The 57,086-nt window shown below is 55.1% G+C and carries 55 protein-coding genes and 1 pseudogene (1 of these 56 running past the window's edge); 28 read left to right on the top strand and 28 right to left on the bottom strand.

Features of this window, described 5'->3' with window-relative positions:
* The 3 genes from OS190_RS13240 to OS190_RS13230 form a co-directional block, all read right to left on the bottom strand.
* Positions 1-154, bottom strand: the 5' portion of a protein-coding gene (locus tag OS190_RS13240; protein WP_267159191.1) for an acyl-homoserine-lactone synthase. Its footprint begins 521 nt before the window's first position; the window shows 154 of its 675 coding nt (coding positions 1-154); the start codon lies at positions 152-154; its stop codon lies beyond the left edge, outside the window.
* Positions 155-582: 428 nt separating this feature from the next.
* Positions 583-1,269, bottom strand: coding sequence for an anti-sigma factor (locus OS190_RS13235; RefSeq protein ID WP_267159190.1), 687 nt, complete (start codon positions 1,267-1,269; stop codon positions 583-585).
* A complete protein-coding gene (locus OS190_RS13230; protein ID WP_267159189.1) occupies positions 1,266-1,808 on the bottom strand; it encodes a sigma-70 family RNA polymerase sigma factor in 543 nt (180 codons plus the stop codon). Before OS190_RS13230 ends, OS190_RS13235 begins: the two co-directional genes overlap by 4 nt.
* A 301-nt stretch (positions 1,809-2,109) precedes the next feature.
* Between OS190_RS13230 and OS190_RS13225 the strand changes: the two genes are divergently transcribed.
* A complete protein-coding gene (locus OS190_RS13225; RefSeq protein WP_267159188.1) occupies positions 2,110-2,979 on the top strand; it encodes a DUF4198 domain-containing protein in 870 nt (289 codons plus the stop codon).
* Here OS190_RS13225 and gspD read toward each other — a convergent pair.
* From gspD to gspG, 5 genes are read right to left on the bottom strand one after another with little or no spacing between them, the layout of a single operon-like run.
* On the bottom strand, positions 2,973-4,910 hold the full coding sequence (gene gspD, locus OS190_RS13220; protein ID WP_267159187.1) for a type II secretion system secretin GspD: 1,938 nt from the start codon (positions 4,908-4,910) through the stop codon (positions 2,973-2,975). The two genes, OS190_RS13225 and gspD, sit on opposite strands and share 7 nt — an antisense overlap.
* 5 nt (positions 4,911-4,915) lie before the next feature.
* On the bottom strand, positions 4,916-5,800 hold the full coding sequence (locus OS190_RS13215) for a type II secretion system protein N (protein WP_267159186.1): 885 nt from the start codon (positions 5,798-5,800) through the stop codon (positions 4,916-4,918).
* Positions 5,797-6,171 (bottom strand): type II secretion system minor pseudopilin GspI, encoded by a 375-nt coding sequence (gspI, locus tag OS190_RS13210; RefSeq protein WP_267159185.1) that lies wholly within the window; start codon positions 6,169-6,171, stop codon positions 5,797-5,799. Before gspI ends, OS190_RS13215 begins: the two co-directional genes overlap by 4 nt.
* Positions 6,171-6,686 carry a prepilin-type N-terminal cleavage/methylation domain-containing protein gene (locus OS190_RS13205; RefSeq protein ID WP_267159184.1) on the bottom strand — a complete coding sequence of 172 codons (516 nt, stop codon included), beginning with the start codon at positions 6,684-6,686 and terminating at the stop codon, positions 6,171-6,173. Before OS190_RS13205 ends, gspI begins: the two co-directional genes overlap by 1 nt.
* On the bottom strand, positions 6,643-7,122 hold the full coding sequence (gspG, locus tag OS190_RS13200; RefSeq protein ID WP_323370707.1) for a type II secretion system major pseudopilin GspG: 480 nt from the start codon (positions 7,120-7,122) through the stop codon (positions 6,643-6,645). The genes OS190_RS13205 and gspG overlap by 44 nt, the downstream gene beginning before the upstream one ends.
* Positions 7,123-7,305: 183 nt before the next feature.
* Between gspG and gspL the strand changes: the two genes are divergently transcribed.
* From gspL to OS190_RS13180, 4 genes are read left to right on the top strand one after another with little or no spacing between them, the layout of a single operon-like run.
* Positions 7,306-8,379: a type II secretion system protein GspL gene (gene gspL / locus OS190_RS13195; protein WP_267159183.1), complete on the top strand. Its 1,074-nt coding sequence runs from the start codon at positions 7,306-7,308 to the stop codon at positions 8,377-8,379.
* Positions 8,376-8,834 carry a type II secretion system protein M gene (locus tag OS190_RS13190; protein WP_267159182.1) on the top strand — a complete coding sequence of 153 codons (459 nt, stop codon included), beginning with the start codon at positions 8,376-8,378 and terminating at the stop codon, positions 8,832-8,834. The genes gspL and OS190_RS13190 overlap by 4 nt, the downstream gene beginning before the upstream one ends.
* Positions 8,831-10,321 (top strand): GspE/PulE family protein, encoded by a 1,491-nt coding sequence (locus OS190_RS13185; RefSeq protein ID WP_267159181.1) that lies wholly within the window; start codon positions 8,831-8,833, stop codon positions 10,319-10,321. Before OS190_RS13190 ends, OS190_RS13185 begins: the two co-directional genes overlap by 4 nt.
* A gap of 2 nt (positions 10,322-10,323) precedes the next feature.
* Positions 10,324-11,532 carry a type II secretion system F family protein gene (locus OS190_RS13180; protein ID WP_267159180.1) on the top strand — a complete coding sequence of 403 codons (1,209 nt, stop codon included), beginning with the start codon at positions 10,324-10,326 and terminating at the stop codon, positions 11,530-11,532.
* Here OS190_RS13180 and OS190_RS13175 read toward each other — a convergent pair whose 3' ends face one another.
* Positions 11,533-12,138: a hypothetical protein gene (locus tag OS190_RS13175; RefSeq protein WP_267159179.1), complete on the bottom strand. Its 606-nt coding sequence runs from the start codon at positions 12,136-12,138 to the stop codon at positions 11,533-11,535.
* A gap of 41 nt (positions 12,139-12,179) precedes the next feature.
* Here OS190_RS13175 and OS190_RS13170 point away from each other — a divergent pair, with 41 nt between their 5' ends.
* From OS190_RS13170 to OS190_RS13160, 3 genes are read left to right on the top strand one after another with little or no spacing between them, the layout of a single operon-like run.
* Positions 12,180-13,295 carry an ABC transporter substrate-binding protein gene (locus OS190_RS13170; protein ID WP_267159178.1) on the top strand — a complete coding sequence of 372 codons (1,116 nt, stop codon included), beginning with the start codon at positions 12,180-12,182 and terminating at the stop codon, positions 13,293-13,295.
* Positions 13,292-13,843, top strand: a complete 552-nt coding sequence (locus OS190_RS13165; protein ID WP_267159177.1) for a type II secretion system protein GspJ — start codon at positions 13,292-13,294, stop codon at positions 13,841-13,843. Before OS190_RS13170 ends, OS190_RS13165 begins: the two co-directional genes overlap by 4 nt.
* Positions 13,840-14,691 (top strand): type II secretion system minor pseudopilin, encoded by an 852-nt coding sequence (locus OS190_RS13160; RefSeq protein WP_267159176.1) that lies wholly within the window; start codon positions 13,840-13,842, stop codon positions 14,689-14,691. Before OS190_RS13165 ends, OS190_RS13160 begins: the two co-directional genes overlap by 4 nt.
* A 72-nt stretch (positions 14,692-14,763) precedes the next feature.
* Here the strand turns inward: OS190_RS13160 and OS190_RS13155 are convergent, their stop codons facing one another.
* A complete protein-coding gene (locus OS190_RS13155; RefSeq protein ID WP_267159175.1) occupies positions 14,764-14,970 on the bottom strand; it encodes a hypothetical protein in 207 nt (68 codons plus the stop codon).
* Between the two features lie 12 nt (positions 14,971-14,982).
* Positions 14,983-16,545, bottom strand: coding sequence for a DUF4331 domain-containing protein (locus OS190_RS13150; protein ID WP_267159174.1), 1,563 nt, complete (start codon positions 16,543-16,545; stop codon positions 14,983-14,985).
* A gap of 155 nt (positions 16,546-16,700) precedes the next feature.
* Here OS190_RS13150 and OS190_RS13145 point away from each other — a divergent pair, with 155 nt between their 5' ends.
* From OS190_RS13145 to OS190_RS13135, 3 genes are all read left to right on the top strand, one after another.
* Positions 16,701-17,135: a prepilin peptidase gene (locus OS190_RS13145; RefSeq protein ID WP_323370706.1), complete on the top strand. Its 435-nt coding sequence runs from the start codon at positions 16,701-16,703 to the stop codon at positions 17,133-17,135.
* 225 nt (positions 17,136-17,360) lie between these two features.
* Entirely contained in the window at positions 17,361-18,107 is a 747-nt protein-coding gene (locus OS190_RS13140; RefSeq protein ID WP_267159172.1) for a family 16 glycosylhydrolase, read from the top strand.
* 37 nt (positions 18,108-18,144) lie between these two features.
* A complete protein-coding gene (locus tag OS190_RS13135; protein ID WP_267159171.1) occupies positions 18,145-18,933 on the top strand; it encodes a hypothetical protein in 789 nt (262 codons plus the stop codon).
* Between the two features lie 52 nt (positions 18,934-18,985).
* Here OS190_RS13135 and OS190_RS13130 read toward each other — a convergent pair whose 3' ends face one another.
* Positions 18,986-19,519, bottom strand: coding sequence for an OmpA family protein (locus OS190_RS13130; RefSeq protein WP_267159170.1), 534 nt, complete (start codon positions 19,517-19,519; stop codon positions 18,986-18,988).
* A 139-nt stretch (positions 19,520-19,658) separates the two neighbouring features.
* On the opposite strand from OS190_RS13130, the gene OS190_RS13125 reads away from it, so the two are divergent.
* The 5 genes from OS190_RS13125 (at position 19,659) to OS190_RS13105 (ending at position 26,874) form a co-directional block, all read left to right on the top strand.
* On the top strand, positions 19,659-20,810 hold the full coding sequence (locus OS190_RS13125; RefSeq protein ID WP_267159169.1) for an acyltransferase: 1,152 nt from the start codon (positions 19,659-19,661) through the stop codon (positions 20,808-20,810).
* Positions 20,810-22,327, top strand: coding sequence for a sugar phosphate nucleotidyltransferase (locus tag OS190_RS13120; protein WP_267159168.1), 1,518 nt, complete (start codon positions 20,810-20,812; stop codon positions 22,325-22,327). Before OS190_RS13125 ends, OS190_RS13120 begins: the two co-directional genes overlap by 1 nt.
* 110 nt (positions 22,328-22,437) lie before the next feature.
* Positions 22,438-24,372, top strand: a complete 1,935-nt coding sequence (locus OS190_RS13115) for a glycosyltransferase (RefSeq protein WP_267159167.1) — start codon at positions 22,438-22,440, stop codon at positions 24,370-24,372.
* Positions 24,347-25,660: a DUF3131 domain-containing protein gene (locus OS190_RS13110; protein WP_267159166.1), complete on the top strand. Its 1,314-nt coding sequence runs from the start codon at positions 24,347-24,349 to the stop codon at positions 25,658-25,660. Before OS190_RS13115 ends, OS190_RS13110 begins: the two co-directional genes overlap by 26 nt.
* Positions 25,657-26,874: a peptidoglycan-binding protein gene (locus tag OS190_RS13105; RefSeq protein ID WP_267159165.1), complete on the top strand. Its 1,218-nt coding sequence runs from the start codon at positions 25,657-25,659 to the stop codon at positions 26,872-26,874. The genes OS190_RS13110 and OS190_RS13105 overlap by 4 nt, the downstream gene beginning before the upstream one ends.
* A gap of 18 nt (positions 26,875-26,892) precedes the next feature.
* Here OS190_RS13105 and OS190_RS13100 read toward each other — a convergent pair whose 3' ends face one another.
* The 3 genes from OS190_RS13100 to OS190_RS13090 all read right to left on the bottom strand — a co-directional run bounded on the left by OS190_RS13100 (position 26,893) and on the right by OS190_RS13090 (position 30,709).
* Positions 26,893-27,516, bottom strand: coding sequence for a hypothetical protein (locus OS190_RS13100; RefSeq protein ID WP_267159164.1), 624 nt, complete (start codon positions 27,514-27,516; stop codon positions 26,893-26,895).
* Between the two features lie 158 nt (positions 27,517-27,674).
* Entirely contained in the window at positions 27,675-29,018 is a 1,344-nt protein-coding gene (locus OS190_RS13095; RefSeq protein WP_267159163.1) for a hypothetical protein, read from the bottom strand.
* Positions 29,018-30,709 (bottom strand): DUF3131 domain-containing protein, encoded by a 1,692-nt coding sequence (locus tag OS190_RS13090; RefSeq protein WP_267159162.1) that lies wholly within the window; start codon positions 30,707-30,709, stop codon positions 29,018-29,020. The genes OS190_RS13095 and OS190_RS13090 overlap by 1 nt, the downstream gene beginning before the upstream one ends.
* Before the next feature lie 168 nt (positions 30,710-30,877).
* On the opposite strand from OS190_RS13090, the gene OS190_RS13085 reads away from it, so the two are divergent.
* The 10 genes from OS190_RS13085 to OS190_RS13040 all read left to right on the top strand — a co-directional run bounded on the left by OS190_RS13085 (position 30,878) and on the right by OS190_RS13040 (position 43,002).
* Positions 30,878-32,830, top strand: a complete 1,953-nt coding sequence (locus tag OS190_RS13085) for an ATP-binding cassette domain-containing protein (protein ID WP_267159161.1) — start codon at positions 30,878-30,880, stop codon at positions 32,828-32,830.
* A complete protein-coding gene (locus OS190_RS13080; protein WP_267159160.1) occupies positions 32,814-34,124 on the top strand; it encodes an HlyD family secretion protein in 1,311 nt (436 codons plus the stop codon). The genes OS190_RS13085 and OS190_RS13080 overlap by 17 nt, the downstream gene beginning before the upstream one ends.
* 378 nt (positions 34,125-34,502) lie before the next feature.
* Positions 34,503-35,111 (top strand): SMC-Scp complex subunit ScpB, encoded by a 609-nt coding sequence (scpB, locus tag OS190_RS13075; protein WP_267159159.1) that lies wholly within the window; start codon positions 34,503-34,505, stop codon positions 35,109-35,111.
* A gap of 694 nt (positions 35,112-35,805) precedes the next feature.
* Positions 35,806-37,311: an ABC transporter substrate-binding protein gene (locus tag OS190_RS13070; protein WP_267159158.1), complete on the top strand. Its 1,506-nt coding sequence runs from the start codon at positions 35,806-35,808 to the stop codon at positions 37,309-37,311.
* Positions 37,312-37,401: 90 nt separating this feature from the next.
* On the top strand, positions 37,402-38,349 hold the full coding sequence (locus OS190_RS13065) for an ABC transporter permease (protein WP_267159157.1): 948 nt from the start codon (positions 37,402-37,404) through the stop codon (positions 38,347-38,349).
* Positions 38,346-39,200 (top strand): ABC transporter permease, encoded by an 855-nt coding sequence (locus OS190_RS13060; RefSeq protein WP_267159156.1) that lies wholly within the window; start codon positions 38,346-38,348, stop codon positions 39,198-39,200. The genes OS190_RS13065 and OS190_RS13060 overlap by 4 nt, the downstream gene beginning before the upstream one ends.
* Entirely contained in the window at positions 39,197-40,003 is an 807-nt protein-coding gene (locus tag OS190_RS13055; protein WP_267159155.1) for an ATP-binding cassette domain-containing protein, read from the top strand. The genes OS190_RS13060 and OS190_RS13055 overlap by 4 nt, the downstream gene beginning before the upstream one ends.
* Positions 40,003-40,785, top strand: a complete 783-nt coding sequence (locus tag OS190_RS13050; protein WP_267159154.1) for an ABC transporter ATP-binding protein — start codon at positions 40,003-40,005, stop codon at positions 40,783-40,785. Before OS190_RS13055 ends, OS190_RS13050 begins: the two co-directional genes overlap by 1 nt.
* On the top strand, positions 40,782-41,567 hold the full coding sequence (locus OS190_RS13045) for a DUF1684 domain-containing protein (protein ID WP_267159153.1): 786 nt from the start codon (positions 40,782-40,784) through the stop codon (positions 41,565-41,567). Before OS190_RS13050 ends, OS190_RS13045 begins: the two co-directional genes overlap by 4 nt.
* A gap of 241 nt (positions 41,568-41,808) precedes the next feature.
* Positions 41,809-43,002, top strand: a complete 1,194-nt coding sequence (locus OS190_RS13040; protein ID WP_267159152.1) for an MFS transporter — start codon at positions 41,809-41,811, stop codon at positions 43,000-43,002.
* A 76-nt stretch (positions 43,003-43,078) separates the two neighbouring features.
* On the opposite strand, the gene OS190_RS13035 is transcribed toward OS190_RS13040, so the two are convergent.
* From OS190_RS13035 to OS190_RS13010, 6 genes are all read right to left on the bottom strand, one after another.
* Positions 43,079-43,927 (bottom strand): alpha/beta fold hydrolase, encoded by an 849-nt coding sequence (locus OS190_RS13035; RefSeq protein ID WP_267159151.1) that lies wholly within the window; start codon positions 43,925-43,927, stop codon positions 43,079-43,081.
* On the bottom strand, positions 43,924-44,997 hold the full coding sequence (locus OS190_RS13030) for a branched-chain amino acid ABC transporter permease (protein ID WP_267159150.1): 1,074 nt from the start codon (positions 44,995-44,997) through the stop codon (positions 43,924-43,926). Before OS190_RS13030 ends, OS190_RS13035 begins: the two co-directional genes overlap by 4 nt.
* A gap of 7 nt (positions 44,998-45,004) precedes the next feature.
* The gene (locus OS190_RS13025) at positions 45,005-45,994 is read right to left on the bottom strand and encodes a branched-chain amino acid ABC transporter permease (RefSeq protein WP_267159149.1); all 990 of its coding nucleotides are present in this window, start codon (positions 45,992-45,994) and stop codon (positions 45,005-45,007) included.
* Between the two features lie 8 nt (positions 45,995-46,002).
* Positions 46,003-46,710 (bottom strand): ABC transporter ATP-binding protein, encoded by a 708-nt coding sequence (locus OS190_RS13020; protein ID WP_267159148.1) that lies wholly within the window; start codon positions 46,708-46,710, stop codon positions 46,003-46,005.
* Positions 46,707-47,474, bottom strand: coding sequence for an ABC transporter ATP-binding protein (locus tag OS190_RS13015; protein ID WP_267159147.1), 768 nt, complete (start codon positions 47,472-47,474; stop codon positions 46,707-46,709). Before OS190_RS13015 ends, OS190_RS13020 begins: the two co-directional genes overlap by 4 nt.
* A gap of 62 nt (positions 47,475-47,536) precedes the next feature.
* Positions 47,537-48,739, bottom strand: coding sequence for a substrate-binding domain-containing protein (locus tag OS190_RS13010; protein ID WP_267159146.1), 1,203 nt, complete (start codon positions 48,737-48,739; stop codon positions 47,537-47,539).
* A 97-nt stretch (positions 48,740-48,836) separates the two neighbouring features.
* On the opposite strand from OS190_RS13010, the gene OS190_RS13005 reads away from it, so the two are divergent.
* A complete protein-coding gene (locus OS190_RS13005; RefSeq protein WP_416237410.1) occupies positions 48,837-49,445 on the top strand; it encodes a helix-turn-helix domain-containing protein in 609 nt (202 codons plus the stop codon).
* A 117-nt stretch (positions 49,446-49,562) separates the two neighbouring features.
* Positions 49,563-49,859, top strand: a pseudogene (locus tag OS190_RS13000) (NosD domain-containing protein); the annotation flags it as partial.
* An 89-nt stretch (positions 49,860-49,948) separates the two neighbouring features.
* Here the strand turns inward: OS190_RS13000 and OS190_RS12995 are convergent.
* The 7 genes from OS190_RS12995 to OS190_RS12965 all read right to left on the bottom strand — a co-directional run.
* Positions 49,949-51,412 carry a mannitol dehydrogenase family protein gene (locus OS190_RS12995; protein ID WP_267159144.1) on the bottom strand — a complete coding sequence of 488 codons (1,464 nt, stop codon included), beginning with the start codon at positions 51,410-51,412 and terminating at the stop codon, positions 49,949-49,951.
* The gene (locus OS190_RS12990) at positions 51,412-52,185 is read right to left on the bottom strand and encodes an L-iditol 2-dehydrogenase (RefSeq protein WP_267159143.1); all 774 of its coding nucleotides are present in this window, start codon (positions 52,183-52,185) and stop codon (positions 51,412-51,414) included. The genes OS190_RS12995 and OS190_RS12990 overlap by 1 nt, the downstream gene beginning before the upstream one ends.
* On the bottom strand, positions 52,182-53,186 hold the full coding sequence (locus OS190_RS12985) for an ABC transporter ATP-binding protein (protein WP_267159142.1): 1,005 nt from the start codon (positions 53,184-53,186) through the stop codon (positions 52,182-52,184). The genes OS190_RS12990 and OS190_RS12985 overlap by 4 nt, the downstream gene beginning before the upstream one ends.
* Complete coding sequence (locus OS190_RS12980) at positions 53,186-54,016, bottom strand: carbohydrate ABC transporter permease (protein WP_267159141.1); 831 nt, start codon at positions 54,014-54,016, stop codon at positions 53,186-53,188. The genes OS190_RS12985 and OS190_RS12980 overlap by 1 nt, the downstream gene beginning before the upstream one ends.
* Before the next feature lie 15 nt (positions 54,017-54,031).
* Positions 54,032-54,898: a carbohydrate ABC transporter permease gene (locus OS190_RS12975; protein WP_267159140.1), complete on the bottom strand. Its 867-nt coding sequence runs from the start codon at positions 54,896-54,898 to the stop codon at positions 54,032-54,034.
* 166 nt (positions 54,899-55,064) lie between these two features.
* Complete coding sequence (locus tag OS190_RS12970) at positions 55,065-56,378, bottom strand: ABC transporter substrate-binding protein (protein ID WP_267159139.1); 1,314 nt, start codon at positions 56,376-56,378, stop codon at positions 55,065-55,067.
* Between the two features lie 104 nt (positions 56,379-56,482).
* Positions 56,483-57,086, bottom strand: a 604-nt coding sequence (locus tag OS190_RS12965) for a substrate-binding domain-containing protein (protein WP_267159138.1), incomplete at its 5' end; no start/stop codon positions are given.

Below are 57,086 nucleotides of genomic sequence, written 5' to 3'. Positions count from 1 at the left end.
CACCCATCATGTCATAGATGTCATATTCCATGTCGTCCTGGACCGGCACATTCCATTTTAACTGGTCTGCAAACACCTGCTTGCGCAGCTTCATGGCCTTGATCAGCAGGTCCCTATTCTGGGCTGTCTGGTGTGGCTGGATCGTTGTGAACATCTGTTTCTCTCCCTTTTGTTGAGGAGAGGTATAGGGTTCAAAATAGGGGTCGGCATATTCCCGCACATTGAGGTACCGGAATGGATACGCGCAATTGAGGGGGTCCGGATGCACCGCCTGAGCCGTGCCAGCGTCTCAGTCAAGGACCGTTTCACATGCCCTTAGAAACAGGTGCATTTTCGGATAAGTCTTGTCTAAATCTTGCCTAATAGCGGCTCAGGAATAGGCGAAAACTGCAGTTCCCTTACACACAGCAGGAAAGCAAACAGGATCAAAATGCCAAAGGCACCCGCAGGGACGCTGGTTGAGAGGTTTGGGAAACCCGTGGTGCGGTCAATTCCTTTGACGTTTAATCAGGTAAAGGCCTGTTACCAGCCCGCGCATCACCACAGGTTCACAGCAAAATGACAGGGTCATTCAACCGATCCTCAGATTTCGCTGACTTGACCCACGGCAAGGACATCGCCCGTTGGCGCGCCGGTCGGGGATCCGCCGGAAGGTTCGTCACTGATTGCCAAGGTAGCACCGGCAATTTGTGGCGCGAGACTCGAATTGACTTGCAGTGCCGTCACGGCATCGGCTGAAAGCAGGCCAAGTGATACCGGTGCAGAGGCACCCTCGGCGATCAGCCACAATTCGAGTGCACGGCCATCAGCCGCTGCTCCGACCAGTCGGTCGATCTGCAACCTACCTGTTTGCGGGAAATAATTTGCGACAACAACCAGCGATGCATCTTCGGCTGCAACCTGTGCTGTGAAGGCAGGTTCTGCAGGGGGCGGATTGACAAAGGACAGGACGGCGATGATGGCAATCAATGCGACAGTCGCGCCCAGTCCGAAGCTGGTGAACCAGCGCCATCTTGACCCGGGTTTGTCGCCTGCAGTTCCGAATAACCTGTCGTCGATACGCACCTTGATGTCGGAAGACGGCACTACAGGCGTAAAACTTTCCGCCATTGCAGCAAAATGGTGGTCCCAGTCCCTCACGCGTTCTAGCAAGCGGGAGTCCGTCACCATGCGGTCTTCAAAGGCTTGGCGTTCCTCCGCATCAAGAAGATGCAGCGCATATTCACCCGCAAGGGCGTCGTCGTTGCTATGATCTTCTTGCGGGGTCATCGAGTCAGACATTCTTTCAATTTTATCAGACTGCGGCGCAGCCAGGTTCGCATTGTATTTAGCGGCACATCGTACCGAGTTGCCAGTTCCTGATAGCTATAGCCTTCAAGGTAAGCAGATTTCACTGCGGTTGCTTTTTCTTGCTCCAGTTCGGCCATACAGGCATCTATCTGTGCACGCTCCGATGTTGCGATGGCCTGAGCTTCGGGCCCGGGTTTGTCATCGCTGAGGTCGTACATTTCATCTATATCGAAAGTGCGTCCTTTTCTGGTGCGCAGTTTGTCAATCGCGAGATTACGCGTCAAAGTGATGAGCCAGGTCATCGGGCTATACCCGTTTGCGGCATAGCTACCCGACTTCTGCCAAATCCTCACAAAGGCTTCTTGTAGTGTCTCCTCCGCTTCTGCACGGTTATTCAAGATACGAAGACAGACGCCAAAGAGTTTCGCCGAAGTCGCCTCATACAAAGCAGAAAAAGCCTTGCGGTCGCCCAGACTGACCCTGGCAATCAGATCTTCGATTTCATCTCTGGTGGTCATGGGGCAGTTGGGACCTTTAATAACTGGGCTTTGTTGCAGTGCTTTTGTATGGATCAGGATATAGTGCGGTTTCGCAACCTGTCATGCGAATATAAAGCATTTACCCAAATTCCCTGTTCACAAGGGGCATCAAAGCGCCAAAAATGTATCAGAAGCCCCATGCTGACGGTAATTGCCGCTTTTGATCACACGCCCATTTGAGCAAAGTGAAGTTGGCTGGCGCTTTCCTTGAAACTCGATGGCTTTGGGCCACGTATCTTCATCAATACCGAATAACACGGTCCGCGGGAGTAAAGCCGCCTTGCCCGAATTCGATTTTGATCTGAACCTGAAAAGAAAGCCATTGAAAATGCACAAAGTCTGTATCGCCTTGATCGCGGCCATTGCCTTGAATGTAGCTCCAGCAAAAGCGCATGAGGTCTGGATCGAACCGGCACAGTGGACGATAAACGTCGGTTCGGAAGTCGCTGGACAGATATTGAACGGCCAGAACCTCAAGGGGATCAAACTGTCGTGGAATGACAAGGCAACGCTACGCGCGGAAAAATGGCAGGGTGCAGATATGGAACCGATCGTTGGTCGTCTGGGGGATGTACCTGCGCTCAGAACGGCTGCGACAGAGGATGGGTTGGTGACCCTACTTTATCAATCCGGGTTGAGCACGATTACCTACAAGGAGCACGAAAAATTCGCCAGTTTCGTTACTGAAAAGGGCCATCAGGCAATTTTGGACGCCCATGCCGCACGCGGCCTGCCACAGGCACCGATCAAAGAGGCCTATTCACGGTTTGCCAAAGCGTTGATTGCCGTTGGAACGGGACAGGGTCAGGATGCAGCGCGGGGTCTGGAATTGGAAATCGTCGCGCTCACTAATCCCTATCGCACGCCACTTGATCAGGACCTGCGTTTTCAACTGCTTTATCAGGGGGCACCTCTGGTAAATAATCGAGTGACAGTATTCGCCCGACAGGCGTCGGGTGAGGTCACTGAAAACTATTTGCAAACTGACGGGAACGGCGAGGTTTCGTTCAAGCAGGTTGCTGGGCGCATCTATCTTGTTGATTCAGTATTGCTGCGCGAACCAGCGCGTGAAGTTGTCGCAGAAACCCGTGGGGCAATTTGGGAATCCCTTTGGGCATCGCTCACGTTTCGAACGCCCGATGCTCAATAAAGCCCGTTAATTTCCAACGGCAAACGCTCCACCTTGCGTTCTTTCAACAGGCTCCGTGGCGGCTCAGAGGCGTCTGCCTTGCGAATTTTTTGAAACTGGCGGCGTGCAACGGTACTGGCCTTGTGCTGACTGTCGATCACCGTAGGGCGCATAAAGACAAACAGGGTGCGGCGCGTCTGGTTCTTGCTGCGCGAACGGAACAGCCCGCCGATTATCGGCGCATCGCCAAGGCCTGGCACCTTTCCATTGACGGAACTATTGTCGTCAGTGATCAGCCCGCCAAGGACAACAGTTCCACCGTCCTGGGCCTGAACGGTTGTTTCAATCACACGGCGGTTGGTGATCAAGTCCGCAGCCCCCTCGACATTCGCATCGACAAGGCTTGAAACTTCCTGCGAGATGTCCAATCGCACGATCCCATTGGAGGTAACGCGCGGCAGCACTTGCATTGTGATGCCCACATCGCGCCGCTCGATGGTGGTAAATGGTGTGGCTGTATTGCCATCAGTGGCGAATGATCCGGTGCGAAACGGTACGTTCTGGCCTACGACAATTGTTGCGGGTTTGTTGTCTGTGGTGGTGATCGACGGTGTGGATAAAAGGTTCGCCTGCGTCGATTGCGAGAGCGCTTGCACCAGGATGCCGAAATTGTCCGCGGAACCGCCCAAAGTCAGACCGCTGGCAAGACCGGCTGCCTGGCTGACGCCAAGTGCACTAAGGACATTGCCCAGCGATGTGCCACCGTTGCTGAACGATGTGGCCGCGATCCCGCCACGCGGGATGTTGTCCCCAAGGCCAAGCTGCACGCCAAGGCGTTCTGCGACTTCACCCGAGACTTCTACAATGGCTGCCTCGATCATGACCTGGGCCGGGCGCTGATCAAGCGCTGCAATCAGGTTGGAGGCTTCCTGAATCTGGCGTGCGGTGCCGCGGATGACGATCGAATTGGTCTCTGTCGAGGCTTGAACCGATACTTCGGGCGCCGGTCCAGAGGGCAGGGGGGCACCTTCGCCCTCTACCGCATCGGCGACGGGGTTAACAATGTCGGTGCCACCTTGCAGTGTATTGGCAACGATCTCGGCCACGATTTCGGCATCGCCGAATTTCAGCGCGTACAGATGCGTGCGCTTTTCTACCTGTGGGTTATTGCGCGGGGCAACATCCAGATCGCGCGCCAGCTGTCTTATCTGGCTGATGTCGCGCTCTGTACCGCGTACGAGCAGCAGGTTCGAGGCGGTATCAACCGAGATTCTTGCGCCTGTGCCGGATGTGCCCAGAACGTCGGACATGGCCTGGGCTACGGTATCAGCTTCGGCAAAGTTGAACCGGATGACTTCGGTACGTTGTTCTTCGGGGGTGTCGAAGGTGCGGGCGATGTTGACGATGCGGTCCACATTGGCCTGTGTATCGGTGATGATGATCGCGTTGGGATCTGTCAGTGCTTCGATGTATCCCGTCTGCGCGACAAGCGGGCGCAAAACCCGAACTGCCTCGGCAGAGGGGAGGCGGTCGAGCGGTACCAACTTGGTGATGACATCCTGATCCCCGCCGCGCCCTCCCGGCGGAGTGGTGCCGCCTTTGGCGATTGATTGCGTTTCAGGCACGATTTCCCAGATGACACCGGCTTCGACCGCTACAAAGCCGCGCACCCGCAGCATGGACTGAAACAGCGACCAAACACCCGCTTGGGTCAAGGGTTGCGCGGAAATGACGGTGACATCGCCGGTCAGCCCGGGATTGATGACCAAAGTGCGTTGCGTGATCTCTGATACCTGTTCAGCCAATACAGAGATTTCAGCATTGCGCAGATTGATGGTAAAATCGGCATCTGTATCGTTGAGCGGGGCAAGCTGTGCCGCAAGCGCCGTCGGCAACAACCATGCCAGAAGCAAGAGATGGGCAACAAATCTGCAGATTTTTCTGGTTTCCAAGCTCACTACCTCAACGGGAACGTCAGCAACAATGCTTGCCCGTCCCTCACCACTTCCAAACGCGCGATGCCCGATGCAGCCACGGTATCATATAGGGCGCGATCCTGATCCAGATCACCAACGGCTTGACCGTTCAACCGCGTTACCACATCGCCGGGCCTTAGCCCAGCCAAAGTGACACCAATGTTGGGCTCTGCATTGATACGATAACCGTTTTCCACCAATTCGACACCAACCGCATCCATTGCCGCCTGTGGATTCTGGGTGATCCGGTCACGCCACAGGTCGATATATTCATCCGTCGTTTCCGGCGGGGGTGCCTCGCGTAAATCAATAGATCCCTGTCCGGGAACGATGGCCGCTGCCAGCCTGGCAAAGGGATCGTTGTTGTCCTCGACCGTGGGTTCGGCCGTCTGCGTCAACGGGTCGTTGCCGTTTTCGATACCGTCAAACCCTATAACAAGCAGGCCGTCTGCATGTTTGAGTGTGATCGTATCCGAATTGATTGCAACAAGTTCGGCGGCTTGCACCGTTTCTCCGATGCGAACGACCGCTGTGCTGCCATTTACCAGGATAAAAGCGCGCGATTGCGCTGGATCAGGATCGACCAAAACGCCGCGCAGTGCTACGTCAGATTTCATTGCTGATGAGCCGGCTTGCGAAACTTGATCCGGCGCGGGGGTCTGTCCAAAAGGTGCCAATGCAAGGATCGTGTTGATGTCATGAGGGGTATCTTCCACTTGATCGGCAGGCGGCACGGACACCTCCAAAGGCAGCAGGCCGGTATAACCTCCCGCATGCCAGCCAAGCCGCAATGCAGCAAAGACCAGTGAGGCAAGCAAGCCCAGACCGACAAATAGGGTAAGCAGCCATAGTCGCCCGGATGTCATTGCACCGCCCCCATCAGGGCAAGGTAACCCGTCAATGACACAAGAGAGGCATTGGCTCCGGCTGCGGCATCCGCCACCTGTACCGTGACCGCATGCAAGCCGGACCCGGTCAAGGGACGGGCTTCTTGTGTGACGGACCATTCCACCCCAAGCGCCACGGTCCAGCGTGGATCAACCGTGATGCCCAATGTTGTGGCCGCCAGCGCATTTTCTGCCACCCACCGTGCTACAACGCGATCTGATAACCCTCTTGTGCCTGCCGCGTGACGTTCTACACCCGTCATCAACGTCATGGATCCGATCGCCAAAACCGCGAGAGCAACAAGCGTTTCGATCAATGTAAACCCCGCGTCGCGGCTGTGGTTGTCCATCAACGCTCCTCCTGCAAGATATTGGCGGCCGCACCGTCAAAGAGCACCACCCGACGAAACATACCGGCCTCCAACTGCAATCTGCTACCGCCTTGCGGCGCAGGCAGCAAATCCGGCGTTATCCGCAGATCACCTTGTCGCCTGCCGTCGCGGTCAGTCAACAGGGTGCTACCCGTCAATGTGTGATCCTGGTTCAGGGGGGCAGTTGATGCTTTGTGCCATGCGGAGTCTCGCCACTGCGCAAAATTGTACCCTGCAGCGGTCCAGTCCAACCGGTACTGATGCCCGCCGACCAAACTGCGCTCGGCGGCGATATTCAGGCGCGATGCAAGCAGCGCGGCTTCCTGATCGAGCGTGCGGGTTCCTGCGCCGGACGGCAGGGCATAGGTCACAATACCGGCGCTCACACCGATCAGTGCCAGTACGACAAGTACTTCGATCAAGGTGACGCCACTGTCCGTGATCCGCTCTTTACCCATTGGCGGCTTGCCTATTGCCAAAGGCAATGTCGGCATTCACACCTTCCCCGCCGGGTTGGCCGTCAGCACCCAAAGTGATCAGATCGAATTGCCCGCTTTGTCCCGGAGAGCGATAAACATAAGGGGTGCCCCACGGGTCTTGCGGCATGACACTGAGATAGCCGTCAGAGGCCCAACTCACCGGCTCTGGCGGTACTGTCGGGCGGTTGACCAATGCGGACAAACCCTGTGCAGTCGTCGGATAGGTCCGGTTATCAAGCCGGTAGATTTCAAGGGCACCCGCGATGGAGCGCAGATCACTTTGCGCGACAGTCACGCGCGCCTCGTCAGGGCGGCCGATCACACTTGGTACCACCATGGCGGCGACCACAGCGATAATGACCAAAACCACCATCATCTCGATCAGCGTCACACCGGCCTGCGCGTCACGTCGCTTTTTGCGTTTGCCAACTGCAGGTTTATTCAACATCATGAAACTCTTTTCCTGTCTGCACCGTTAGTAATGTAGTGTCGTCGTCACCAGACAGGAATGCCGCCAAGAATTCCCGTTTTGACCTTAACATAGAAATGCGTAGTGGAAAGCAATAAAACGTATTCAAATCAAAAAGATAAGGCGAAAGCGCGGGAAGGTTCCGGGCCCGAAGAAGCTGTGGTTGTGCCATTTCCAAGCACTGCCATTGCGGCGCAGGATCAGGCATTCACCTTCCTGCTTACGGCTGAGCAACACAATGCCATATATGTCGTTCCTGCTGAATTAGTCACGTTTCACGTGATTGATCTGCCAGTGCGATCTACCCGGCAACGTCAGGCTGCGCTCCCCTTCGCGTTGGAGGAACGTGTGGGTCAGCCGCTTGAACACGTCCATTTCGCACTGTGCAGATCAACACGAGAAGGCAAGACTCTGGCCGCAGTCGTTGATGCGGAACTCATGAAGAAATGGGTGACAGAGTGGCCGGACACACCCTTGATCCCTGAACAGACATTGATCCCCACGGGGACATCCGGCGTAGACGGGCGGGAAAGCTGGCGGACTTACCGCGAAGGCAACAGGGTTCTGGTGCGGGTGTCTGACGGGACGGGGTTTGTCGCGCTTGCAGATAAGTTGGGATTGCTGTGGCGTGCAGCGAACAAACCTGACGTGGAGAACTATGGAGCCCCCCTGCCTTCGGAAATGGTGTGGACCGACAGCTCCGATAAAGGAATTCCAACTGAACCGGCCCTTATCGAAAACGATTTGCGGCAAGGCATCCATCGACCTTCACGCGGTCTGTGGCGACCGCTGAAATACCTCGTCGCAAGTGTCATGCTGGCCGGCATCGTCCATCTGGCAATCGCCGTCGCTGATGCCCGCGCGCAGCGTGCCATCGCCGAGGGTTTACGGGAACAAGCCACAACAGCCATTGCGGCCCGGCTGCCCTCTGTATCGGTCGAGACCGCGCCGGAAGTGATATTGCGTCAATTGCATGCGCAAAGCCGCCCACAGCGGGGATCATCATTCTTGCCCTTGATGGACAGTGTTGCGCGTGCATTGTTGGGGGCGGATGATGCGCTCAGGTTTCGACAATTGAATTGGGACACTGACGGTTTACGCCTTACCGTAGAGGCCTCTGACCTCGATGCATTGCAACAGGCCGAGGCGCGGCTCAAGTCGGCGGGTCTGCGTGTCACAAGCGGTTCCGCAACAGCCGACGCCGGGGCTGCACGCGCTGAATTGACGGTGCAGAGATGAGGGCATTCCGTAACCTCACCCTGCGCGAACAGATCATGGTGTCATGCGGGGGTGCGATCCTCGTGGTGCTGGCACTTTGGTATTATGTCTGGCAACCGGTTATGTCGGACCGCAGCCTTCAGGCGGATCGGATCGCACGTTACCTCACGATTCTGGACATCGCCCGCACAACCCGCGAGGATGCCCCGCGAAAGGTAGTGTCTACACCCAGTAGCACACCATTAGCCCCCCTTGTTACTCAAAGTGCGCAGGCCGCGGGCATACCGCTGTCGCGTCTCGACCCCGAAGGTGCGCGATTGCGGGTGACAGTTGCCAAACTCGGCTACAACGAAGCGACCACTTGGATTGCAAATCTTGAATCCGCCAGCGGTCTGCGCCTGCTCTCGGTCGAAATGACGCGATTGACAGAACCTGCGCAGGTGTCCTTGCGCATGACTCTGGAGCAGGCGCAATGACCGTCACCACGTTAAGCTACGGATTTGCCAAGGCCAACGGCGTGCTGCTGGACAACACCGATGCCCCCGGTGGCCCGCCGGTTTGCCGTCATCTGCCAGACGCTTCCTTGTCTGCCCTGCTTGAAGCACAGCGGATCGCGGGCTGTCTGGTCAGGTTTGATCCGATGGACGCCCAGAACTTTGACGCGGCCTTGTCAACCACCTATCGAGACAGTGCATCTCAGGCCGCGCATATGACGGAGGATGAAGGCGACGATCTCAGCGCGCTGGCGGAAACTGCTGCATCCGTCGATGATTTGCTGGATCAAAAAGACGACGCGCCCGTGGTTCGTTTGATCAACGCGCTGCTGCTTGAGGCAGTCAAGGATGGCGCGTCGGACATCCATATCGAGGTTGAGGAAAAACGGCTTGTCGTGCGGTTTCGTGTCGATGGTGTGTTGCGCGAGGTTTTGGAGCCGCGCCGCGCTCTGGCTCCGCAATTGTCCAGCCGCCTCAAAGTGATGGGCAAACTCGACATCGCTGAAAAGCGATTGCCGCAGGACGGGCGTGTCAGCTTGCGGGTGGGCAGCTATGAATTGGATGTGCGCATTTCGACCCTGCCGTCGCAATTTGGTGAACGCGTCGTGCTGCGTTTGCTTGATCGGGGCCAGACCCAACTTGGCATTGCGCATCTAGGAATGTCAGAGCGTGACAGTGCCACATTCAATCAGATCATCACGGCACCCGAAGGTCTTGTTCTCGTCACCGGGCCAACGGGTTCGGGCAAGACCACATCGCTTTACGCTGCGTTGCATGCGCTGAATGACCGACAACGCAACATACTGACGGTCGAAGATCCTATCGAATACTCAATGGACGGGGTCGGGCAAATTCAGGTGAATGCCAAGACTGAAATGACCTTTGCGCGCGGGTTGCGTGCGATATTGCGGCAGGACCCTGATGTGATCATGGTCGGCGAAATCCGCGATGGCGAAACCGCAAAGATCGCCGTAGAAAGCGCGATGACCGGTCACTTGGTTCTGTCCACCCTTCACACAAATACGGCAATTGGGGCTGTGTCGCGATTGATTGATATGGGGGTGGAACGATTTCTGCTGGCCCCAATGGTGCGCGGGTTGATTGCGCAACGATTGGTGCGCAAATTATGCCCTGAATGCCGGACACCCCATCACGTAACCGCGGCGGATGCTGCCTTGCTTTCAGAGGCGCTGGTGGTGGGTGCGGCGGTCTTTGCGGCAAGGGGCTGTGACGCCTGCGGGCAAACCGGATACCGGGGGCGGCTGCCCGTCTATGAGATTGTTGCGATGTCGCCTGCGTTGGAAACCATGATCCACGAAGGGGCCTCTGAGGCGGCGCTGACAGCCGAGGCGCGTAAGATTGCACCAGGGATACTGCAAGACGGCGCTGCAAAAATTCGTGACGGGCTGACCACGATACAAGAGGTTGCGCGCGCCGTGCGCGATGACGGTCTGATTGGGGAAGGTTGAAGATGCCAGCGTTCCTTTATCGTGCGGTTGATCCGGCTGGCAAAAGATCGAAAGGCTTGCTTGAGGCCGCTAACGAAAGCGCGGTGCGTGCCGATTTGCGCAAACTCAACTTGCTACCTTTGACCGTCGAAGCAACACAACAGCGATCAGGGGTGTCCGGCGGTTTGCGCTCTTACCGGATGAACCTGAAAAAGCAGGTGTTGGTCACGCGCCAACTTGCCACGCTACTCGGGGCGCAGGTGCGGATCGAGGATGCGATCAAGGTCGTCGCGGAACAGATGAAAGGCGCACGCGACGTGTCGTTGCTGTTGAATATGCGCAGCGCTATCGTCGATGGCCGCAGCTTTGCCGAAAGCCTTGAGGAGGCGAGGGGAAGTTTTGACGAATATTATCGCGCTTCGGTGCGGGCGGGCGAAAGCGCAGGCAAACTGCCCGAAGTGATGGAACACCTCGCGCTGCATATCGAGGACCGCGCGCGCAATCGGCAGACCCTGCAACTTGCGTTGATCTATCCTGCGTTGCTGGCGTTTGTGTCGTTGAGCGTAATCGTAGCGCTGCTGACATTTGTGGTGCCGGATATTGTGCGTGTGTTCACCGCACGGGGGGCGGAGCTTCCGGCGCTGACGCGGGGATTGATCGCAATCTCCGACTGGCTACAGCGTTGGGGAGTGATCACGGCGGGAATTTTTGTCGCCGCGCTTGTAGGGGCGCATGTTCTTTTGCGTCAGCCTGCCTTGAGGCTCAATTGGGATAAATGGCTGACCCGTGCGCCGGGGATCAATACCTTGGTGCTGCGCCTGAATTCCGCGCAGTTTTCAGGTACGCTTGCCACGCTGGTCCAATCTGGTGTGCCGCTGGCTGACGCATTGGCGGCGGCGTCCGGGACCGTGCCCAATCGCTTTATTCGTGCACGGGTGGCGCAGATTACGCGTAATGTGCAGGACGGGGCAGTCCTTTCCAAATCCGTCCAGGCGGCTGGAGTCTTTCCACCCATGCTGGTGGCGATGATTGCCAGCGGTGAGGCGGGCGGCAAACTGGGGGAAAGTCTGGAGCGCGCAGCCAATGACCAGACGGCATCGCTCAAGGCAACTGTGACGGCGATTGTCGCTTTGGTCGAACCAGCAGTCCTTTTGATTATGGGCGGGATTGTAATGTTGTTGGTAATGTCGATCCTGATGCCGATTGTGGGGTTGAATGCATTGGCTGGATAGTCAGAATGTCAGGCTCAGGTTGATCGGGCCACCGCGTGGAAACTGCGGGAAAATATCCGCAGCCGTTGGTTGGATCTCAATGTCAAGGGTGCGGGCGCGGCGCAGTTTTATTTCTGCAAGTTCTGACGCTTGCCTGCCTGTGAGCGTCGCGATCGCATCGGTGCCGTCACCACGCAGGCGCAAGGCAAGTGGTGGCAGGGAAATCTTGCGCTGTTTCATTGCGCATGTGCCTTCGGCGGTTGTGATTACACCGCTTGCTGCTGCCCTGCGCCATCCCCAGAAAAATCCGACATCGCGCAGGTTGGCTGTCATGTCACAACGCCATGCTCCCGGCACCAGCCGTGCGAGGCCAGGGCCGGCTCTGCCTTGGACCCCCTGCAATGTGATGCCGCTAAATCCATATTGCACTTCGCCTGTCACCCGCGAGTCACTGCCATCCAGCGTGAAACTGGTGGCAAGATGAGGCAGAGCAAAGAAAGCGGGAGTTGTGGTCCAGGCAACCTGATAACCGCCAACCAGATCCGCACGACCTTTGCGCAGCGAACCATAGAGGGTGACCACCGCTGGTGCCAAATTCATGTTTCGTGTAAGCAGGCTTAGCGGCATCAAGACTCCCACCACACCAGCCAGTGAGACAAGGATCGCACATGTCAAAACCAACCCCAAGAACCAGCTCTTCAAGTGCCGAAATGGCTGTCGTCCCGTCGCGGCGGCGGGTGCTGGCAGGTCTTTCGGCGGCATCTATGATCTCCCTTGGGGCGGGTTGTGGTCAAATCTCGTTTCCCGCAAGCGGAGCATCGAGCAACAGCGGTAAGGCGCAGAAATCTGCGTTGCTATTGCCGCTATCTGGGGCGTCATCCGAGTTAGGTCAGACATTGCAAGCTGCTGCAACCCTTGGCGGCGGCCCCGGTGTCGGGATAGAGATTATTGACAGTGGATCGACACCTGAAACCGCCGTGGCGGCGGCCCAACGTGCGGTTGCGACAGGCGCGAAAATGATCGTCGGACCGGTGTTCAGCGCACAGGCCGCCGCCGTAGGCAAAGCCGTGCAGGTGCCGGTCGTGACGTTGTCCAACAACGAGTCGCTGGCGGGTGGGGGCACCTATGTATTTGGCGTAACACCTGCACAATCGGCACAGGCGATATTGTCGATTGCCGCGCAACGCAATCTGCGTGACGTCGCCATCGTTGTGCCACCCGGTGCTTTCGGAGCGCAATCAGCAGCGGCGGCGGTAAAGGTGGGCCGCGCTCTTGGTCTGTCGATGCGCGCGCCATTGGTGCAAGCCGATGGCAAAGGATTGCTGGCGGCCCTGCGCAGGGAAGGCGGGCTGCCCAATGCGGTTTACCTGCCTGCTGCCGATGCGACGTTGGAACCTTTTGCGCAGGCTTTACGGGGCCAGGACGTCCAGCTTTTGGGATCGACGCAATGGTCTGCCCTGGATCTGTCGGGGCGTGTGGCATTTCGTGATGCGTGGTTTGCCGCGCCCGACCCGTTACGTTTTGCGGCGTTTGACGACGCCTTTTCCAATGCCACGGGAAAACCCGGCGGCATTATCAGCGGGCTTGCCTTTGACGGGGTTGAGTTGCTGCGCATTCTGGGACAATCGGGACGGCTTTCGGCCAGAGGGTTGACACGTAAAGAAGGCTTTACCGGTGTAGTCGGCCCCTATCGGTTTCAGAAATCCGGCCTGTGTGAACGGGGCCTGGGCGTGCTCAAGGTCGGTGCCGGAGAATTCAGCTTGATCGGAAGCACCTCAGTATGACGCAAAAGCGCGGTGCCGACGCAGGGATAAGCCTGATTGAGGTGCTGGTGTCGCTGGCAATTTTCGCGGTTATCGGCATTGCTGGCCTGGCAGTGCTCAACACGGTTGCGCGCACGGGCGAGCGTACCGACGGGCGGTTGGACAGACTGGCCGAATTGGACCGCGCGTTTCTGGTGATCAGTCGGGATTTGGAACAGGTGACTATGGCCGAGATGGCGCTGGACGCCGGTATGCTGGCGTTTCATCGCACAGGTTCAGAACGTGATATTGAGATTGTATTTTTGTTCGATCAATCTGCATTGGTCCGCCGTATCGAGAGCAGGGTTGGGGGAATTGTTGATCAGCTTCTTCTTACAGGAGTTGCAGGATTGCAGTGGCGTTTGATGGATCGCAGCAAACGCTGGCACGAGAGTTGGCCGCCTGCAGGTACCGAAACCCCTGGTCGCCCTTATGCTGCCGAACTCACCCTTGATGTTTTGCGTGCTGAGAATATTGCACCGCAGAGAGTGACTCGTCTGATCCTTTTACCCGCGGGACAGGGCAGATGAACACCCGTCAGTCCGAAGGCGGTGTCGTTTTGGTCAATGTCCTGGTCGTGCTGGCCATCGCGGGGGGGCTGATGGTGTTGCTGATTTCCAGCCAGGAGGCGGCGCTTGACCGTGTTGCACGCAGCAGTGATGCTGCGATTGTACGCCAGATCGCGCTGGGGGCTGAAGCTTCGGTTGTTGATGCTTTGCGTCGTGATCTGGACGTGGCGCCCGAGAAGGATCATTTGAACGAAGCCTGGGCACTGGGCGTGATACAGCAAGAGGTCGTGTTGCCGACAGGCCGATTTTCGGTTGGTATAACTGATCTGCAAGCTAAGTTTGATGTAAACCTGCTGGCTGATCTGACTGCAGGAACGCAGGATTTTGCCCGTCGCCTGATGACGGCGCTGGACCAACCGCCGGCAATTGCCAATCAAATCGCGCGTATTCTGGGGGCAGTGGGTCCGGTCGCCCGACTGGAGGAACTGGAGACCTACGGTGTCGCGCCAGAAGCTATCGCGGCATTGGCTCCCTATGTCACGGTCCTGCCGGTGTCGGGCACGATCAACCTGAATTCGGTCGATCCTTTCTTACTGAACGTGATGTTACAAAACCGAAGCCAGACCGCGCAGCTTGTGCGTACCCGCGAAAGTCGTGGGTCGTTATCTCTTGAGGCATTGACTGCCATCGGTGCGCTGCGTCCGCAAAACAGCGGTTTCACCTCTAATGCCTATCTGGCGGATATTCTGGCCACCGCCGGAAATGCCAGGATCAGGATGCAAAGCGTCATCATCCGACGTAATGCGCGTGGGGTGAAAGCGGTCGAAGTTGCACAGAGGAGATTCATTTACGACGCCCCCACACCTTGAGGGATCGTGCGGACAGCAAAAAACGGCCCTCCAGTGATGAAGGGCCGTTCAACTCGTTACACGTTAAACCACTTACGGGTTAAAGGGGTCGTCTGTCAGACTCACCGCGATGTCGACGCTTTGGGCGTCTACAGGTTCTGCATTGCGGTCAGCGTCAAACATGGCACGAAAGGCGCTGCCAAAACTGTCGATGCCGGCAACCGTGACGGCAGAACCGCCACAAGCCGCAAGGAACAATGCGCCGGCCAAAACAACCGAGGATTTTGATTTCAGTTTCATATCAACCCTTCCTTAGTTTGTTGCGCCAGGCAGGGGTGTGTTCAGATATGGGAACACATTCTGCAACTCGGCCGCCGAGATGGGTGCACCGTCAATAAACGGTGCCGTGCCAACGGGTGCGTCCTCGGGGGCGCAAAGGCCAAGATTGACCATGTCACTGTCCGTGTCTTCAACAGCATCCGCGACCCCCAGTTCCGCACCTAAAGGCAGTGGGTGGCACAGGGCGCCCATGACCACGCGCAGGGCGATGTCAACGGTATCGTCACCCGGACGACGGCCGTTTGGAAAGCCTGCAAGGTCTTCTGCAACAAGGCCGTAGGGGTTTTGTGCATCACGTGGAGTTACCGGGAACGCCGTGTTCAGGCGCATCATTTCAGACCCCGTAACAGTCGCTTGCTGGTTCACACCCGGAAAGCCGGTCAGGAAGGCTGTAACCAGATCCTGACGTGGCAGATTGGATGGTGCAATATTGGACGTCGCGCCCAAGGCATCGCGGAACAGGATGTCGATCAGTGCCGGGAATGTCGGATTTGTGACATAGACGGCCAAGGCGCTATCCTGCGTCGGTTCTGCTGCGTTGAACAGATCTTTGTCAGGCAAGCCGATAACCACTTCGTTTACAAGCGGGGCAGACAAACGTGACTGCTGCACGTAGGCACCGCCATACTGTGATGTGGCGGCATAGGTCGGAGATGGATCTTCGACATTGCCTTGTGGCAAGCTGGCCGTTGTCCATGCGCCAATCACGCCGTTGCCGTCGCCCGTGACACAGGCAATTGGTACTTCGATTGCAAGTGATGTGACGTTGAAACGGTCCACCAGATCGTCGTTGGCACGGACGTTTTCAATTGATCCTTCGAGGGGCACCAGGTTCACAAGGTCAAATACCTGACCAAGGTTCACCGCAAATGCTTCTGCACGCTGGCCGACGAAAACCTTGCCGCCGACGTCACAGCCAGGAATGGTGATGTCGTGGATCTTGCTGTTGGCATAGCCTGCATAGTTGGGGATCGTTTTCTCCCCGACATTATCGAGCGGCTTGCTGAACGAGGTTTTGCCGCCTGTGCCGGTCACCGGAGTTGCGGTGCCAGAGCGCCGGTCCCCAGTGATATGTGTCAATGTATAGCTTTCGATTTCGTTCAACGGATCGGCGGCTGCACCTGTAATCGGACCAGCCGTTCGCAAGGGGATCGCGACTGTTGCATCACCGATTTGCAGTGCGATGCCAGCGCCGTCATTTGCCAGCTCGTTCTTGAAATCAAATTGGAATGTCACGTCTTCGACGGCGTCACCGTCATTGTCGATGTGAATCTCGTAAATCGCATCGGGGTCCATGGTGAAATAATTCGGGCCGCCATAGGGGGCCTGCAACGGAATGTAGTTTGCGATGAAGGTCACATAATCCGCACGGCCTGGTTCATAGCTGCGGAACATATAAAAATCTGTCGCATCGACCTTGGGTTGTTCGGTGATCCCCGGGGCTTCGCGGTGCGAAGACGCTGTCGCTGCCGAAGCAACAAGAGCCGCGGCGCTGACCGTCATTGCGAAATGTGCAGCTTTGTTCTTTAGTCGCATTTGTCTCTCCTGATTGGATGGCAACGCGGGATTTCCCCAAATATACCATTTTGGTAGAATTATTTTGTTCAGTAAGAGACACACGGATCACCGCCCGACATAGTTTCACATCGTCGCAAAAAAACGATATTTATTCTAAGGCATTACAATAATTGGTGTATTTTGAGTTTTTAGCTTTAACTGTGATTTTGATGCGTTTGGTGTGGCTCGATCTTCGAACTTACCGATTGCCAGACATTTACACATTGCCGCTGATGGTTGCCGGGCTGGTTTTGGCCGCGGGTGTTGACGGTATTGGTCTGATAAATGCGCTCACGGGGTGTTTGATCGGGTTTGCGTTATTCTGGGCAGTGGGCCACTTCTATTATCGCCGCACCGGACAAGAGGGGCTTGGGCTCGGCGATGCCAAGCTTTTTTCGGCCTGTGGTGCATGGCTGGGTGTTGGATGGCTGCCCTATGTTCTGTTGGTGGCGACGGTCGGTGGATTGATAATTGCCCTGATCCGTAAACCGACCACCAACCGGCAAATTGCCTTTGGTCCCTGGCTTGCCATTGGCTTCTGGCTGGTTTGGGTGCGGGTCCATTTCTGAAATCCTGACTGATGTCATGTTTGACAGCAACTCATCCCTAATGGTTCTGCGTCTCGGCTGATCGTTCGGCAAGGTTGGTCGACAGGTTGTGAACCGCGATCTTTCTGATTTTGTTCGGGTTTCCGTTGGCTTGCACCTTGGATTAACCACGTCATCATTTTGCCGTAGTTGTTAACATTTCGCTCACGTTAACCTTTGTTAACTGGTTAGCAAAAGGTAAACGACGTGGAAGCTTTCAAACATATGACCATGACTTTGATGATGGCGGCGGTGGCACACTCAGGGATGGCTCAAACACCCGAGAGAACGGGCTTTTCCGAAAATTTTCAGCAGCTATCCAGACAGGATTGGCATCTTGCGGAGTATGATTTTACCAATCCTCATTTTGATACGGATTGGAGGGCCAATCAGGTGCAAACGGGCGACGGGCTTGTCCTGCGGCTTGATCGTCAGAGCGGTAAGGAAAATGCTTTTGTCAGTGGCTCAGTCCGGCGCGAAACAATTACGGGTTTCGGCCGCTATGAGGCGACGATGCGCCCGGCCCGTGGCAGCGGATTGGTTACCGGTTTCTTTACCTATACCGGGCCAGCCTATGGTACCCGCCATGATGAAATTGACATCGAATTTCTGGGCAAGAACACAAGCCAGATCCACGTGGCATGGTTTGTAGATGGCCAACTGACAAACCACTTCATCGATCTGGGGTTTGATGCGGCCGATCGCGCGCGAAGTTATGCCTTTGACTGGTTGCCTGACCGTTTGCGGTGGTGGGCCGACGGGCAAATGATCTTGGAGGTGACAGAGCAGGATGCTGCTTTGCCGAAAATCCCGAGCCGGTTGTTCATAAACCTTTGGGCCGCGGATCCGTCAATCAGTGTCTGGTCTGGCGACCCCTTTCAAGGTGATCACGCCGAAGCATTGGTGGGTAAGGTCAGTTTCCGACCGCTACGCACCGGTGAATTGGGCAGTTGATAACCCGGGTTTAACCAGCCTGTGCGAAGTTGCGACCATGATCGCTCCTTTGAAATATCTTTCTGTAGGTTCCATGCGCGCTTTTGTTGTGCCGGCACTGGTTCTCTCCGTGCTGCCGTTTGGCGGACTGGGTGCGGATACGGGCTCATTGTGGTTGATCTGGGAACGTGGGCAGTCGTTGGATCCGTTTTGTGCCGGTCCTAACTGTGAAATCAGGAAGGCGTTTCGCAGTCATTTTATCTTGAACATGACGGATCAGGAATCTGCAGTGGTATTCAAATCTCTGGAACCGCTGGCGCAACGGTATGGTACCGCGAATATGGTGCATGAAAAGTTGCCGATCTGTTTGGATGATTTGGCGCAGGACGCGACGACTGCATTGGCTACTGCCGACGAAACCCTGCGAGCGATTGGCGGTGTCTTTGTCGATGTGCGCGGTGTTGCTGGTCCGCCGGGGTATAGCGGCAGTTTCGGAGCCACCGCGCAAGACAGGATTGACTCGGCATTACAGGCTGTTGGCCTGAAAAAACTGTCAAAGAACGAGATGACGCTTGAACCCGGTGCGCCCGAGTTGAAGCTCAGGTTTTCCCCGGCTGTTCAAGGGTGCAAAATGTGGTCCCTGTCGCTAAGCCTTGCCCAGAACCTGCTGATTGAACGTGACACTACACTGATGATCCGAGGGACCACCTGGAGTGGATCATCCGCGCAGAAGCAAGATGATTTTGATTTCAGCATTGACGATGCCATGACGGAGGTGTTGGAAAAATTTGTAGCGGCTTATTTTGCGGCGAATAATCCACGAACCGCAGATCCGAATGGCGGCTGAGAGGTGCAAAGTTCGAGTGATTGCCTGAGAAATCAAGAAGATCAGTATCTCATTAGGGGGTGTCGCGACATTTACGGGCATGTACGGCGACACGGCGATTTTCGCGGGCGGTGCCGGGAAATCCGGGAAGGCCGTTGGTTGCCCCCTCGGCCTGGATTTCGACGATGCGTGCCGGGTCGAGTAGATGCTGGCGCAAGAAGCTGGCAACCTGTTCGGCCCTCGCGCGTGATAACCGCAGATTACGCACAGGATCGCCGGAGGTATCCGCATAGCCCGTCAACCGCAGGCAAGCATCGAGTAGCGGTGCCGTTTCCAGTGCCTTTGACAAACGGTTCAGTTGATTCTGAGCATCGACATCCAGATCAGTCCCTCCTTTGGGGAAAAAAATGTGATTAATCTTTTGAACCCCACTCAGCCCATGTGTACCCGTCACCTGCGGTAGGGTGCTGACAGGTCCCTGGCATTCCGGCGGCGTCATGCCGTATTCATTTTGCAACAAATTACAATCTGTCGGTGTCAGATCGATGGCCTGTGCGGCATGCGCCACAAGGCAGCCGAGGATAATACATGTAAGACGTAAGGGCATAAAGTTCTCCATCGCAGCGGAATACCCGGAGAAGCTTAATAAAAACTTATAATTTCATTTCATAATAAATACTTACATTTAGTTTTTCTTAGAGCTTGCTCTCTAGATGCGTTCGTAACCAACAACGTGAAAGAGATACATGTCCTCATCAAAACGCATGATTTGGCTGGATGCGCTGCGCCTTGTCGCCGGGGTGTCGATGATCGGGTTGCATGCCACGGCTGACGCCACGGGACAGCCTTTTATCGCCTGGTCGCCCGAGGATCGCATCGCGCCTATGCTGCTGCGTGCGGTGATCTATATCGCGCGGACGGAATTGTTCATCATCATTGCACTGTTCCTGTTGCTCCTGGGGCTTGACCGGCGGCCACGGTCATACGGCGAGGTAATTGCCGAACAGGCGCGCCGACTGCTGCTGCCCTTTGCGTTCTGGACCCTCTTTTATGCGCTGTTTAACCTGATCAAAGCCAGCGCTTTTGGCTACTTGCCGACCCTTGTGTCGGGGTTGACGGATCCCGCCACCTGGGCACGCTGGCTGCTGCTGGGCGAGGTAAAATATCATATGCATTTCATCCCGACGCTTTTTTGTGTGCTGCTGTTTTTCCCGGTCTATCGCAGTGCCATGCGCCAGCCGGCACTTGCCCTGTTGGTGATTGCCGCTTTGGCTGCCAAGCATGAACTGGACGTCTTTATCTGGTCCACCTTTCACGGTGATCCGATTCTGCCCTGGCTGATCCGGGCGGTAAAGGTGTTCACATATGTTGGGTACGGAATGGTCGCGGGGGGGATGGTGATGTTGTGGCGCGAGGTACGTCCGCAGACCCGTATGGTTCTTTTGCCGGGGCTGCTCTGGGGCGGGGCTTTGTTGTTCATGATCAAGCTCGCCGCGACATGGATCACCGTGACATCAGGTCGTTGGCCGCACAGTTTCGTACCTGGTTTCTGGGCCGATTTCCTGATGCCGGTTGTTCTTTTCATGCTGTGTTTGTGCTTGTCAGACCGGGGTTGGCCCGCTGTGATCTCACGCATGGCTCCCTATTCCTTTGGGATCTATCTGTGCCATCCGATCTTTCTTGATATGGCTGAAATTGCGTTGGTAGGCACTGAATTTTTGCCGATAACACAGGTCTTGTTCAAGATTGGCGTCGCAGTTGTTGGCACGTCACTGCTGGTTGTTGTGCTGCGCCGCCTGCCGGCGCTGGCTTGGACAGTAGGTCTCGGCCCGCTGCCTGATTCAATTTCACGCCTTTTCTCTCTGTTTCCGTTTCCACGTAAGTCCAAGGTGTCCTGATGCTTTCCATGATCCAGAAAATCTCTTCTTCCCTCGTTGTTGTCAGGCTTACTGACGGCGCGCTTGATGCGGGAACCTTTGCCACTCTGCAACCAATCTGCTCGAGTTTGCAGGACAATGGCTGCGCGGCGGTCTTGATTGACCTTTCGAAACTGTCCCGCTGGAACCATGGTGGGCTTGCCGGTGTGGTTGAGCTTTACACTTGCTTCGGGGCAGAGCTGTCCTTGGGGTTTTGCGGCCTGGATGCCAAGGCGCGGGCCTGTCTGGCATCAAATGGCATCGCCCAGGCCTTGCCTTTGTTTGACCGGGTGGAGCAGGCTCTCGAAGTTGAGGTATTTCGGCGTCAACACCTGACTGGATTGAAGGCGTTGATTTTGAGTGCGGGCAAAGGGTCGCGCATGGCCCCATTGTCCGATGCTGTGCCCAAGCCAATGCTTGAGGTACTGGGCCGCCCTGTGTTGGCACATCTGGCGGCTCATTTGGGTCGTTGTGGCCTGCATGATCTGATCGTGAATCCGGGTCATCTGGGCTATCAAATCCCTGAATATTTTCAAAGGAACCAAAACAGCCAGCGGTTTCTGTTTGTCAACGAGGGTTGTTGGAACGATGGCGCATGGCAGGCCAACCCGCTTGGCTCAGCGTCGACCTTGACACAGCTCAATGCCAATCACAGCGCCTTTGGTGATGATACTGTCGTAATGTGCGGGGATGCGCTGACCGACATTGATTTCGTTGCGATGCTGAAGAAACATCGCGAATCCAGTGCCGGCGTGACCATTGCGGTGCAGGAGGTCGACAAATCGCAGGTCAATCAATACGGCATCATCGTCGCAAATCGCGGCGGCCAGATTACTGCGTTTCAGGAAAAGCCAAGCCTCGGGGAGGCCCGGTCGACATTGGCCAGTACGGGTATCTATATTTTCCGTGCGGATGTACTGCGCGCTTTGCGCGGCCCTGAATGGGAAGTTGAAGGGTTGGACATCGGTAACGATCTGTTGCCTACATTGTTGCGGGACGGCATCCGTTTGCAGGTGTTTAATGCGCCGTTTCAATGGGCTGATATGGGTAATCCGCAGGCCTATTATGCAGCAGTTTCCGATGCCCTGCGCGGGTTGGGGCCGGCGGTTACTGCTACCGGTGTGCAAAAACGGCCCGGTCTATGGATTGGCTCCGGGGCAAGAGTATCCCCTCGGGCACAGATCACAGGACCCTGCCACATTGGGGAGGGTGCCGTGATCGAGGCGGGCGCAAGGATCGATGGCCCCTGCATGATCGGGGCAGGTGCGCAGATAGCTGGTAAAACCTTGATCCGCAACAGTATCATCTGGGCGGATACCCGAGTGGAACAGGGCGGCCTTGTTGATCACATGATCGTGTCCGGAGATTGGGCGGTGGATCACCGTTTTGCCACCGGTGGTGCGGTCGAAAAAGGTGTTCTTGGTCAAGTCGGTCCCGTTGCTGCGGATTTGCCAGCGGTTGCCGCATTGACCCCGTCGACACGGCGTCACGAAGCTTAATCGAATGAGATACTGCATGAGGCCGGATGCATGCCCTTGGCCAGGGTAGTTCATTCATGAGGATCTAACGCCGACCCCTTAATCAAAATCCTGCCACAACCGGAGGGATCATGCCCCGACCTTATTTCCAACGATACGAAAATCGCCCCGTGCCGCAGATATCTCCGATGTCGGCGCAACGCGAAATGCTTTGGCAGTTTTTGGCGGGTATGACGGTGAGTTTTGCGCTTTACTATCTGCATTGGCGCTGGACCGCGTCCCTTAATCCCGACGCACTGTTGTTTTCGGTGGTTGTTGCCCTGGCTGAAACCCTGTGTTTTCTGGGTACACTATTGTTTTTCCATGATATTTGGCGAGAAGATGATACACCGCAAAAGCCGCCGCCGCTCACGCGGGCGGAAGCTGGACTATACGGTGAGGGGCCGATCAAGGTCGATGTGTTCCTGACCAGTTTTGATGAAACCGAGGATATTCTGGCCCCCTCGATTGCGGCATTGCGTGCCCTTGAAATCCCCGAGAATGTGCAACTTGAAATCTGGCTTTGCGATGATGGCGATCGATCGGAAATGGCTGAATTGGCGCGACGCACCGGCATACTTTATGCGCGGCGTGACGGGAACCGTGGGTTCAAGGCTGGCAATTTGCGTCAGGCGTTATTCCGGTCGCGGTGTGATTTCCTGGTCATCTGTGATGCGGATACCCGGGTTTTTCCCGGTTTTCTGGAACATACCCTTGGGTATTTTCGTGATCCCAGGGTGGCGTGGGTCCAAACCCCGCACTGGTTTTATGATATTCCGATGGGGCGTTCCTGGCAGGCAGCCCTGGCCCCGTTTTTTGGATCGCGAGGGGCTGCTGCACTTGGCTATGGCATGCGATGGCTGACCGGGCGCGACAAAATTGGCGTGGATCCGTTTTTATCGGACCCTGTTTTGTTTTTTGATGTCATCCAACGCCGGCGCAATCGGAACGGTGCCTCATTTTGTTGCGGAGCCGGATCCATTCACCGCACCGAGGCGTTGTTTCGATCAGCTCTATCCCGTCAAGGTGTGGATTTGGAAAAATTGCAACGACGTTGGCGATTGTCCTGGTACCTACGCTTAAAATTTGCCCTGTGTCGTTTGTCACGCCAGAGCATTGATCGACTTAAGGGGCGCAAATCATCTTTCCTGCCCGCCACTGAGGATACGCCGGGGCTGCTGTTGCCCGCGGTGGAGTTACAACCGTTTCGGTATCATGTATCCGAGGATTTGATGACCTCGATCCTGCTACACAGCGACCGGACGGCTGGGTGGAAATCGGTTTATCATCCTCAGGTCGAAAGCCGGATGTTGTCCCCCTGGTCTATGGAGGCCTGGGCCACCCAGCGTTTGAAATATGCTGGGGGCACTTTGGACATCATGTTGCGGGCCAACCCGATCTGGACCGCTTTGGGGCGTGGCTTGGGATGGCGGCACCGTCTGCATTATGCCGCGACCTTTTGGTCCTATCTCAGCATGCTTTGGGTGCCGGTCTTGATGCTGGCGCCAGTGCTGGTGCTATTTACCGGATGGACACCGGTCTCTGCATATTCTGCTGAATTTTTCAGGCACCTATTGCCGGTTCTGATATTTAATGAAATGGCGATGGCCGTAACCTGCAAGGGATACAACCCACATCAAGGACAGATTGGGTCGATCACTGCCTTGCCGCTGCAATTGCGGGCTTTTGCCTCGGTGCTGCGTGGACGCCATCCCCAATTTCCGACGACGCCTAAAACTCCGATGGTTTCATTGATGTTGCGTCGCGTTGCTCCCAATTTGTTTCTTGTTGGGTTGATGTCATTGGCCGCCATTTACGCTTTTGTCCAATTCTGGCTCGAAAACCCTGACTACGGTCTTCCCCTGATTGCAGTCAACTTGTTCTGGCTGGGTTGGAACGCTCTGGCTCTGGGTAGGATCGGGTTGGCGGCGTTTTGGCATCCTGACCAAGAGCCAGAGGTGCCTTCCTTTCCTTCTTCCCTAGCAGAGGACATAGATGTTCATGGCCCTACTCCAAACCTCACTTAAGGCCCATCGCGGCAGTTTGATGTTTCTGATTGGCTTGATCCTGGCGGCAGCGCTTGCTGTGTCCGGAGATGGCCTTGCCCAATTTGCACGTCGTTCAGGCAGCGGGATGATCAACCTTTCTGCCGCGCCGGAATTGTCTCCGCTTTCTCCCCGTGCGGTTTCCGCCATGGATATGGATGCGGCACGGATGGCATGGCGATATATTGCGGAAAACACCGACCCTGATACGGGACTTGTCACCTCTGTTGCAGGGTTCCCTTCAACAACGCTCTGGGATCAGGGATCCTATCTGTTGGGGCTGGTTTCCGCCTACAATCTGGGTGTGATCGACCAGGAGGAATTTGACAGGCGGGCGGATCAATTTTTGACGAGCATGGCCGCGCTGCCTTTGTTTGATGGCAAACTACCCAACAAGGCCTATGACACCCGTTCCCTGGCAATGGTGGATTACGATAACTCTCCCGCTCCTGCAGGAATAGGGTGGTCCGCCATCGACCTTGGACGCTTGTTGATCGCGTTTCGTGTGCTGGAAAGCCATGTGCCCTCTCTGCGCCTTCCGCTGCGCGAGCTTCTGAAGGAATGGGATCTGGCGGCGCTCAGCGAAGGCGGGGAGCTGATGGGCGCTTTGCGTGTCGGTAACGAAATCGACCTGTTGCAGGAAGGCCGGATTGGATATGAACAATATGCCGCACGCGGTATGGCACTGTGGGGTCTGGACGTCACGCAAGCGATTTCGGCAGCACGCGCTGTGCGCTGGGAAGCGCTGTCGGGAGTGGACGTGCCGGTGGACCTGCGCCGTCGCACCAGTTTTGGGGCGATTTCCCCCACCTTGAGCGAACCATATATGCTCCAGGGTCTCGAGATGGGGTTAAACAGCGAAGGACAGCATCTGGCGGCCAGGGTTTACCTTGCGCAGGAAGCCCGGTTTCATGAAACCGGACAGCCGACCATGGTGTCAGAGGACCATATCAATCGATCTCCCAGCTTTCTATATAATACCGTTTACAGCGATGGTCGTCCCTGGGCCGTACTGACCGAAGATGGCGAACATCATGAGGATTTGCGCACGGTCAGCCTCAAAGCCGTTTTTGCGTGGAATGCGCTCTATGGTACTGAGTATACAACCGATCTGCGCGGAAAACTGGTACCCCAACTTGGAGATACGGAGGCCGGATGGTCCGCTGGCTGGTACACGGCGACCGATACGGCCAACGACATCCGGACCTTGAACACCAACGCGGTCATTCTGGAAGCGATCCACTACATCGCTCAGGGGCCATTGTTGTGAAGGCGGTCATTGTCTCTTTCGGTTTTGTTCTCGCTCTTGTGGGTTGCGGGACCGACTTGAGCCGGACGGCACGGGATGCTGCCCAACCGGATGCTTTGCCGATCCGTAATATTACATCTTTCACCGAGGCGCTGATCTGTATGGATGGTCTCTTTGACGTGGCGAGGCGGCCCAAGGTCATTTTGTCTTCGAATGCCATTCCTGACATGACATATAAGTTGCCGATTGGTGGGAATGATATGTTGATCCACGCGATCAGCCAGATGAATCGCCGAAGCGGTGCATATGTTTTCCTGGATCAAGCGCTGGCTCGCAAGGATGGCGCGATCGATTTCCTGATTGCCAAATCGGACCGCAAGAAAGAACCCAAGCCCAGCTACTATATCCGAGGCTCGATCAGTCAGGTTGACCGCAATGTTCACACAAATGAAGTGGATATCGAAGTGCTCCCAAATCGCGGCAAAACCAGCCTGTTCGATGCGGCGCGGCGGTTATCGATCGTTTCGGTGGATCTGCATCTGGTGCGCTATCCCAGCCGGCAGGTTGTGCCGGGCGCATCGGTGGCCAATTCCATGGTTGTAGTGGGGCGTGACTGGGGCACCGGCTCTGAAGGCACAATCAATGCCTCAAAAGCCGGGATAACGTTGCGCATCAAAAGAGTTGAAAGCGAAGCACAGGCTGCCCGCAATCTGATCGAACTCGGGGTGATTGAACTCTTGGGCAGGCATTCGGGCGTTCCCTATACCAGGTGTTTGCAGGGGCCCTATAGTGGCGCCGGCGAACAGCCTGCGTCAGATACTGAAACATTTGAGGCTGCCCAAAAACACATAAAAATGGCCACGCCGAAAGTGCAGAGAGTGCAATCCGTCAAACCTTCCGTAAACAAGCAGACGCCCTTGAAACCCGCTTCCAAGAGTCGCTCCGCCGCTGTTCCGGTACCGGTTTCTTCTCCAGCCAAAAAGGTTGCACCGCTGACCGCCTTAACACCGTCGCCGGTCCAGGGCAGGGTGCCAGATCCGCTTCGGGCAACCAAACTGGGTTTGGTTTTGCTAGGTTATCTCGGCAATGTCTCGGGCACAGGGTGGGATAGCACAAGCCGAGCAGCTCTGTTGAAATTCCAGTCTGACGAAGGCTTGATCATGTCCGGCATTGCAGATCCAGATACGTTATCACGTTTGAAGTTGCGGTTGTTGCGGCGCAACCGGAAAAACTAGGCCACCTGGTTGGTACTTTCAGGAGTCGGGGGTTAAGGAATGTCCGCCCTGGCCGCGAATGGAAAATTCAATTTGGGGTTTTGTCGAAGGAACCAGATATTGCGGTGATGCGGTCTCTATCAGCTCACGTTGCAGATAGCGATCCAGTACTGCGGCCTCTGTTTCATTCAATTCCAACGTGCCTTTGTCCGGCCATAACCGTGCATCGCGCAGTACTCTTGCTGTTTCGCTTTCCACCCAGTGCAAATATCTGACGACATGATCTATTCCCGTGGTTGCAATGCGGATGGAGGGCAAGCCGGGTTCTTCGGCAAGCAGCGCGGCACCGGGACGGGACAATTCGCCGATGGCGAAATCGCTGAGCGGGCGCGAGGTGATTTCATCCGCGTTGCGGCGCAGGTTTTGATGTTGGATCCACAAGCTGCCCTGGATGGATCGCGCGACCAGAAGCCAAGGCGCGCCTGTGGCATCCAGATGCAGCACTGCCCCATTGGCGCGCGCAATACATCCTCGCAACGGCACGCGGCAGGTCACTGACCATACAGGCAGCCGCCCCTGCGATGTCACATTATAAAACATTGCACTTCCAGAAGCGCTGATGTCGTTTCCGATTTCGGCATGTGTTGCGCGCGGGAGTTCCATCGCCAATCCAATCAAGATCAAGCAAAAGCAGGCAGCAATCAAAGGGCACAGAGTACGGGTCATGCCTTTCAGATGGCGCAGAACCATGACCCAAAAGCCGCCAGAATACGTCAAGCATTGGGCAAATAGCGAAAAATTTAGGAGTCAAGCATCGTGAATTATGGGCAGAATGCTTTTTCCTTCATGATGGCACAAAAATAATCCGACAGGATCATATAGTCTGTCGTTGTGACCTGGGGAGCTTCCCCGTTTCCCACGCCGACGTCGCGCGTTGTTTGGCGCAGTTCACCCATGATGTCGCTCACCACCTGATCAGATGTGGCGAGATCGCCAACCTGGGTTGATTTTCCTTCCCTGAGCTGCAGCACCATGACAGCAGCACGCGGATCAAGCCCGATTTCCGAAATCAGATAGGCCAACCGACGCGCGATATCGTTACCATTTGCCGTGGTCGTGTGCTGCTCCTCTGCCGGTAGATTGTCTGGTCTCGGCGAGGTATCTAGCCCGGGACCTCCATAAACTGGTGCGGGCTGTCCGGGGTGTGTGCGTGCTTGGGCCAGTTGTCGTTCAAGATTGCCAATCGCGCTTTGAATGTCATCCATACGTTGTGTCGTGTCAGGATAAGCGGGTATTGGGGCGGGCATCTGACGACTATCTGATCCGGCCTGCGTCGAAGAGGTTTCCGGTCCAAGTGCTCTTTGCGCCAACAACGTGCGCAGCATGCTCAACTCATCACGGACGCGATTCAATTCCGGATCGGCAGTTGTCTGCGTTGCCTGTGGGACCATAGGCTGCGGCATAGGGGAGAGCCAGGCCGGGGTCTGGGTCAGGTTGGCGGAACCATTGCTGACTGCACCCGGCACCGGCCAGCCACGGGGCAGGACGGTGTAATCCTGACGCGCCACGATCCAGCGCAGATAGGCGACCACCGCGCCGAACCCTTCCAGTGAAATACGCGCTGCTTCGGCTTCGTTGCGGCGCATGATCAATTCTCCGCCTGAGCCAAGAAGCGTTTCCAGACCGTCTTCCAATGGTTGCAAGATTCTGTTGGGCAGCTGGATTTCGTTCAATCCTTCAGCCATGAAAAACTGATCTCCCGGCTGAGTGCCCTCAATGCGCAGTTCCAATTGCCCTCGGGTATTGAGAAACATAGAAAGCTCTTGCTTTCTTCCCATGCATGACAGGGTGCGCGGACGGCAGATTACTTCAAACACGTCTTCATCCAGTCGCGGCGTCGGGGCAAACCGGGCATAGCCGTCTGGGTCGAACCGGAAATAGACACCCTCCACCAGCCCTTCTTGGAAGGTTGCCCACCCAAAGGCACCGCGCAATTCCTGCCGCGCTTCGCGGGCACCAATGGCAAAAGGAATTGACGTGTCGAGAATGGCATTCTCCGAGGCAAAGGTGTCAGGGGGGCTCGACGCTTGCTGGGCCTGTGACCGCAGCGGCGCAAGGGTGAGAAGCCCCAGCATGAATACGGTTGCTATATGTTTGTATGCCATCAGAAATCATTCCCTCTGTGAAAGGTGTGCCGCAGCGCGGGAAGCCAGTCTTCCTCAAGCGGCGGATCGGGGTATCTGCGTTTTTCGCGCAGATCCTGATCGCGGTAGGCCGTGTACCAGACTTCGGTATTGCCGGTGTAAGGTGTCAAGATCGTGCCCTGCACCTTATGAAGTAGAGATGTCAGGATGATGCCGTTGTTGTTGGCGGTAAAGATTTCAACCCGTCCTTGTCCGCGTTCATAGAGACCTTCGTACATTCCATTTTCAGGGTCGTAGAGTTCAATGATCGCGTCATAAAGTACGTCGGTATATTCAGTGTCCCACAGTGCCCAAAGCCCGAGCGCCGCTTTTGCGGCAACAGCGGCATGATCCGGCACGTAATCCCCGCGTGGGGTGACGGTGTTCCAAGAGTATCCATCTGAAAAAATCGTGTCATAGGTGAAATATGGCGGCCCCTTGACGTTGTGTTCAGATCGGGCGGTCATAAAACCTGTCTTGCGCCAGCGGGCTTCCTGGACGCGGTAAATCCTGTCGGCAAATTCGGCGCGCCAACCATCAGAATGCAGCCATTCAGGAGTTGAATCGTCATGGGGCAGATCAAATCCCAGCTCTAGCCCGTCTTGCAGGTATGATTCAGTCACAACGTAATTCTGGGAATGGAAAATGCGTGGATCACGCCCGTCATAGGGCACCGGCACACCCATCATGGAGGCGGTCAGAAACGGCTCGGCCCGGTGGGCCAGCACAGGCCGGAATCCCCAAAGAGCAAAGCCCTTGGCCGCATATTCCTCGTACCCCAAACGTCCTTCCTGATTATATACTGTTTCGCCGGTCTCCTTGTCTATCGAAGCCCCGTACAGCAGCCCCTCATCGTCGATCACACGACTGAAATCCCATTTCAGCAGCACTGCATCGACTGTGTTGCCGAGATAGGTATAACGGTTCTTCAAAATGCGAAGCCATACCAACAATCGCCCAATATCAAGCGCAGAATAACCTATTTCACCGGGTTTGTTGGAGTAGTCGACCTTGTTCCCGGTTTTAGTATGATACACCTTGTTGGGCAGTTCGCCCCGGAACAGATCCAAACCTTTGATTGTGGTCAAAAGCTGGGTCATGCGACGGTCAAAATCGGGTTTTTCGATCAAGCATAGCTCATAAGCGGCGACAGCACCGGCAATGTAAGAAGCGGTATCCCATAGAGTGGTTGATGGATAATTGCCGACGGAGTTTGCCAGACCGGTTGAATCCTGAGTGTAAGTTTCGAAGTAATGCCAGGCGACCTCTGCTGCACGCATTTCACGGTCATTGAGAAACCCGCGCCGGCGCTTGTATGGGCTGACGTATTCGTTCCGCAGGGTATAACCGGGCTCACGTGTTGCTGTCAGGTCTTGTTTGGTGAACCAGTCTTGGGGCATTTCGCATTGGCGTGGAGGCTTCTCTCTTCTTGGTACATTTCTTACTGAACTGGTGGTGGCAGCGGCGACGTTGCCCCGCAGTAAGGCGGGCAAATCATCAAAATCCCCGCCGGCTATGATGGTGGTAATGTCTTCCTGGGCGAGAAATATCGATCGCGCCGCTGAACCGACCAAAGCGACGGTGCCGATAACGGACACTACCGCAGCCGACAAGGTAAACCAGCCGAAACCAGTACTCCTGCGTGATCTTCCCGATCTGGGTATTTCAACCATGGGCCGCCCGTAGAAATTTAGAACTACACTTCCATTAGCCGCTCTAGGTTAATTAAATTGGAACAGATCCAGGGCGAGGCAAAAACCTGCAGAAGTAAGTAATAAGCAAAGTAATTTGTTAATCACGTTCCCCTATCTAGGTGTCGCAATTATGATAGGGCCGTCATCATGCTACAAGACAATCAACTGGGTCATACGTCAGAAACTGGGCCTTCGCCCGAATCCCCGGTCGCCCAGCCTGTTGCCCATTTTCAGGACCGGGCGCTGCCACGTTCGGCGCATGTTCTGGCTTTCCTGTTCAAAAGCGGCGCTGCGGTCTGTTTGTTGTCGATTTCCATCCTGGCGATGTTTCTGGGTGATCTTGTCGCTACCCAGGGCGACACCCTGTTGGCCCCATTGTTGGGGGCAGTCGGCGTAGTGACTGTGGCCGGGGCATTGTTGTTGGAATACGGATACGCCAAGGCATTAGCCGGCTATCGCAGCCTGCGTGAAGGTGCTGGGCGCAAAGTAGACGCTGGGATGGCGTGCCTCGCGTTTCTGGTTCTATGCCTCGTGCACCCTTTTCTGGGTCTTGGCATTGCTTTTGCCGCGGCGTCGGCTGCACTTGTTGCGTGGCGCGACAGCAGACATTTGCCCGAACCCTTGTGGGATTTCAACACAGCTGAAGCTGTCGCGATACTGGCTGGCCGCGACCCGAGTGGTCTGCGAATGGCGCGCTCCCGGCCGGCTATCACCGCGCTCCACTACCCGCTGCTCCGCGCGATTACATGGCTTTCGGTCCTGGCCGTCGTTGCAACCAGCAGTGCGCTGGTCACGATGGGCGTGCTGAACAGCAGTGCGATGTTGGGGGCGACCTTGATTACGCTGTGGTCTGCTGATGCGCTCGCAGGTTTTATCATGGGACAGGGTCCCGCTGCACGGCAGGTTACAGGGTTGTCGGACCGGGTCGAAGTGTTGAGCCAGAATGAAACGCCAGATGCCCCGGGGCTGCGGGTTTCTGGATTGAATGTGCATTTGACCGGCGGGGGCAGTCTCTTGTCGAATATCTCGTTTGAGGTGCCGCCCGGAAGTGTGGTGGGCATCACCGGGCCAAGCGGGGTGGGCAAGACCCTGCTGTGTCAGGCGCTGGCGTCACCCTATGACCTCGTGGGCATGTCCTTGCGTGGTGAGGTGACCTTGAATGGCACGCCGCTTTGGGCGCGACAGGCCAAATTGCAAGCTCTGCCGATATTGTTCATGCCAGAGGTTCCGCTGCTGCTGCCGTCTTCAGGACAGGACAACCTGACCTGTTTTCACGAGGGGGCCGCCTTGCAGCGTGGTCAACAGCATCTGGAACAACTGGTGTTCTCGGTGGAGGATGCCCAAGCGATCTGTGACACGCCAGATGCAACCCGGCTACCGGCCATGAAAAGACGAGCATTGGCGATGGCACGGGCGTTCTTGTTGTCGCCTTCGGTCTATTTGATGGATCGGCCGGAAGACGGCGTTTCGGATGCATTTGTCGTCGCACTTTGTAGCAAGATTGCGCAGGAAGTCCGCCTGGGTCGAAGCTTCATGTTGATCACAGACAACCGCGCCTTGCTGGAAATGTGCGATAAAATCATGGTTTTACAGGAGGGGAGGTTGGTGGATTTTGGCGACGCACAAGAAGTGCGCGAAAAAATCTCGAACGGATGGTCGCGTCTGGTTGCTCTGCGCGCCCTTTCCCTTGAGGAACATCTTATCTTGTGGTGCCGTAATCTGTTCAAACGTCCCGGAGATGAAGCCAACCGTCGCAATGTCGGCCTGATTTGTAGCGAACTTCTGGCGTTTTCTTGCCAGACCGTGAGCGGACTTGAGGATCAAAACATCACCTTTGAATTCAAGCATTTCGAAAACTACGGCTTACTTCGCATGATCGATTCCGATCCTGTTTTATCCTCGGCAGCATTGGAAAGAGCCCGGATCGAGGCAGAGGCAGGCGATGATGTAACCAGGGTTTCGCCCTTGGCAACGGTGATGCGTGGGGCCGACTCCGTCGACAGCAGCAGCGAAAACGGCCAACGGGTAATCACGGTCAAGGTGCCCACCTTTGATCCACGCAAGACAAAAGGGGCGCGCGTCGATGATAATACGGCGTGATGAAAGCGGCTTTGCCCATTGTCCGGCACGGTCCTTGGGCTGGTCAGCGGTGCTGTGGTTGATATGGACCGCATTACTTTTGTTCACCTTGCTGATGGGCATCCTTGTTGGATCACAGCTGATTTCCGTGCCGTCACGTCAGACCTATCAGGGTGCTTTGGTCCCTGCAGCGGATCCTGTCCCCATAATACTGCCTGCTGGCGTGACTCTGGAGGCGGTGCTTGTCACTGAGGGTGATCATGTCGATGCGGGTCAAACGCTGGCGACTTTGGACCGCGAGAAAATCAAAGAGCGGTTGGAAGACCTTGACCGTGGCATCCTTGTTGCGGGCATCACCCGCGAATGTCTGCACCATGACAGCCGTGAAACGCCGCTAGAAGACCTGTTGCCCAACGATTTATCGCAAGAGACACGCCTTGCCGCTGAAAGCAGCTTGGGCGCCTGCCACGATCTGCACGCCAGGGCTGAGGTTGCCCAAGACAGGATTGCGGCCGAACGAAGGGTTCTGCAGGATCAGCTGGATGTGGCCACCAAACACAACCGTCTATTGCTACAGATACGGCCTCAGACCGACGCCCAGAAAATCCGTCAGGTTGAAGCGGCCATTGCTCTTGCGTCAAGGATGAACTCATTTGAGGCGCGGCTCACAACGCTTACGCTCGATGAGCGGAGCCAGCAGCTTGAGACCAACGTCGATCTGCGCAACCGGATGGACAAGATCATGCAAGAGATCGAGGCGGATATCATGGAACGCGCGCAGCTGTCGCTTTTGCTGAATGCACCGCGTTTGCTGGCCCCGGTGGCGGGAACAATCCACCGGCTGCGCCCGATTGCGTTGGGTACCCAGGCCCGAGCGTCCGTCCCAATCATGAAGGTGTTGTCCGACTCCGCGACCCAATATCTTGTGCATTTTACCGTGCCACGGCCTCGCGTTGCGCATCTGCCACCAGGCACTCCAGTAAGCATGCTGATCCGTCGCATGACGGATCGTCCGTTTCGGTTGCACGGACAGGTGACCAAACACCGCGATACCTTGCGCGCCGCTCAAGCTGGTCAGGTGCAGATGATAGCAGAGCTGACGCCTGAAAGTGCTGCTGTGTTGTCAGAAGGACGTATTGGCATGGCGCTTCATGGTGGTGTGGCAACCACGGAAATTGCGGTTTCCGTGGCCAATATTCCGCTTGGTGAGCGGATGGGTGCAAGCTGGCGGAACCTTTTGACAGCCGGGGCGTGCCAAAGGATGTCTGTTTTTTTCTGGTTTTCCTGTAACAGCCGTGCTCGGGACAAGATCTGATTGTTCTTCGGCGCGTTGCGATGACCCTGTTCAGGGGACATTGCGGCACGTGAATCTTTCAATATGGCATCTGTGACCATAGGGTTATCTCGGACAAGGCCAATTTGCCGCGACCTGCCGAACAGTCATTAAATCCGGAAATCGGATGGGCGTTACAGGGTCGCCGCTGGACATATGATGCCTGCATCCGAATATCGGGGAACAAGAGTTAACAGAGACTGCAGTGTATGATGCAGGTTTTGACAAGGTCGGTCAAAATAACTAGCAATTAAGACGGCCAGACGGGATATATGATGCCTTACTTTCAAGCTGCCAATAACAGGATTAGCGCTCTGGTCGACTGCGCCCTCACCGACCGGAGAAAAGCGGTGACAGGCTATGTTGGCGCATCTGACCAATTGCCTTGCATATGATTTACCTGTTTTGACCGACATCGACCGAGAATTGGCAGAGTTGTCGGATGCGCAGCGTTGGCAGATCTGGATACGCCGGGTCGAAGCGGTTTTATTTGCCTCAGCCTCGCCAGTGGGACGTAAGGATCTGGCGCGTGTGGTAGGCAAGGGTGCAGCGCTTGATCTGTTGATCGAAGATCTTAATGCGGAACTTGCAGACCGGCCTTACATGGTTACAGCGGTTGAAGACGGTTGGTTGATGCGTACACGTCCGGCTTATGCCTCGGTGATACGTGCGGCGGCAGATGTTGGTGGTCAAAACCTCGATCTGAAAGAGTTCGATGTCGCCGTGCTGGCCGCCGTGGCTTATCACCAGCCGATCACTCGTGAAGGTTTGCGTGATATTTTTGGGAAAAAAATCAACCGGGACTTGATTGCCCGTTTGCAAGCACGCAATTTGATCGCCAGTGGGCCCCGTAGTCCGCAGCGTGGCGCACCCTATACCTTTGTCACAACCGACCAGTTTCTTGTTGCCTTTGGGCTTGAAACGCTCAGGGATTTGCCGGATCGCGAAATGCTGGATGATGCGGGCTGAACAAGTTCTGAACCGCGGCAATCAAACCCTGATCGCGTGCTTGTCGGCCTGGCGGTTGTGCCCAACCGCGACGAGCAAGATTCTCACCTATTAAGGGAAATCCCAAATCATAGATCAAAACACCGCAAGATCGTCAAAAATTCATTCAAATGACCCAATAGTTAGATGAATCATTGAAAAAATGGTGAAAAATGGACGGTAATTGTCGTCTACGATGGACCTATCAAAGACCAGATCAAGCAGGTGTCACATGTGGTGAAACGCTCAGCCGACCCTGGTAATCGGTTCCTCGTGTCCTGGTGGTGTGAGCCTGAGCCAGGCGCGTTATTCGATCGATTTACATCAGAGAGCCACCATGACCTGAATGAGCCTATGGAATTTTCGTCGCGGCTGCGTGACGTCGGGCTTTATTGTTTTCACCGTCTTTGAACGTTTGCTTGGATGCCTTGGGTTTTGGGCGGCTGCAATCCTGAAAGGCAAGCGAATTGAAAGTGAGGTGGATTGGCCAGGACGAAATACAGTCAAATACCCAAGATAGAAGGTGCGAGGGGGATAAAAGTTTACTCAGATCAATAACTTGACGGCAAGGCCTCTCAACAGGAGAGATCTTGTATCAGATAGGAATGATCCTTCGCCAGCTGGGAAACTGTGCGGGATCAAGGAAAAACCAACTAACAACAGGGGAAATAGAATAATGACAACATTTGGAGTTTCCAACCTTGTGGCCTTGCTCCGCGCTGCTGCGGTGTCCGCTGCTGCCATATATGCAGGCGGCACGGCGAGCGCTGCGGATTATGACCCGGGTGCCATGATTACAGTGGGTTCAATGGCCGAGCCGCTGACTTTTGACAGTTCCATCGGCGTCCAGGGCATACAACAAGCCTTTTATGGCAACGTTTACGAGGCCTTGTTTCAGCTTACTGATGCCGGTGACGTGGTCAAGCAACTGGCGCGCGATTTCACCATCAGCGAAGATCGCAAGACCTACACCTTTACATTGCAACCAGACGTTCTTTTCCATTCTGGTGAACCGCTGACTGCAGCAGATGTAAAGTTCAGTATCGAACGTATTCGCGCTGAAGAATCGAAAAGTGCTCGCAAGCGTTCGTTGTCGTCGATTACGTCAATCGAAACGCCAGATGACTCGACGGTCGTGATCACCATTTCAGAGCCTTCGATCTCCTTGCCATACAACCTAAGCTATATTTTCATTGTCAATGATAGCGCTGGCGACCTTAGCAGTACGGCGGACGGAACCGGGCCATATTACCTTGATAGTTTCCGACGCGGTGCTTCGGTGGTATTGAAACCCTTTGCTGATTATTGGGGCGATGCTCCAACAAACGGAGGTGTGACCTTTAGCTATTTCAGCGACCCGACGGCGATGAACAATGCGTTGTTGACAGGCGCAATCGACATTTCGACTGAAGTGGGTAGCCCTGATGCATTGCTACAGTTCGCCAACAATCCCAATTTCACCATCGCAGAAGGGACATCAACAAGCCGTGAGGTTTTTTCGCTGAATGTCAGCGTCGAACCATTCAGTGACAAACGTGTACGCAAGGCGATCAGCCGCGCCATTAACAAACCCCGCCTGCTTAATGCCGTTTGGGGTGACCATGGTACCTTGATCGGTTCTTTCGTACCGCCCACTGATCCTTGGTTTGTCGATCTGAATGCGGTTGATGCATATGACCCCGAAAGTGCCAAAGCCTTGATGGAAGAAGCCGGGTATAAAGACGGGTTCAAAATGCAGCTCGAAACACCGAATGTCGAGCCCCATCAGATTGTTGCCCAGATCCTGCAGCGCGACCTGGCCGAGATTGGCATTGATCTTTCCATCAATCTCATAACGCCAAATGAATGGTTTACCAAAGTGTACAAAGCACGCGATTTTCAGGGCACGCTGATTACTCATGTAAACCACCGTGACATAGGATTTTACGGCAATCCTGACTTTTATTTTGGCTACAACAACCCCGAGGTTGTGAAACTGATTGCCGATTCCGAAACCATGGCAACCGAAGCAGAGCAGATTGAAAAGCTCACGCAAGCCAACAAGCTGATTGCCGAGGATGCGGCGGGCGTGTGGCTGTTTCTGAATCCGATCATCCTGGTGTCGTCTTCGAATGTTACAGGTTACCCGCGGAATGCTCTCAATTCGCAGTTCTTTGCCTACGACATAAAAAAGGCAAAATAACAGTTTGGGTTGAACAAGGACTCTGGCGGCTGTCCGCCAGAGATCCAGGGCGGCCTTAATAGAAGGAACTTCGATATTCTTAACTATCTGATGCGTCGTACCGCAATTCTGATAATGTCGTTGCTGGTTGCTTCTCTGGTGCTGTTTTTGTTGTTGCGCCTGCTGCCAGGTGATCCGGCTGCTGCATTGCTTTCAGTTGGTGCCGACCAGGCACAAATCGAAGCAGCAAGGGCGCAGGTAGGGTCGGATCTGCCAATTGCAAAACAATTCGCCTCCTTTCTGGCAGACATGTTCCGGCTTGATCTGGGCACTTCGTTTGTGAACAATGCTTCTGTATTGGATGAGATCGGCGCACGTCTGACCGTTACCATTCCACTTGCATTGATCGGGTTCATGCTGTCCATGATGATTGCTGTACCTCTTGGCATCATATCAGGTGTCAATACCGATCGTTGGTATGCGCAGGTCATCTCGGTTATCTCTCAGGTCGGACTGGCGGTGCCAGCGTTCTGGATGGGCATACTTTTAGTTCTGGTCTTTTCGATCAAACTGGGGTGGCTGCCTTCTGGAGGTTATCCCGCTAGCGGTTGGGACAAGCCGGGCAGCGTGTTAACCAGTCTGGTTTTGCCTGCAATCACCATCGCGCTGATCATTGCCGCCTCACAGCTGCGTTATGTGCGTTCGGCAACCTTGGATGTGCTTGGCAGCGATTACATGCGTACAGCGCGTGCAATGGGTGCCAGTTTTCCAGAAGCGTTCATGCGACATGGACTGCCCAATGGATCAATTCCGGTGATTTCAATTCTCGGGATCGAACTGAGCACAGCCTTCCTGGGCGCGGTCGTGATCGAACGGGTTTTCACTTTGCCCGGACTTGGGTCGATGTTGCTTACCGCGATCGAACAGCGTGACTATCCGAATATTCAGGGAGTTTTGATGATTTCGACGCTGTTGGTTCTGATTGTCGGCTTTCTAGCTGATGTGCTGCAACGGATTATTGATCCACGTTTGCGGCAATCAAAAGGGTTGATGCAATGACTGATGCAACCGACGTAGCGCACAACCCGGAAAGGCCCAAGGGTTCATGGGTATTCAGATGCGGCCTGCTTCTGGTCGGTGCGCATCTGTTCATCGCGGTGCTGACCCTGTTCTGGACACCATATGATCCGCTTGATCTGGTCGGACTGCGCCTTGAAAAACCTTCGCTGGCGCATTGGTTGGGCACTGACCGGCTTGGACGTGATACATTGACCCAGATTATGGTCGGCTCGCGTATCGCAATGATTGTGGGTATCGGGTCTGTTGCCTTGGGCGCTTTCATTGGCGTGACAATAGGTCTTTTGGCGGGATTTGCGACCCGCGTTTGGGACGATGTGCTTGCTGCGGTCCTTGACATTCTGATTGCCTTTCCGGTGTTGTTGCTGGCCATGCTGGTTGTCGCGGCCAGCCCCCAGCCAAGCCTCTGGACCGCTGTGCTTGCGTTAGGAATTGCGATGTCGGCCATTGTCGCTCGGCTGACTCGGATATTGGTCAAACGGGTTCTACAAAATGATTATATCACGGCATCCCGTTGTGCCGGGACGGGCTGGGTGCGGTTGGTATGGCTGCATGTACTGCCTAATATCTGGCCCTTCCTTGCAGTGAACTTTGCGCTTCAGTTCGGCATGGCGATCATTGCAGAGGCTTCGTTGTCCTATCTGGGGTTGGGTGCGCCTCTTCCGAATACGTCGTGGGGTCGATTGCTTCAGGAAGCACAAGGGACAGTTTATACTTCGCCGCTTGGTGCCATTGCACCGGGTGTTGCATTGGTGCTGTTGGTTATTGGTGCCAACATGTTTGCGGACGGTTTGCGCGACATTGCCGATCCAACACGGAGGAACGAGAGATGAGCGATTTGTTGACCGTCGTTGATTTGTCGATCAGGACCGCTGAGAAAGAACTGGTCAAGAATGTATCCTTTTCCCTTCCGGAAGGCGCGCGGATGGGACTTATCGGGGAATCTGGTTCTGGCAAGTCGCTGACCGCCCTTGCGGCAACGGGACTTCTGCCGCCTGCGATTACGGCTTCAGGATCGGTCATCATTGGCGCGCAGGAAATCATCGGCACTCCAGATCAGGCATTAAACCGGATGCGGGGATCCGATGTCGCAGTCGTGTTTCAAGAACCGCTGACTGCCCTCGATCCTCTAATGAAGATAGGGGACCAAATTGGCTGGCCGGTGCGCCGCCGTTTCCGACGTGAAGGACAGACGACAAACCGTGAAGCAGTGCGAAACGAAGTGCTCTCCCTGATGGAGCAAGTGCGCCTGCCAGAGCCGAAACTGATGTTAAACCGCTATCCGCATGAAATTTCCGGTGGTCAGCGCCAGCGCGTTGCAATCGCCATGGCGGTGGCCTGTCGCCCGAAATTGCTGATTGCTGATGAACCTACAACGGCACTGGATGTGACCACCCAGGCCGAAGTGTTAAAGCTTTTGGACGGGCTGGTTAGGGACTATGGCATGTCACTTCTTTTCATAAGTCATGACTTGCCGGTGGTGGCGTCTATCGTTGATGACGTGACAGTGCTTCGGCTTGGCGAAGTGGTTGAGCAAGGGACGACGCGTCAGGTTTTCGAGGCTCCTAGCAACCCGTATTCTCAAGGCCTGATGGAGGCCGCCCGCACCTTTGACTCCTATTTACAGGATATATGATGAATTTGCTCGAACTCAACAAAGTCTGCTTTTCCTATACGCGCGGAAACAAGGTTCTGAATGAGGTTTCCTTTTCGGTTGCCAGCGGTCGCACTGTCGGGTTGGTCGGGGAATCTGGATCAGGCAAGTCTACAATCCTCAAACTTTTGATGGGGTTGGCGAAGCCCTCTTCGGGCGCGATCCAGTTCGAGGGCGCGCCGCTGGACATTGGCAACCGCATCTTGATGAAAGGGTATCGGCGTGCAGTGCAGCCCGTTTTCCAAGACCCCTATTCATCGCTGGATCCACGCCAGAAGGTAAGATCGATCATTTCAGAACCTCTTAATTCTCTTGGCATCGCTGATCAGAATGCCTCAAGAGTGAAGCGGGCGCTCGCGGCTGTCGACCTGCCGGAAGATGCAATCGACCGATACCCCAGCGCGTTCTCAGGCGGTCAACGGCAACGGATCGCTATTGCTCGTGCCATCGTGTCAGAGCCGAGGCTGATCCTTGCTGATGAAGTTGTCAGCGCATTGGACCTTTCCACGCAGGTACGCATTGTCGAGCTTTTTCGTGAGATTGCCAGCCAGACGACGTTACTCTTTGTGTCACATGATCTGGCCGTCGTTGCCGCGCTATGCGATGAAATAGTGATCCTTGAGCGCGGCACAGTGGTAGAGGCAGGTTCGACCCGGTCTGTTCTGGCAAACCCTCAACATACTTATACGCGCAGTTTGCTTGACTCGATCCCGCGCATACCAGAGTGGGATCAAACCCATGATAACGTCCGGAGTGACCTATGAACCCTATCGCCGATTTTGCCAGCGCTCATGAAGCATGGCGCCAGACCCGTATGGCAAAACTTACCGATGTGCGCGGATGGCTGAACCTGATCGGGCGTTGGCCAATCTCGGTTGGCACCTATACATTGGGTGCATTGCCTGAGAATGACGTGCAGTTGGTTAATGCGCCCGATCATTTTGGTCAGGTGACACTGCACCCAGATTATTCAGCAAGTTTCTTGCCCGCTGGTGGCAAAGAAAACCTGGTCTTTCGCGGTGAGGGGAACCCCGAGCTTGAGATTGGCCGGTTCATCATGGAAATCTCGCGGGCGGGCACACAACTTGCTTTGCGCATTCGCGACAAGGAATCTGCGGCGCTTGCCACGACCGAAAAACTCCCTTCTTTTCCGTTGGACCCCTCCTTGCGCATCACTGCCCGGTTGGAAAAGCTGGACCCGCCAATGGAAATAACGATCGATACGATCGCAGGCCTGCCGAACCGCGCGAGCATTAGCTACGTCGCACATTTCGACGTGGTCGGGCAGGCGATGTCGATGCTTGCGACCTATGGCACGCCCGAGCGTCCGCAATTTGTATTTCGTGATATGACTTCACTGGACGACACCTATGAAAAGGCCAGATTCCTCTTTGGCGAGGAGGTGACGCAAGACAGTGTTGTTCTGGATTTCAACAGGGCCGTTAACCCGCCTTGCGCCTTTACACCCTTTGCCGTCTGTCCGTTGCCCCCACGCGAAAACCTGGTGTCAGCGCGGATTGAGGCGGGTGAGAAGCGCATCATGTAACGTTGCTCGATTGGGCTGTATTCATGTCAGTCTCAAGAGAGACGGAAAGAAGCAGCGCGAAACTCGGTGCACTTTTCGGGCCGGAATACCTGTCGATGCACACGCCACATAACTGACAGAGGACGCTATGAACCAGATCTGCTGTGGCCATTATCGCGCTGCAGCCATTGCAGTTTCCAGCATCCTGTGCGCAATTGTTTCAAGTGGCGATTGACCGCACAAATCCGAAAGACCTTTCGCTATGACGACTGCAATTCGATCCAGGACCTATCTTTCTGTTTTGGTTGTGCTGGGGTCTACGCATCTGCTCAACGATTTGCTGCAATCACTGATTCCGGCGTCTTACCCTATTCTCAAGGAAACCTACGCACTGGATTTCTTCCAGATTGGCATGATCACCCTGACTTTCCAGATTGCAGGTGCCCTGCTGCAACCGGTGATGGGCATGGTGACGGACAGATACCCGGCCCCTTATTCCCCTGTCGTAGGAATGATGTTTACTTTGTCCGGGCTGGTCAGCCTCGCCTATGCCCATAGTTATGCGGTGATCCTCGTTTCGGTGGCCTTGATTGGTATCGGCTCATCAATTTTCCACCCTGAGGCGACGCGGATGGCGAGATACGCTGCGGGGGGAAGGCAAGGGTTTGCGCAAGGAATTTTCCAAGTTGGCGGACAGGCAGGTGGGGCGCTTGGACCGGTGTTTGCCGCATTCATCGTTGTGCCCTGGGGGCAGCCCAGCCTTGCGTGGTTTGCTGTCCTTGCTCTGTTGGCAATGCTGCTGCTGGCTTGGATCGGCAGTAAGCAGCGCCAGATCAGTGCCGAATTTCTTGAAATGCGTGCACGACGCAAAGCGGAAATTCAGGCACCCACCCACACGCACCTGACGATCGGTATCGGTCTGTTTGTGCTGACTTTCCTGATGTTTACCAAGAACTTTTATGGGGAAAGTTTCCGGTCTTTCTATACCTTTTACCTGATCGAACGTTTCGGTCTGTCCATCCCCGCCTCGCAGTTGATGCTGTTCGTTTTCTTGTTGGCGGCGGCGGTGGGCGTGTTGATCGGAGGTATTATCGGAGACCGGATCGGTCGATACCGGATCATCTGGATTTCGGTGCTCGGGCCGCTGCCACTGACATTGATGCTGCCCTATGCTGATCTGTTCTGGACCGGAGTGTTGACGATCATGATCAATCTGATCATGGCCAGCGCCTTTGCATCCATTCTGATCTACGCGATGGATCTTCTGCCCAATCGTATCGGATTGATCGGTGGTTTGTTTTATGGCCTAAACTTCGGGCTTGGTGGTGTTGCGGCTGCGTTTCTGGGTCTGCTTGCTGAAAATTATGACGTGGAAACGGTGTACCGGATCTGTTCCTTCCTGCCTCTTGCGGGTCTTGCTGCCTGGTTTTTGCCGCGAATTGATGAGGGCGGATAAGCCGGAGTCAGCGCGGGTGTCCTTTGGAGCGGTGTTGCTTCACATTTACTGAAAAGGAACCCGGTGCCCTGCAATCTCACTGATCATAATTTCGCAGTAAATTGCGCACCAAGTTGATGTCGGCAGGCCGTGACAATGTCGGCGCGTGACCACAGTCACTGATTTCTGTTTTGCCTGGAAACGGGCCTGATTTTACCATTCTCGCCAGGATTTCGGCAGTCAGTAGGTCCGACTTTGCTCCAAAGATGATATGGGTTGCTGTGTCGATTTTTTGCCAACGGTCCCAGGATGTCAGCTCTTCTGCTGCATCTTTCAACTGCTCGACAATTGCCGGATCATAATGCAGCGTCAGCCGCCCGTCAGAGCGACGTCGCAAAGAGGTCAGTGTCAGACGTTCCCAAAAAGTATCCGGGGCGGGGCCAAAGGGTGCATAGGCACTGCGTAACCATTTCTGAGCCTGTGCAAAGCTGCCAAAATGCGGGGGATTGCCAACATAGGACAAGATACGTTCGATTGCCGATTGGGGGACTTCTGGGCCAATGTCATTGATCAAAAGGCAAGATAGCCGGTCATTGTGAGGACCGGATGCCAACCGCATGCCGATCTGACCACCCATCGAGGTGCCCAGCCATGCAGCACGGTCGATGACATAATGATCCATCAGATCCGAAGCGATCCCGGTGTAGTATTCGATCCGGTATTCTGCGGCGGGGTTGGCGGACCAACTCGAAAGTCCCCGCCCGATCATGTCAGGACATAATACATGATATTGGTCTGACAGCGCAGCGGCGATTTCGTCAAAATCCCGCCCCGTGCGCGCCAGCCCGTGCATCATCAGCAATGCCGGGGCACCGGGTGTGCCCCATTCTGTGACGTGAATTTCATGGTCCATGACCGGAACAAAGGTACTGCGCCCTTCCATCATTTGCGTATTCCTTTGGCCATCAGCGTCCCGGCGATCCCGCGCGGAAAGAAGTATACCAATAGGATAAAGATCACGCCCAACCAAAGCAGCCACCGGTCGGGTGCCAATAATTCAGGCAGAAACGGCACGCCGACACTGGCAACGGCCTCGGAGGCGGCACCCATCAGATCGCGCAGGTAGTATTGCGCCATGACCATCAAAACCGCCCCGATCACCGCCCCCCACATGGTACCCATACCGCCGATCACCACCATCAACAGGATGTCGATCATGATCGCAAAAGACAAAGCAGTGTCTGGGCCGGTGTATTTCAGCCAGATCGCATAGACAGACCCAGCCAAAGAGGCGACGACGGCGGATAGGCAGAAAACAAAGGTGCGGTAAGCAACCACACGATACCCGATGGCTTCGGCACGCGCTTCGTTTTCACGAATGGCTTTCAAGACGGTGCCAAATGGCGAAACAGTTATACGTAACATCAAAAGAAACAGCAGCAGCGATGTGGCAAAGACAAAGTAATAGGCAGCCAGTTTGCCGTTCAATTTGACGCCAAACCAGCGCAACACCTTGCCATCCTCGTCCACCGCCAGTTTGGTCGCGGTTTTGAACAATTCGGGAGTTCGATAGGTGATCCCGTCCTCGCCACCTGTAACCTGGCTGAGTTGCGATGCCAGAACCAGAACGACCGAGGCGGCCGCAAGCGTGATCATTGCAAAGAAGATTGCCTTGACCCGAAGACTGACCAATCCGATCGCTGTCGCCACGACAAGCGATACGGCGATCCCTGCAATGGTACCAGCGGCGACCGCGTCCCATCCTGGACCCATCTGCTTTAGAGCGATGGCCGACCCATATGCGCCAAAGCCGAAAAACATCGTATGGGCAAAACTGACGATACCGGTATAGCCGATCAGCAAATCAAAGCTGGCCACCAGAACGATGAAAATACATATGCGTGCAGCGACTTCCAGGGCGCGTATGTCCTGAAACAGAAAGGGCGCAAAGAGTAGCAAGGCGGCAATGACCAACATCGTGGCCTTGACGGTTACGGTGCCGAATGAGTCTTTCATATCTGCCTCACTTGACCGCTGGTTTCAGGCCGCTGGGCCGCCACATCAAAATGGCCATCATCAGGATCATGTTGGACGCAAGTGCCAATTTGGGAGCGAGGAACCCAACATAATTCGCCGTCAGTCCTACAATGATCGCTCCCAATAGCGTCCCTTCGATAGAGCCCAGGCCGCCAATGATGACGACAATGAACACAACTATCATCATCTCGCCACCTAGTGCTGGGGTGATCAATGTTTCGTAACCCGCCCACATGGCACCGCCCAATGCTGCCAGGGCGGATCCAAGCATGAACACGCCGATGAACAAACGGTTAATCTTAAAGCCAAGCGACTCTACCATTTCGCGGTTTTCCACGCCTGCACGAATGAGCAATCCGATGCGCGTGCGGTTCAGAAGCAGCATCAACCCGACAAAGACGGACAATCCAAGAACAAAGGCAAATACCCGGTAGATTTCGATACTGACATCCCCGATGATCCAGGCCCCCTCAAGAAAGGTCGGGCGCGCTACCGTGAAAGGGGTGCCGCCCCAGATAGCGAGGATTAATTGCTCTGACACGATCAACGCGCCCATGGTAATCAGAATCTGGCGCAGGTGGTCGCGGTAAACCGGGCGTATGATGACGGTTTCAAAGAACAACCCCGCCGCAAGACCAAATGCGATTGACCCCAGCAGCGCCAAGGCGAGGGCAGCAGAAGCCAGGAACCAACCGCCTTCCAACCACCCGCTCAGACCGGCAAGAATACTTGCCGCGACAAATGCTCCAAAACTGATGAAGGCGGAGTGACCAAAATTCAAGACATCCATCAGCCCGAAAACCAGGCTGAGTCCGGAAGCCATCAGAAATACCATCATCCCCATTGCCAGCCCTGCGATGGTCAGGGTTACCCACGACGAAGGGGCACCCATCAGGATAAAGGCCACAGCCCCCAATGCCAGCGGCAGCAAGTAGACACCGCCGAACCGGCCCAGCGTATCTGATATTGTGTCCATGGAATTTCTCATGCCGAAAGCCCCAGCAGTTTTCCTTGCAAATCTGAGTCAGCGGCGAAATCCGCCATGGTCCCGCGATGCACAACATGTCCATCATCGATGACAGCCATGTCACGCCCAAGGCTGCGAGCGAAATTGAAATTCTGTTCCACCAGCAGGATTGTAGTGGTCAGAGCTATCTCTCGAAACGCTTCGCCCATGGCCGCAACGATGGACGGGGCCAGCCCCTTGGTCGGTTCGTCGACAAGGATAAGATCGCGGGGTTCAATAATGGCACGGGCGACGGCAAGCATCTGTTTTTGCCCGCCTGAGAGCGCCCATGCCTGTTTAGACCAAAACTGTTCGAGCGCGGGGAACAACTCATAGATTCGACGCAGGCGGATCTGGTCAAATCTGCCTTTCGTTGTGGCGAGGATGAGGTTTTCCTGAACCGTCAAACCGCCAAAAATCCCCATGTTCTCGGGTACGTAGGCGATGCCCAAACGGGCAATGTCGGCTGTGGTCATACCGGCAATGTTCTGACCCTTGAATGTGATGGAGGCGGGCGAGGGTTGCCACAAGCCCATGATCGACCGCAGGGTCGTCGTTTTGCCCGCTCCGTTACGGCCCAGCAATACGAAAACCCCGCCTTCGCGGACATCAAAGGTGACCCCGTGCAGCACATGATACTGTCCAATGCTGGTTTTCATGTCGCGGATCGAAAGCAGGACGTTCATGCGGTCTCCTCCGTTGCGGTGCCGAGATAGACATCGCGTACGATCTGACTGTCCATCACCTCTGCCGGTGCTCCGTCGGCAAGCAATTCGCCGTTGTGCAACACGATGATGCGATCGGCCAAGGCGCGAACCACGTCCATCTTGTGTTCAACCAATAATACGGTCTTTGTTGGGTCTGCCTTGATGGTGGCGATCAACTCAAGAATGGCCGGAGCCTGATCGAGTGACATGCCTGCAGTGGGCTCGTCGAACATATAGATGTCGGGTTCCATGGCCATCAAAAGGGCAACTTCCAGCTTGCGTTGATCCCCATGGGGAAGCGCGGCGGCAGGCATGGCCGCCTTTGCCCCCAATTGTGCGGCATCAAGATAATGTTGGGCCTTGTCGCGCAGATGGGTCAATGCAGCGGCGGAGCGCAATAGACCCCAACCCGCACCTGCACGTACCTGAACGGCAAGCCGGATGTTTTCCAGAACGGAAAGTTGTGGAAACAGGTTCGTCAGTTGAAAGGCACGACCAATGCCGCTGCGCGCTCGGGCGGCGGGAGACAAACGTGTGATGTCGCTCTTGCCCTTGATCACGCTGCCCGAACTTGCGCTCAACTGACCGGAAACAAGGTTGAAATAGGTCGTCTTGCCTGCACCGTTGGGACCGACAATCACAGTGGTTTCGCCGGCGTGGAAATCGCAGGTGACTGCGTTGACAGCGACATGGCCACCAAAACGGATCGTCAGATTACGTGTGGAAAGGGAAGGGGAGGGCATCGGATCCGCCTGATATTCAAATGTCCGTGCCCCACTCTGACAAGAGTGGAGCTGAGGATGTCTTACTGGCTGTTGTCGCGACCGACGGGGATGTCCATCTCGTCTGCTTCAATGATGCGCACCAGATCCGGGATGGCCCAATCAACGGCGTCATCCACGCGGATCTTGAAATGCACCATGGATTGCAGCGCCTGATGATCTTCGGGACGGAAAGTCATTTCGCCTTTGGGTGTATCCCAGGACATACCTTCCATAGCGGCGATCAGGTCGTCAGTTTCGTAGCTTTCTGCGGTTTCAAGTGCTTTGACCACGGCAAGCGCTGCAGACATACCACCGGCGGTAAAGAAATCCGGTGGGCCATCGAAACGCTCTTGATGGGTCTCAACCAGCCATTTGTTAACCGGATTGTCGTAGGCTTCGTAGTAATAGTAGACCGCACCCTCCATGCCGGGAAAGCGTTTGTAGGTTGGCAGCACTGGCAGGATATGGCCGCCCATCGAAATCTCGATGCCATAACGGTTTGGGTCCAGTGCCTGAATTTTACCGGGCGCATCACCGCCTCCGGCAACGTACACCAGGATAACCTTGCGACCTTCATGATCCTTCAATGCGTTAAACATGCGTTCGGTTGCGGCTGTGAAATCGGCCGTACCTTGGGGTACGTATTCCTCGGTGACGACGGTGGCACCGGTACCATCCAATGCGGCCTTGAACGCCGCGACACCGTCACGGCCAAAGGCATAGTCTTCGGCAAGCGTGGCAACGAAAAGGTTTTCGTCAGGTTGCAATGCGATCGCCTGAGCCTGCATATCCATTGATGAATTGCGCGAGGTCTTGAAGACATAGCGGTTGCTGTCCGGCCCGGTCAGGCTGTCTGCAACCGCAGGCTCCACAATCAGGATCTTTTCGTATTCCTCGGCAATGGGCAGCATGCCCTTGGTCACTCCTGAGGAAGTGGCACCTACCGCCAACAAGACTTCGTCATCGCCATAGGCCTCGGCCAGAACCGCGCGCGCAACATCGGGTTTGAACTGCGTGTCCTTGATGATCACCTCGATAGGGCGACCATTGACCGCGTTCGTTCCTTTGGTGGCATATTCCAGCCCCAGTTCGAACCCGGTCTGTGCCTGTTTGGAAAAAGCTTCAAAGCTGGAACCGGACAAGCCATGAACCAGCGCAATCTTGATAGGGTCTTGCGCCCACGCTGCCCCGGTCAGGGCAAGCGATGTGGCAAATGTGGCAATAAGCCGCTTTAGTGTATTCATGATATCCTCCGAGATCGACAGGACCGGTTGTTGTGCCGTTGCACCCCGTCGTTTTACGTGTGAGCGTATCATCGGGGAGAGTGCGGCATGGGACAAGATAGTGGAAATACGTATCAACGATTGCTTCGATCAGGGAAACTTTGGTGAACTGGCGTTTACCTATGCCCCGATCGGTTTGGTGGTGACAGAAAACCGGGTGATACGAGACTGCAACATCGCGTTCGCAGAGATGTTTGGATATGAGGATGGTGCTCTGCGCAACCAGGTCTTCTCGATCCTTTATCCAACGGATGCAGAGTTCGTGAACATCCGCGACCGCGGGGTCAAACAGCTGCGTGAGACAAATACTTATTGGGATGAACGCATCATGGCGCGCCGTGACGGTTCCTTGTTCTGGTGTCGGGTGCGCGGCCATTCCTTTACCCCCGATTCGCCCCTGGAACGCGCGGTCTGGAGCTTTGCAGATCTGTCTGCTGAGCGGCCCTATTCTCCGCTGACCCGCCGGGAGCGCGAAATCCTGAGTCTGTTGAGCGAAGGGCTAACCAGCAAGGAGATTGCTTTGAGTCTGGATATTTCCCACCGCACAGTCGAAGTCTACCGTGCCAAATTGCTGCGGAAATTCAACGTCAACAACACAAGCGGTCTGTTCCACTCACTTGGCGGAATTGACGGCGACCATGTGGTGTCAGCGACGCGTGAGAAATGAAAGCGTCCCAGTTTCCAAAAATTTGATGCAAGCGCCAAGCACTTTTATCAAGATGGACTCAGGGGCAATGATTACACCTCGGTCAAAACGGCCAACCGTGCGGATCGCTCTAGGTCCATCTACATCGCCCACAAGAACTTGATTTACAGCGACCGTTTTGAGGGCTGTAACATCGGTATTCACTTCACCGTTGGTACAGAACGTAATGTACCGATGGGTAATGGTTTTCTGGGTAATCGCAGGCAGGTCAAATATGTGGGTACAGGCCACATTGAATGGAGTTTTGAAGGAAAGGGTAACTTATGGTCGGATCATGCCAGCCTTGATTTGGGCGGTGACGGTATCGCCGACAGCCCGTTTCGCCCCAATGGCCTTATGGATCACATTCTGTGGTCCCAATCCTGTAGACGCCTTTGGTTTGTACAATTTGACTGCCTCGCAAGCGACGGCAGTGGCATCCGGAATTGGCGACGCGGCCGCTTGCATGGGTCAGTGACGGCTGTTCAGATTTCCAGGTAACGGCGTAATGCCATTTCTGTTCCCTCTATCCAAATCATGCGCAACCAAGTGTCGAAGGAGTCGGCAAAGCGCGGATTTTGACCCAGATCACCATAAAATTGTTGTTGGTTAATCCATGTCCTGGGGTCTTGCCGTGCGATTTTTGCCGCCGCGATCAATGTATCCCAGTAGGGATCATTGGCTTCGATCACGCTGCCGTCTTCGCGGGTACCAAAACACATGCGTGCCCATAAGGCCTCGACAAGAGCAAGCCCGGCAATCGGAGCGTCCAGCGCCAGCGCATCCCGCAGGATCGGGTGCAGGAAACCTGCATGTCGGGATGAGCCGTCGAACGCCACTCGACGGGTGGTATCGCGTATCTCTGGGTTCGCGAAACGGGTGCCGATCAAATCAACATAGTCCAGAGGTTTCATATCGGGCACCGCGGCGACAAGTGGCACGATTTCCTGGATCTCTGTCTTGCGGAATAGCCCCTCGATCAAAGGATGCGCCATGGTGTCTGCAATGGTGTCAACAGACAGCAATTCGCCCGGTGTCGCGATTATCTGATGTCCAGCATTCAACAGGCGCAGTTTCATCGCCTCATAGCTGTGCACATCGCTAGTAAAGGTCGCGCCCACTTTATCCCAGTCAGGGCGTCCGGCGCAGAACTTGTCTTCCATCACCCATTGCCGAAAGTTCTCATGCGTGACAGGGGCTGCGTCGCAGATGCCAAAGCTGCGCACCAAATTCATCTCTGACGGGCCGGTGGCAGGAACAATACAATCCACCATGGCGTTTGGGAAGGTGACGTTCCGGTCTATCCATTTAGCCAGTTCAGGATCCGACAAATGCGCAAGTCCCGATATTGTTTGACGGAAAACATCACCGTTTCCCTGCAGATTGTCGCAGCTTTGACAGGTAAAGGGACCGGTATTTGCATTGCGACGAATACGTAGCGCCGCAATGATCGCACCAAAGGCCGTTATCGGTGTCTCGGGGTGGGCAGCGTCATGTTGAATGTCGGGATGGGTCGTGTCAAAGCATCCGCTGCTGTTCAGGAAATAGCCGCCTTCGGTCACGGTGAGGGCAACGATGCGAATTGCCGGCTCGCTCATATGCGCGATAAGCGGGGAATTATCGGTTGCGACGGGTATGAAACCGATCATTGCACCTGTCACCTCGGCAGATTTGCCGGATGGGTCAAGTTCGATCAAGGTCGTCAGGCAATCCTGCGCCAACATTTTTTCTCTTTGTTTTGCATCCGCAGGTCGCACACCGGCACCAAGGATCGCCCAGTCCTGCGCGAGGCCGAGATCCATCAAACGGTGAAGATACCATGCCTGATGCGCGCGATGGAAATTGCCCAATCCAATGTGCACGATGCCAGCGCTGAGATCGGATCTCTTGTAAGAGGGGACACGTACGTCTTCAGGCAAATCCGCAAGGGTTTTGAGGCTAAGTTTCATCAGCTCATCCACTGACCGCCATCGACGTTATACGTCTGTGATACAATATAATCGGCGTCAGCCGATGCCAGAAACACAGCCATGCCAGTCAGATCGGCAGGCACTGCAAAGCGCCCCGCGGGGACACCGGCTGCGACTTCGGTCTTTTTCTGGCCAAGGGGTTTGCCTTCGAGTTCAGCAAACATTGCATCGACGTGTTCCCAATGTTCACCTTCAACCACACCCGGCGCGATTGCATTGACGTTGATACCATGCCTGATCAAATTCAGACCTGCGGATTGGGTCATGGAAATCACTGCGGCTTTGGTTGAACAATACACCAAGACAAGGCTTTCGCCGCGCCGCCCCGCCTGAGACGCCATGTTGATGATTTTGCCGCCATGTCCCTGGGCAATCATCTGCTTGGCCGCGGCCTGCATCGTGAACAATGTACCAGCGACGTTTACTGCGTAGAGCCTGTCAAAGCTGTCACGGGTAATGTCGACGGTTTCAGCAGCATCGAACAAGGCTGCATTGTTGATCAGAATGTCAAGCTTGCCAGTTCTGGCCACCACGCTGGAGATTGCCGCGTCGATGCTGACCTGGTTACTGACATCCAGGTTTACGGCATAGGCACCGGCACCCAGTTCCGAGGCTGTTTGTTCAGCAGCGGTAAGGTTCTTGTCAGCGATTGCCACAGTTGCACCCTGGGCAATGAAACCTTCTGCAAAGCCTCGCCCAATGCCACGAGCCGCACCCGTTATCAGGGCGGATTTTCCGTCCAGCCGTTTCATGCGATCCGCAGGCCTTTTTGATCAAAGCGGTGCATCTGATCGGCATCCGGTGTGAGGTAGATCGAGTCGCCATGGCGCGCTTCGATGTCACCGGTGATGCGGACGGTCATCATGTCCAGTAGCCCGGTGTCATGTACATGGATAAAGGTATCAGAGCCCAGATGTTCGGCAACGCCGACGCGCCCTTTCCAAAGACCTTCTGTTTTTGATACCGCGATATGTTCGGGACGGATGCCGATGGAAGTTGCATCGTGCTTTGCAGCCTCGGGTCCTTCGATCAAATTCATTTTGGGGGAGCCGATGAAGCCTGCCACGAATTTGTTACGCGGGGCATGATACAATTCAAGAGGGGAGCCGACCTGTTCAATAACACCAGCCTGAAGGACGACGATCTTGTCGGCCATTGTCATTGCTTCTACCTGATCATGGGTCACGTAGATCATAGTTGTTTCGAGTTTTTTATGGAGTTCCATGATTTCGAGCCGCATACCGACCCGCAGGGCGGCGTCCAGATTCGAAAGCGGCTCATCAAACAGAAAGGCGGCGGGTTCGCGTACAATTGCGCGGCCAATGGCGACACGCTGTCGCTGGCCGCCCGATAATTGTCCGGGCTTGCGATCAAGGTAATCCGTAAGGTTCAATGCTTTGGCCGCTGCCTCGATCTTGGCATTTTGTGTGGCTTCGTCCAGGCCTGCCATGCGCATCGGAAAGGCAATGTTCTTGCGCACGGACATATGTGGATAGAGCGCGTAAGACTGGAAAACCATCGCCAGACTGCGCTTGGCAGGGGGTAGTTGTGTGGCATCCTTGCCGTCAATATTGATATGGCCTGAGGTTGTGTCTTCTAGACCGGCGATCAGGCGCAACAGTGTTGATTTGCCACATCCGGAGGGGCCGACAAAAACCACAAACTCGCCTTCGTTAATGTCAAGATCCAACGGCGGGATGACCTGAACGTCGCCAAAGCTTTTGGTGACCTGATTGAGGCTGATGTTTCCCATTATTTCACTGCTCCGAATGTAAGCCCGCGAACGAGCTGCTTTTGTGAGAACCAACCCATGATCAGGATTGGTGCGATGGCCATCATTGAGGCGGCTGAAAGTTTGGCGTAAAATAATCCCTCGGGTGCCGAGAAGCTTGCGATAAACGCGGTCAGTGGTGCCGCATCGACCGTTGTTAACAGGATCGTCCAGAAGGCTTCGTTCCACGCGAGAATGATGTTGAGCAAGATGGTAGATGCAATTCCTGGCAGCGCCATAGGCGTCAGCACATGGATGATTTCAGAACGCAAGGTGGCACCATCCATGCGGGCTGCTTCAAGAATTTCGCCGGGAATTTCCTTGAAATATGTGTAGAGCATCCAGACGATGATCGGCAGGTTGATCAGCATTAGTACCACAATCAGCAAGATGCGGCTGTCCATGACGCCAAGCCATTTGGCCAGCAAGACCATTGGATAAAGAACGCCAACTGCTGGAAGCATCTTGGTTGAGAGCATCCACAGCAGGATGTCTTTGGTACGTTTGCCGGGAACAAAGGCCATGGCCCAGGCCGCTGGCACCGCAATCAGAATGCCCAACAGAGTCGATCCGACGGCAATAATGATCGAATTCATCAATGCCTTTGGATAGTTGGAACGATCCTGAACTGCTGTATAGTTCTCAAGCGTCCAGTCAAAGAACAACCAGACCGGCGGATCAGAGATCGCGGCGGCTTCGGTCTTGAACGATGTCAGGAAGGTCCAGAGGATCGGAAAGAACATCAGTAGGCCAAATCCCCAGGCAAGGGCGGTCCACATAACTTTTTTCTGAGTGGTAACAGCGCGCGCCATTTGCTTTCTCCTCTCTCAGTTATCGAGGTTCTTGCCAACGATCCGCATCAGGAAGATCGCGACGATGTTGGCGAGTATGACAGCGATAATGCCGCCGGCGGATCCGAGACCGATGTTCTGGCTTTCCAGCACGCGTTGGTAGACAAGGTAGGTCAATGTGCGGGTGCCAAAGGCACCGCTGGTGGTGACAAAGATTTCAGCAAAGATCGACAAGAGAAAAATAGTCTGGATCAGGATGACGACGGTAATGGCACGGCTCATATGTGGCAGGATGATGAATCGGAAACGTGCCAAGGCAGGAGCGCCGTCCATTTCCGCTGCTTCAAGCTGTTCGCTGTCGAGCGATTGCACCGCTGTCAGCAAGATCAGCGTCGCAAAGGGCAACCATTGCCAGGCCACGATGATCACAATTGAAAACACAGGTGATTGGCTAAGAAAATCATAGGGTTGTAGGCCTATGAACTTGTAAAGATATGAAAACAATCCGTTGTCGACGTTAAAGAACATGTTCTTCCAGACCAGCGCTGATACGGTAGGCATTACAAAGAACGGGGCAATCACAAGGATGCGGACAATACCTTGCCCGAACATGGGCCTGTCCAGCAGCAACGCCATCAACACACCGCCAATGATGGTGATCAGAAGGATCCCGCTGACCATCCAGAGCGTGGTCACCACGGATTTGAGAAAGGATGACGAACTGAAGAAGCGGATATAATTGTCAAAGCCGATCCAGGCATCAAAGGTTGCGCGCAAGGGGCGGTAGTCTGCAAATGAAAAGTAGAGCGTCATGCAAAGCGGGATCAGCATCCACACCAGCAAGAGGAACACGGCGGGTGCGATCATGATGCGTGCCGCTGATCGTGACTGTGCTGTTGCCATGACGAAACTCCGTGTTTTTGAGGTCGGGTAAGACGCAGCAGCATCTTGCGAAAATTCCAGGGGAATTTGCGAAAGCGGCTGCTCTGGATGTGCCGGCGGGAAATGGGGCCAGACCAGGCAGGCGGCGCGCGTGAGCGCCGCCTTTGGAAAGGATGTTTCGGAAGGCTTAGTAGCCAGCCGCTTCCATTGCTTCGGTTGCGATTTCCTGAGCGTTCTCCAAGGCTTCTTCAACCGTTTGCTGTCCAGCATAGGCCGCCGAGAATTCCTGGCTTACTTCGGTTGCGATGCCCGCAAATTCCGGGATCGCAGCAAATTGGACACCGACGTATGGGACTGGTTTGACCGTCGGATTGTTGGGATCAGCTGTTAGAATTGAATCCAGCGTCATCTGTGCAAAAGGCACTTTCAGGTATTCTGGGTTCTTGTACAGGGAAGTACGGGCACCCGGAGGGACATTGGCCCAACCTTCGTTTGCGGCAACCATTTCGATATAATCTTTCGAAGTGGCCCACTCAATGAACTCTTTGGCTTCTGCTTGCTTTTGCGTGCCGGCAGGAATTGCCAAGGCCCATGCCCACAACCAGTTGCCGCGCTTGCCCAGTCCAGTGTCGGGCGCCAATGCAAAACCGACATGCTCAGCCACAGTAGAATCTTCTGGGTTGGTCACAAAGGAAGCGGCGACAGTGGCGTCGATCCACATGCCACATTTGCCTTGCTGGAACAGTGACAGGTTTTCGTTAAAGCCATTTGTCGCATAACCGGCAGGACCCGAGGCATCCATTGTGTCCTTGAAGAAGTTGACCGTGTTGGCCCATTCTTCCGTGTCGAACTGGGGCTTCCAGTCTTCGTCAAACCAGCGTGCGCCAAAAGAGTTGGCTGTCGCAGTGATAAATGCACCACCCTCGCCCCAGCCAGCCTTGCCGCGCAGGCAGATGCCGTTGATTTCGTTTTCACGGTCTGTCATTGCTGCCGCTGCTTTGGCGATGAATTCCCATGTTGGATCTTTGGGCATTTCAAGACCGGCTTTTTCCATCAGATCCGTGCGATACATCACCATTGAGCTTTCGCCGTAAAAAGGTGCTGCATAAAGGGTACCATTGTGGCTCAGACCCCCCGCCATGGCAGGCAGAATGTCGTCAACATCATATTCAGCCGAGAGATCATCCAGCGGCACCAGCCAACCGTTTGCACCCCAGATCGGCGTTTCATACATGCCGATGGTCATGATGTCGAAAGAGCCGCCTTTGGTGGTGATGTCCGTCGTAACGCGCTGACGCAGGACATTCTCTTCGAGTGTCACCCATTCAACGGCGATGCCGGTTTCTTCGGTGAATTTATCCGTATAGCCTTGCATGCGGACCATATCGCCATTGTTCACGGTGGCGATGGTGATGGTTTTTGCATGGCTGTCTGCGGCTGCAATGCCTGCAGTTAGGCCAAGACTGACGGATGTGGCCAGCAATGTTCTCTTGATAGACATGATTGTCCTCCCTTTTACACGTGTCCATAATTAGGCTGTCATTTGTACATCCGTCAACATTTATCTTGAAAAGAGAAGGTTCTCGCGCAGCAATATTGCGATATTCAGGCGGATTCACGCACCTTCATTTCGCCATCGAACAACTTAACGACTTGTTCTGAGGCAGGTTTTTCCGCGTGTATGTTTTGTACCAGGCGCTGAACGGCTGCATGGCCGATTGCATCGACATTTTGCGCTACGGTTGTCAGGCTTGGTGTGGAAAAGGGGCAAAGTGGATAGTCGTCATGCCCTGCGATTCGCAAACCACCATTACGCAGGGCACCGGGTTGCAATCCGTGTTGCGCCGCTGCCCGCAAGGCACCAATTGCCACGCGGTCATTGGCGCAGAGGATGGATTCGTTGATCAACCGACCGCTGGCAAACTCCCGATCAAGCACGGCCAGGCCATGCGCCTCAAAGTGCCAATTTTCGCTGATAAGCTCGGTGCCGATCACCCGTGGATCGAGCCCCAATTCTTCCATTTTTGCGATATAGGCCTGTTCCCGTTCCATCGCGTTAAAATTGACCCGCGGCATTGCCAGAAATACAGGTGGTCCGCCGACTCTTGCCAAGTATTCAGTAATCAAACCTGTGCTTTGAACGTGGTTGGTGCCAATAAAGTCAACCGTAGACATGGTTTGGGGCCGTGAATCCACAAGTACAAAGGGC

It is taken from the genome of Sulfitobacter sp. F26204, assembly GCF_026410305.1.
Classification (GTDB): domain Bacteria; phylum Pseudomonadota; class Alphaproteobacteria; order Rhodobacterales; family Rhodobacteraceae; genus Sulfitobacter.
Note: the sequence above shows the minus strand (reverse complement) of the source record. Positions and strands in the feature narration are given on the sequence as shown.

What these genes read in the sequence shown, in the direction of transcription:
- OS190_RS13235 (WP_267159190.1), bottom strand. Translation starts at nt 1,269, where the DNA reads ATGACCCCGCAAGAAGATCATAGCAACGACGACGCCCTTGCGGGTGAA.
- OS190_RS13230 (WP_267159189.1), bottom strand. Translation starts at nt 1,808, where the DNA reads ATGACCACCAGAGATGAAATCGAAGATCTGATTGCCAGGGTCAGTCTG.
- OS190_RS13215 (WP_267159186.1), bottom strand. Translation starts at nt 5,800, where the DNA reads ATGACATCCGGGCGACTATGGCTGCTTACCCTATTTGTCGGTCTGGGC.
- gspI (WP_267159185.1), bottom strand. Translation starts at nt 6,171, where the DNA reads ATGGACAACCACAGCCGCGACGCGGGGTTTACATTGATCGAAACGCTT.
- OS190_RS13205 (WP_267159184.1), bottom strand. Translation starts at nt 6,686, where the DNA reads ATGCCGACATTGCCTTTGGCAATAGGCAAGCCGCCAATGGGTAAAGAG.
- gspG (WP_323370707.1), bottom strand. Translation starts at nt 7,122, where the DNA reads ATGATGTTGAATAAACCTGCAGTTGGCAAACGCAAAAAGCGACGTGAC.
- OS190_RS13190 (WP_267159182.1), top strand. Translation starts at nt 8,376, where the DNA reads ATGAGGGCATTCCGTAACCTCACCCTGCGCGAACAGATCATGGTGTCA.
- OS190_RS13185 (WP_267159181.1), top strand. Translation starts at nt 8,831, where the DNA reads ATGACCGTCACCACGTTAAGCTACGGATTTGCCAAGGCCAACGGCGTG.
- OS190_RS13180 (WP_267159180.1), top strand. Translation starts at nt 10,324, where the DNA reads ATGCCAGCGTTCCTTTATCGTGCGGTTGATCCGGCTGGCAAAAGATCG.
- OS190_RS13175 (WP_267159179.1), bottom strand. Translation starts at nt 12,138, where the DNA reads ATGCCGCTAAGCCTGCTTACACGAAACATGAATTTGGCACCAGCGGTG.
- OS190_RS13170 (WP_267159178.1), top strand. Translation starts at nt 12,180, where the DNA reads ATGTCAAAACCAACCCCAAGAACCAGCTCTTCAAGTGCCGAAATGGCT.
- OS190_RS13165 (WP_267159177.1), top strand. Translation starts at nt 13,292, where the DNA reads ATGACGCAAAAGCGCGGTGCCGACGCAGGGATAAGCCTGATTGAGGTG.
- OS190_RS13160 (WP_267159176.1), top strand. Translation starts at nt 13,840, where the DNA reads ATGAACACCCGTCAGTCCGAAGGCGGTGTCGTTTTGGTCAATGTCCTG.
- OS190_RS13155 (WP_267159175.1), bottom strand. Translation starts at nt 14,970, where the DNA reads ATGAAACTGAAATCAAAATCCTCGGTTGTTTTGGCCGGCGCATTGTTC.
- OS190_RS13150 (WP_267159174.1), bottom strand. Translation starts at nt 16,545, where the DNA reads ATGCGACTAAAGAACAAAGCTGCACATTTCGCAATGACGGTCAGCGCC.
- OS190_RS13135 (WP_267159171.1), top strand. Translation starts at nt 18,145, where the DNA reads ATGATCGCTCCTTTGAAATATCTTTCTGTAGGTTCCATGCGCGCTTTT.
- OS190_RS13130 (WP_267159170.1), bottom strand. Translation starts at nt 19,519, where the DNA reads ATGCCCTTACGTCTTACATGTATTATCCTCGGCTGCCTTGTGGCGCAT.
- OS190_RS13125 (WP_267159169.1), top strand. Translation starts at nt 19,659, where the DNA reads ATGTCCTCATCAAAACGCATGATTTGGCTGGATGCGCTGCGCCTTGTC.
- OS190_RS13120 (WP_267159168.1), top strand. Translation starts at nt 20,810, where the DNA reads ATGCTTTCCATGATCCAGAAAATCTCTTCTTCCCTCGTTGTTGTCAGG.
- OS190_RS13115 (WP_267159167.1), top strand. Translation starts at nt 22,438, where the DNA reads ATGCCCCGACCTTATTTCCAACGATACGAAAATCGCCCCGTGCCGCAG.
- OS190_RS13110 (WP_267159166.1), top strand. Translation starts at nt 24,347, where the DNA reads ATGGCCCTACTCCAAACCTCACTTAAGGCCCATCGCGGCAGTTTGATG.
- OS190_RS13100 (WP_267159164.1), bottom strand. Translation starts at nt 27,516, where the DNA reads ATGGAACTCCCGCGCGCAACACATGCCGAAATCGGAAACGACATCAGC.
- OS190_RS13095 (WP_267159163.1), bottom strand. Translation starts at nt 29,018, where the DNA reads ATGGCATACAAACATATAGCAACCGTATTCATGCTGGGGCTTCTCACC.
- OS190_RS13090 (WP_267159162.1), bottom strand. Translation starts at nt 30,709, where the DNA reads ATGGTTGAAATACCCAGATCGGGAAGATCACGCAGGAGTACTGGTTTC.
- OS190_RS13085 (WP_267159161.1), top strand. Translation starts at nt 30,878, where the DNA reads ATGCTACAAGACAATCAACTGGGTCATACGTCAGAAACTGGGCCTTCG.
- OS190_RS13080 (WP_267159160.1), top strand. Translation starts at nt 32,814, where the DNA reads ATGATAATACGGCGTGATGAAAGCGGCTTTGCCCATTGTCCGGCACGG.
- scpB (WP_267159159.1), top strand. Translation starts at nt 34,503, where the DNA reads ATGTTGGCGCATCTGACCAATTGCCTTGCATATGATTTACCTGTTTTG.
- OS190_RS13070 (WP_267159158.1), top strand. Translation starts at nt 35,806, where the DNA reads ATGACAACATTTGGAGTTTCCAACCTTGTGGCCTTGCTCCGCGCTGCT.
- OS190_RS13065 (WP_267159157.1), top strand. Translation starts at nt 37,402, where the DNA reads ATGCGTCGTACCGCAATTCTGATAATGTCGTTGCTGGTTGCTTCTCTG.
- OS190_RS13060 (WP_267159156.1), top strand. Translation starts at nt 38,346, where the DNA reads ATGACTGATGCAACCGACGTAGCGCACAACCCGGAAAGGCCCAAGGGT.
- OS190_RS13055 (WP_267159155.1), top strand. Translation starts at nt 39,197, where the DNA reads ATGAGCGATTTGTTGACCGTCGTTGATTTGTCGATCAGGACCGCTGAG.
- OS190_RS13050 (WP_267159154.1), top strand. Translation starts at nt 40,003, where the DNA reads ATGAATTTGCTCGAACTCAACAAAGTCTGCTTTTCCTATACGCGCGGA.
- OS190_RS13045 (WP_267159153.1), top strand. Translation starts at nt 40,782, where the DNA reads ATGAACCCTATCGCCGATTTTGCCAGCGCTCATGAAGCATGGCGCCAG.
- OS190_RS13040 (WP_267159152.1), top strand. Translation starts at nt 41,809, where the DNA reads ATGACGACTGCAATTCGATCCAGGACCTATCTTTCTGTTTTGGTTGTG.
- OS190_RS13035 (WP_267159151.1), bottom strand. Translation starts at nt 43,927, where the DNA reads ATGATGGAAGGGCGCAGTACCTTTGTTCCGGTCATGGACCATGAAATT.
- OS190_RS13030 (WP_267159150.1), bottom strand. Translation starts at nt 44,997, where the DNA reads ATGAAAGACTCATTCGGCACCGTAACCGTCAAGGCCACGATGTTGGTC.
- OS190_RS13025 (WP_267159149.1), bottom strand. Translation starts at nt 45,994, where the DNA reads ATGGACACAATATCAGATACGCTGGGCCGGTTCGGCGGTGTCTACTTG.
- OS190_RS13020 (WP_267159148.1), bottom strand. Translation starts at nt 46,710, where the DNA reads ATGAACGTCCTGCTTTCGATCCGCGACATGAAAACCAGCATTGGACAG.
- OS190_RS13015 (WP_267159147.1), bottom strand. Translation starts at nt 47,474, where the DNA reads ATGCCCTCCCCTTCCCTTTCCACACGTAATCTGACGATCCGTTTTGGT.
- OS190_RS13010 (WP_267159146.1), bottom strand. Translation starts at nt 48,739, where the DNA reads ATGAATACACTAAAGCGGCTTATTGCCACATTTGCCACATCGCTTGCC.
- OS190_RS12995 (WP_267159144.1), bottom strand. Translation starts at nt 51,412, where the DNA reads ATGAAACTTAGCCTCAAAACCCTTGCGGATTTGCCTGAAGACGTACGT.
- OS190_RS12990 (WP_267159143.1), bottom strand. Translation starts at nt 52,185, where the DNA reads ATGAAACGGCTGGACGGAAAATCCGCCCTGATAACGGGTGCGGCTCGT.
- OS190_RS12985 (WP_267159142.1), bottom strand. Translation starts at nt 53,186, where the DNA reads ATGGGAAACATCAGCCTCAATCAGGTCACCAAAAGCTTTGGCGACGTT.
- OS190_RS12980 (WP_267159141.1), bottom strand. Translation starts at nt 54,016, where the DNA reads ATGGCGCGCGCTGTTACCACTCAGAAAAAAGTTATGTGGACCGCCCTT.
- OS190_RS12975 (WP_267159140.1), bottom strand. Translation starts at nt 54,898, where the DNA reads ATGGCAACAGCACAGTCACGATCAGCGGCACGCATCATGATCGCACCC.
- OS190_RS12970 (WP_267159139.1), bottom strand. Translation starts at nt 56,378, where the DNA reads ATGTCTATCAAGAGAACATTGCTGGCCACATCCGTCAGTCTTGGCCTA.